Consider the following 57,671-nt stretch of genomic DNA (forward strand, 5'->3'; position numbering starts at 1 on the left):
TAATCATTCACTTGATACCGGAAAACAAGGACTTTTAAGGACATTAGAAGTTTTAGAAGATTTAGGGTTAACTCCTATTGGAACCCATAAATCAAAAGAAGATAAAAAAGACCCTGTAATAATAGAAAAAAATAATATAGAAATAGGTTTTATAGGATATACCTATGGAACTAATGGTATACCTATTCCAGAAGGCCATGATTATTTAGTTAATTTAACTGATCTAGAGAAAATTCAAAAAGATATCAATCGCTTAAAAGACAATGATGTGGATATAATCATCTCCTCTATGCATTGGGGAATTGAATATCAAAAAACACCATCTGAAGAACAAGAATATCTAGCAAATCAATTAGTATCTATGGGTGTAGATATAATTTTAGGCCACCACCCACATGTTCTGCAACCAATGGAAAAACTTACTATAGAAAGTGAAGGTGACACTAACAAAGGATTTGTAGTTTATTCTCTTGGTAATTTTATATCTAATCAGAGAAAACGTTACCGTGATAGTGGAGTTATTATGAAGTTAGAACTTTTAATAAATGAAGAAGATGATAAAACTTCTTTAACAAAAGTAAACCCTATTCCCACTTGGGTTGATCGATATGAGAGTGAAGATGGGACAGAATATGAAATTTTAAATGTAGAAAATGAGCTTTCAAAAGAAAACTTTAGAGATAGTAATCAAAAACATCGTTTAAATGAAGTTAAAAATGAGACTAGAGAAAAAATGGATGTAATTACAGATAAATTGTATCTTGATTAACTATCAGATGGATGAAAGACCAAGATCATAAAATTAGCCGTAAAGTGGTTGATTTTGCAATAGAAAACAAAGTTTCGGTCATTCGCTTAGAAAAACTGTCAAATATCCGAAACACGGCAAGAACAAGCCGTAAAAACGAAAAGAACCGACATACATGGTCATTTTACCGGTTAGCATTATTTATTGAGTACAAAGCAAAACTAAGAGGTATAGCAGTAGAATATGTAGATCCAAAATATACGAGTCAAACTTGTCCCATATGTTGAAATCGCAACCATGTAAAAGACAGAAACTATCAATGCTCATGTGGTTTTAAAACCCACCGAGACCGGGTAGCAGGAATGAACATCATCCATGCACCTGTGATAGATGGAGTAGCGTAAGCAAAAGTCTATCAGCCTATACTGCTATATGCACTGGTATGGGAAAGGTACTGGCATACCCTTAACTTGGGAGCTGTCTAAAGCAGAAATGAATTGAGGACGCATAGCTACCCGAGAATCCTACGCATTTATGCGTGTGGAGTGTCAACACAAAGTTAAGACAGAAAGTTTCTGTTATCTCGAATTGACAAGTAGCTTTATTACAAAAAAAAGCTGCTAAAAGCAGCTCAAACATAAATTATTTATCTTTTTTATAAACAAGCCTATAGTATTCATTTAAAGCTTTGTCTAATTCTTGACTTTTTTTAAGGATTTTTTCACTATCGAAATCATTGACTTCACCTAATTCATATAACTCCATACGAAGAGCTTCAATGGTCTCTTTCAGTTTTTCAATTTCACTCATAAAATCTCCCTCTTCACTATTAGGTGGAAATAAGTTTCAATTATACAAAACTATCTTATCAAAATATTATATAAAATAAAACAGGTCGTTCTAAAAAAGAACGACCTGTTTTATAACATTATTTAAATGTAGCCAATTAAATTACTGAATATCTACGATTGCAGTACCTTCGTCAAATTCTTCTTCGTCAAATTCTTCTCCTCCACAACCGATCAAAGCTGTTAAACTCAACACTACAACTGCACCTAAAATTAATACCTTCTTCATAATTATCCGCCTCCTTTTTTTATGTTTGACTACATTTTATATGGAAAATTAAATATTCAAATAAATAAAATTTAACTATTTTGTAAATTCAATCGCTCATTTGCAATTTTACAATAATCATTAGATAAATCTATCCCAAAATATCTACGATTACAACTTTTAGCTACAACAGCTGTTGTACCACTACCGATAAATGGATCTAATATTACATCTTCTTGATAACTAAACAATTTAAGTACTCTACGTGCTAACTCTTCAGGAAAGATAGAGGGATGATTAAAATATTGCATATTTCTTTCGGGAGCTATTGACCATTTACCATAGACCCATTCTTTAAATTCATCTGCTGTAATATCGATCTTTTCTTTATCCCCATTTTTTTTCATTGAACCTTTACAAAATACCTCTAAAAACTCCCAGCTATATTTAAAATAAGGATTAGATGGGCTTTTCCAACTCCCCCATGCTGTATACTTACAGTTATAATTATTCTTTTCCCAAAGTATTTCAGCCTTCCAAATAAGTTTGTTTTCTATAAAAAAATTACTGATAAAATGATGGATAGGTATATAATCAGAAAAAAGTGGTTGCACATTAACTACTATCCTGCCACCATACTTCACAACACGTATACATTCTTTAAAAATTCGAAACAACTTATCAAAATACTCAGTCCAGTTTAAATAATCCTTATGATTATCATATTCAAGACCAAAATTATAAGGTGGAGAAGTAAACACTAAATCAATACAATTATCTGGAAGTTGTTTTAAAACTTTTTCACTATCATCACATATAATTTGATTTTCAAACTCACTAGGAAAATGATTATTAGTTTTAGAAAACTGATTATCTTTTGCATAATAAAATTTTCCTCGAGATTTTTCTTTATCTTTTCTATCTTTTACTTTTCGTTCACCTGAGTACCCTGTAAACCATCGCTTATTTTCTTTTATACCATAACTTTTTATATCTAAAATTTTTTTAAGTAAAGTTTTCAAAAAACTATTTTTATTATAGTCTAAAACTAATTTTCGTAATTTATCTATATCAACTTTATTTACTTGAACTAGTAAGCGATTTTTTTCTTCTATAATAGTAATATCATTATTAGAAAAATTCTCAGATAGTACCTGTATCCCAATCATTTCATTTTCAGTTAGTTTATCAAAGGAAAGTTCTAGTACTCTGTTTTCACTAGTATTTGCCATGACTTACCACTCCAATCTGTTAATTATTAAAAAGCAGGGATCTTTTATTTTATGGAGAATTACATATAATGGCTTTTATAGGTATTATATTCCAAAGGAGAGTTGGTTATTATGACCATAAAAAAGTATCCATGGATTGTAGTTCTTTCTACATTACTAATTTTAATAGTATTATTATCTAATACTATCTTAACTCTTCTAGGTAGTGTGTTATTAGAAAAAGAATCTCCTAAAAATGCAGATTATATTGTTGTTTTACAGGGTAGTATTCCAGATAGAATGATTCATGGAGTGAATTTATACAAAGAAGGATATGCAGATACCATTTTAATGGTAGAAAGTAGAAGTTTTTCTAACTATGATTTAATAGAAAAACATGATTTAAACATCTCCTCAAGTGCTGATATAAATAAAGAAATTGCACTACAGATGGGAGCTTTTGAGGATGATCTCATAAAACTTTCAGGTAAAGCAGCTAGTACCAGACAGGAAGCAAAAATAATAAATAATCATTTAGAAGATACAAAAAACAAAACTATATTATTAGTAACTTCAGAGTTTCATTCCAATAGAGCTAAATTAATATTTCAAGATGTTTTTGAACATCTTGAAGTAGTATCTACTCCTACTCCTTATGATCCATTCTGTACTGATACTTGGTGGAAAGATAGAAGACAAACGAGAAACTTTCTCATGGAATATTTAAAATTAATAAATTTTTATACCTTTAATATTTAGCTCATGTATAATATGTCACTATAGTTTAAAAATAAAAAGGACTAATCAAAAAAGGGGATCTAAATATGAGAGATAAAACTACTGCTAGTTTTATCAGTGGTTTAATAGCAAGCGTTTTTATGAATATAATAGACTGGACGGCATTTCTTTTGGGGTATCATAAAGAAAGACTTCTAGACTGGGCAGCTATTATTGTATATGGATATCTTCCCACATCTATAGCCCATACAGTTCTTGCACAACTAGGGCAATTATTTTTCTCTAGTTTTTTAGGAATAATATATTATTTATTTCTAGCTAAACTCTCAGATGAAAATCACATCTTAAAAGGTTGGATATTCGCTATCATAACTTGGTTTGGATTATACGGAATTTCTATCTCAGTAGGATTACCAGAACTTAAAGCACACACCTTTAATACAACCTTTTCACATTTTATATCTGCATCTATTTATGGAGTAACTTTAGCTCATACATTTAAAAAAATCACTAGATAAAAATACAGTTCTCAAAAAAGAGAACTGTATTTTTTAATTATTGAAAACAGTCTGTCTTTTAATTTCTTTACCATAATTATTTACAAAGTTACGTAAACTTTCAAAGTCAGGATGAGATTTTAAACCACCATAAGATATATCAGCTGCCATAAGCCCTGGTAGACTGTTTACTTCTACAAGAATAGGCCCGGATTCAGTTATCCCAATATCCCATCCAACTAAAGTAGCAGGAAAAAGTGTAATACTATCATTTATTAACTGTAATGTTTTATTAAAGTAGGGAATTTTAAAATTATTAAAAGTGGTTTTAGTATCAGGATGATAGCTATACTTATATCCACCATGATGTAAATGACTATAACCAAACTGGGTTAGCTTCTTGTTTTCAATATCAATTGGTACAAACATTCCCCCAAGACTAGCATTGTCTACTTTACTATTATTAGCACCAAATCTCATTAAACCAGCCATTATACTTAATTTATCATTATTATAAAATGTAATTATTCTAATAGTATTTAAGCTATTAGGATAAATCTCATTAACTTTTGAATGCTGTTTTATTTCTGCTTCATAAATATAATGATTAAGATCAGAAAGTTTTAACTTGTCTATATTATCTTCTGAAAGACTAAAACAACCTGTACCACCTTTACCTCTAAATGGTTTACAAAAAATACTACCGTGCTTTTTTATAGCCTTTCTTAAAAGTTCTCTCATCTCAGTTTTAGAAACTTTTGTGATTTCTTGTTGGTTGTTAATAAAATTTTCTTTCCCAATAGTCCAGCCCACTAGTTGTGGTGTATTTAGTGATAATTTTTGGGTATATAAATGAAACAATAATTTATCACTTGCTATTCTATCTACAAAATCCGGAGTACTTCTATAACAATTTTTCATAATTATTCCTTCATTTTTAAAACTTAAATAGTTATTGATATTAGCTACATTTTTTCTATACAAAAACTTAGTAAAGTAATGAACAGGTAAAGTTTTGTCTTTTATTAATAATTGACTCATCTCTTTAAGTATTAAAAACCAATCTTTTCTCTCATCATCCTTTATAAGATTTAACATTCGTGACTTTACATTTGAAAGTTTCAGGAATATCACCCTCTCACTTTTAATTACTTCTAATAACTTGTTTACTTATCTGCTTAATATTATTCCATGGACCAAGACTTAAATATTTAAAAGATAAAAATAGAAAACTCATATAACTAACCCCACCTAATAAAATCATGAAAACTAAACCGCCTATGCTCTCAAACTCTATTAGATAATCTACTGATATTAATATTAAAACCATGACGATAGCTGAAACTAACGGAGAATATATTAGTCTTATATATTCTCTAAAAGTACCATTTATAAACTTTGTTAAAAGATTTAAAAGTGGGACTATAGAAACAGTTAAAGCTAAAGTTGATGCAATTGCAGCACCTTCTAACCCCCATATACTTGTAAATGGAAAGATTATAATAATTAAAACTAACAAACGCCATTTATTTAAAGTAAAGTTAGCTTTTGGACTTTTAACTGCATAAAAAACGGGTGTTCCTGATTCACTTATAGTCCGTAATACCCCCATAACTGCAAGGATTTGAAATGCACCTGTCATACCAAGCCACTCACTTCCCAAAACAATCTCGATCCCTAAAGGAGCTAAGACTATCATTCCTCCAGCAATCGGAAGTGAAAAGGTTAATATCAGTTCTAATGTTTTTTTATATGCTTTTCTTAACCTTTCCCTATCATGTTGAATCTTAGAATAACTTGGAAAAGCAACTCTTAAAACTGCATGTGTTATTTCAGATGCTGTAATATTAGACATCTGAAAAGCCATCTGAAACAAAGCAAGAGATGTTGCTCCTAGTATTCTTCCAACAGCTAAATCATCGATATATAAACTTAAAAAAATTATAATCCCAGATAATAATTTCCATTTTCCGAAATCAAATAACTCTTTTGCCTTAGTTTTTGAAAATTCAAGAGTAGGTTTAAATGGTACCATCTTATAAGATACAACACTTCTTATAAGATCTCCTGATAATATTCCAAAGACTAACGCCCATGCATTTTGTAATATCAAAGCAGCTATAATTGATATCACAAAATCTCCAATAGTACCACTTAACATATAGACAAACTTTTTTCGAAATTTTAATTCACGTTCAAAATATACAATCCTAATGCTTTTTAAACCTTTAAACACTTCTGATAAAGCTAGTACCCTTAAAATTGGCACAGCTAGTGGTTCATCAAAAAAAATAGCAGCAGTAGGAGCTATAGAAAATAATAATAGTGCTAGTACTACACCACGAACCACTTCTACAATCCAAGCAGTATTTAGATAATTTTCGATACCATCTTGTCTTTGAATTAATGCTCTATCAAAACCAGTTTTAGTAAAAGCTTCAGATGCTGACATCATCAAAAGAGCAATACCAAATATACCAAAATCATTAGGTGCTAAGATTCGTGCCAAAATCACTTTACGAAGTACTCCAAAAAGTTTGTTCGCTAGTCTAAGACCAAACATCCACATACCACTTTTAATGGTTTTATTAGTTAAATTATCCTTTTTTTCATATCCTACTGTCATTTGATCCAACCCTTTTCTTTTAAATTACCATCTCTAATAGTTTGGATCGTATCTGAGTATAAAATTCATAATCCCTTAAGTCAATGTCGCATAATAGTCGATATGTCTCATAATCTCGGTCAAGAGTCTTTTTATAGAGCTTTGTAAAGAAAATGTAAAAAGGCGATCTACTTGTTTTAAACAAGCAAATCGCCTTAAATTACTTTTAGTATTCTTCATCTTCTCCTCTTACATATTTATTCTTTTCTTGTACAAGTACAGATGTTAACGCAATTAAAGCAACTAAGTTAGGTGCTGCCATCAACCCATTCATTGTATCAGCAAAGTCCCAAACCGCTTCTAATGCTCCAACTGCACCTAAAATTATCAATCCTACAAAAACAACACGATACGGAATTCTCACTTTACTGCCAAAAATATATTCCCAACTTTTTTCTCCATAAAAAGACCATGTGACCATAGTTGTGTAAGCAAAGACCATGATAGAAATAGTAATAAAATAACCTCCTGGTCCTGGTAAACCTTTATCAAATGCTGTTGCTGTCAATGCCGCAGCATTTTCTCCTGTTTCTAAAGCTCCTGTAACTAAAATCGTAAGTGCTGTCATAGTTCCTACTAAAATAGTATCTATAAACACTTCCCAAATACCCCACATTCCTTGTTTTGCTGGGGAGTTACTTGCTTGTGCGTGTACTATAGAAGCTGCACCTAATCCTGCTTCATTAGAAAATACTCCACGAGCCACTCCAAATCTAATTGCCTCTCTTACAACAGCACCTCCAAACCCTCCTGCTGCAGATGCAGGATTAAAAGCATGGTGAAATACACTTCCTATAGCACCCGGAATCTCTTCAATATGTAAGACTAATATTACTAAAGCTCCTCCAATATAAATTACTGTCATTAATGGAACTAATATTTCAGCAACTTGAGCAATTCGTTTTATTCCACCTAATATAACTAAACCGACTAATGCTGCAGCTACTAATCCTGTAGCCAAACTAGGTATTGCAAAATCACTAGATAACTGTTCGGCAACAGTGTTAGATTGGACCATATTACCGATACCAAAAGCTGCAAATCCAGCAAATAACGAGTATATAGTTGCTAACCACTTCCAATTACCACCTAAACCGTTCTGTATATAATACATTACTCCACCTGCGATATCTTCACCATTTCGTTCACGAAATTTAACTGCCAAAGCTGCCTCTCCAAATTTTGTCGCCATTCCTACTAGGGCTGTCATCCACATCCAAAATAGTGCCCCTGGCCCTCCTAGGTGAAGGGCTGTAGCGATTCCTGCAATGTTACCAATCCCTATCGTTGCAGCCATCGCTGAAGAAATCGCTTGAAACCCAGAAATGGCACCACCTTCTTCAGATTCAGTTTTCTTAATACGACTCAAAATTGTTTCTTTCCATGATGCTCCAAAATGCGTAAACTGAAAAAAACCTAACCTTATTGTAAGATATAAACCGGTACCAGCTAACAAGGTAAGAAATATTGGTCCCCAAACTAGTTCATTAAGCCATTCATTAAAAGCTAACACCATATCCCCTATTTCATATAGTATATCCACTGTTTAGACCCTCCTAATAGTCTTTTACATTATCTAGGGGTTCTTTTGGTTATTATTCCAATCTAATTAAAAAAATACAAATTTAGTTATTAGAAATTTCTTCTTTTATATAAACTGTCTTTTATAAACGATTGCATTTTCAGTAGACATATTAAAAGACAAATACTCCATTACCAATAGCCGACCTAGATATAGAACATCAACTCTTTGATATCCCATTATAATTGAGCCTATAGCTACTCATAAAACACCAATTGTATAAACTTTTTTTTAGGGCCAACACTATCACAAAGAATACCTATGAAAGTTTAATAACATAAAAAACTATCTAGTTATCCGGATAGAATTTTACCTTTTATGATGGTTTTTTCTACCCCTAATTTATCATTTAAAACTACTGCATCAGCTCGTTTACCTTTTTCTAAGCTTCCTCTTTGTTTATCTAAACCTAATATTTTAGCTGGTGTTAGACTAATAGTTTTAATAGCTTCATAAAGGGGACAATCAGTAATTTCAATAAAGTTTTTTAAAGCTCTAGGTAAAGTCACAATACTACCTGCAAGGTTACCATTTTCAGTTAGTGCTTTACCATTTTTAATAGTTATCCTTAACCCTCCTAAATCGTAGTCACCTTCACTAAGACAAGAAGCTCTTATTGAATCTGATACTAATGCAATATTATCTACACCCTTTAACTCGAGAACCATATTTACAATCCCGGGATGTAAGTGATATCCATCTAAAATAAGCTCTAAAGTAATATCTGGATGCATCAATAGTCCTAAAGCTGCACCTGGTTTTCTATGATGAATCCCACTCATACCATTGAATAAATGTGTTCCATGAGATAAACCTTTTTTTGATGCATTTATAATATCTTCAAAGCTAGCATTTGTATGTGCAGCTGAAATAGTTATATTCTTTTTTGTTGCCCACTCAATAACTTCATAATTTGTATCCTTTTCAGGTGCCATTGAAATAATCTTTAATTGATCTTGTAACTTCTCTTTTAGTTCTTTTATAATTTCTACTTTGGGAGAAATTATATGTTCTCTATTTTGGGCTCCCCTTTTATCTGGATTAACAAAAGGACCTTCAAGATGTACGCCTAATAAATTAGTCTCATTATTTTCCATATATTCACTAATTACCTTAGAGACTTGTTTTAAATCTTGAAGGGGTGCAGTTAGAGTTGTAGCTAAAAAACCAGTTACTCCATTTTGTAAATGAAATTGTGATATTTTATCAATAGCTTTAACATTTCCATCCATTACATCATATCCATGTCCGCCATGGGTATGTATATCTATAAAACCTGGGGCTAGATATTTCCTTTGTAAATCTATTTCGTTAGAAAAACTATCCTTTTTATTATCAACACCAATATTTTTAATATAACCATTTTCATCTACTATTAAATACCCCGGGTTTATTACATCGCTTTCAGTTATAATCTTTGCATTTCTAAATATTAATGACATAAAAAACCTCCATTAAATTAACATATCAATGAAGTGGATGATATTAAAACTTAATTTTCCCGGGTACTACCTGGGATTAGATATCTTTAAGGCCTTTATTTTTAAATGATTACAGGTTTATCACCCATTTTCCAAAACATTCTTATATACTTTATATTGTTCTTCTTTAGTTGGAAGTTCTTCTCCATCAATATCAATTACTGTATCTACATCGACTAGGTTTCCAATGTTACCTACTACCTCTATTAACTCACCATCAAAAGTTTTAGCATTAAGATCTTTATATTCACTTAAAGTTTCTATGCTTTGCTCATACTTTTCCAATTTTTGTTTCTTTATAATTTAGTATTTGCTTTATTTTAACTGCTATAACACTTCTAGTAAAACAAAAAAATAGGGCTGACTAAAGTCAGCTCTACTCAAAGGTGCCCTTGACTAATAATTGTTTATCTTTTATTAATACCTTCCCTTTAGAAATAACAGTATCTATTTCCAATGAATTGTTATCTAATAATACAAGATCCCCTGCTTTTCCTTTGTCTATCTCACCTTTATTCTCTAAACCGAATGCTTTAGCTGGGTTTTTAGTAATTACAGAAAGTGCTTTTTCAAATGGCACTTTTTCATCTAAAACTGCTTCTTTTACTTCTCTAAAGAGTGAAGAAACACCGCCTACTTTAAGACCTAAGTAATTACCGTTTTCATCAAAGTTTGGAAGACTACCCTGACCATCAGATGAAAATGTAATATTATCAAAGGATAGCTCATTTTCATGGAAATAACGAAGTGCTTTAGAACATTTAACCTCACCACTTTCAAGAAACTTTTTTACAGTACTAGTAGTTAAATCTAAAAAGCCACCTTTTTTTATAAACTCTAACCCTTCTTCGAATATTTCTCCTGTTCTATTTCCATGGGTAACTACAAAATGAAAAGCCGGGATCTCTGTTTCATCTATTAATTGGTTTATATCTTTAAATAGTCTTTTACCATCACCCATATGAACATTAATAACACCTTTTTTACCTGATAACATAGAACCTACTCTTACTTCAGCTGCTAATTTTTTAAGCTCAGAAAGTGTGGGTAAAAAAGCTCTATGATCTGATACAGCTATCTCACCAACTCCTAAAACTTCTGGTATAAGAACTATATCGTCTTGTACATCACCAGTTAGTGTAGTAATAGGTACACGATAAGAACCAGATAATATATATGCTGTTAAACCCTCTTCTGTTAGTGATCTTGCTTTTGCAATTAAATCTTTCATACTTCTAGTTGTTCCATCGGTCCCTAAACAACCAATAACAGTTGTGATTCCAGCAGTTGTTAAATCAGAAAAGTTTATTTCCGGTGTTCTAGTAGAAAAACCACCTTCTCCTCCACCACCAGTTATATGAACATGGCCATCTAAAAAACCAGGAACAACATATTTATCAGTAGCATCAATCTTTTGTAAAGCATCACTCTGTACATTTATATTATCAGAGATATCTTGAATTTTATCTTGTGTAATCAGTACATCTTTTTTACCTAGGTAATTTGGTGAATATAACTCACCACCATATACTAGAGTCAGCATTAGAATTCCCCTTTCTCATTCATTAGTTAAAACCTATTAAAGCTGACACCATGATTACTATTGAAGCAACTATAAATAGTATTACCTGAAGTTTAATTATAAATTTTAGCCATTGACTCCAATCTAACTTTGCTACACCTAAAACTCCCATTAATGAAGCCGATGTTGGTACAATCATATTACTTAACCCATCACCTAATTGGTAAGCTAAAACTGCAACCTGACGCGTAACACCTACTAAATCAGCTAATGGTGCCATTAACGGCATAACGAGAGCTGCTTGTCCTGAACCTGATACCACAAAAAAGTTAAATACTGATTGGAACAAATACATAAACCAAGCAGATATAGCTGAAGGTAGACTACCAATAACTCCTCCAACCCAGTTTAAGACTGTATTTAAAACTGTTGCACTTTCAGGATCAGTTCCACCAAGTACTAATATAATACCTTGTGCCATCCCTACTACTAAAGCTGCACCTACTAAATCTTGTGCACCACCTTTAAAAGCTTTTGCTATATCGTTTACAGTCATATTGTTTAATTTAAAAATAACTCCGATGATTCCAGAGACTAGACCCATGGTAAAAAATTGAGTAGCTATTTCAGGAATGTAATATGCATGGTTAACAACTCCCCAAATTACCCATACTATCCCTGAGGCTATTGTTAGTAAAACTAGACCATGACCTAAGGTGAATTTTTGGTTACCTTTAGTATCTTTTGCTTTATCAGCTGAATCTTTATGATTAATTTTATCACTTTCGAATGCAATTGATTTTGTTGGATCTTCTTTAATTTTTTTAGCGTAAGAATATGTGTAACCTATTCCAATAGCTGTAAAAATGACCCATAGACCCATACGAAACATTGCACCTGAATATACAGGTATCTCAGCAACACCTTGCGCAATAGCTACACCAAATGGATTCATCCAAGAAGTTGCAAATCCTATTTGTGTTGCTACATATGTGATACAAATTCCCACAATCGAATCATAACCCATGGCTATTACAATAGGTATAACTATCATTGCAAAAGCCATGGCTTCTTCGCTCATTCCAAATATGGCTCCACCTAAAGAAAATAAGAAAAATAAAACAGGAATTAGTAATACTTCTCTACCACGGGTTTTTTCAATCATAGTCAAGATACCCGCATCTACAGCGCCGGTCTTTAGAATTATTCCAAAAGAACCACCAATAACTAAGATAAATGCAATAACCCCTACTGCGGCTCCCCATTTGTCTCCTGCAACTGTTCCTTCAAAAACATAGTTTAGAAATCCTACTCCTCCAAAAGGTTCAAATAATGAAATTCCTTCTCTTACTACTTCACCTTCATTATCAGTAACATAACTAAACGAATCTGGATCAATAACAGTTCTAGTATCATCAAGTTCTTCCACTGTTACCTCATCAGTTTCAAAAGAACCTACAGGTACTAAAAAAGTCATTATAGATGCTAAAATTACTACAAAGAAAATAATTACATAAGTATCTGGTGCCTTAAACTTTGGTTTTGACATACGTACCCACCCTCCCTAAAAAATAATTTATAAAAGCAAGATCCACTACCAACAAAGAAATTTTTTGAATATTTTTTAAAGTGACTGGTAAAAAGGGGTAAATTTCATTAAGTCAAAGATAACATAAAAAAACATGGTTGCTTTGTTGAACCAAACCACCAAGTAACCAACTTCAATTCAACCTAATTTTTCTAAATAAAGAAGTTCTTTTCGATGCTGTAAAGCCTTTTTCATATGCTTCGAAAGATTTTTTGAAGTTTGTACTTCGTCCTTCATTGCTACCTACCTCCTGAAATTTGAATATTACTTTGAAAGATTATCTTGCATTATTGACTTGATATTGCATCAAGAAGGGGTTTATCCAGCTTAAGGAAAATATAGTTAAGACAAGATAGAGTAAAGAATGATCGTTGCCACCGACAGCTGCGATTCTTTTCCCTGCAAAATACTGCCAAAGAATATAGTAAATGCCAAAGGTTATGATGGTTAGAAAAATATGCCCTAATCCACCAAAGCCTTCTCCCGTACTGCTTTTTAAATCCGATTGAAACGCTATATACCAGTAAACTGAATAAAAACCAAAAGTGATAAGTGTTAATAGGATCATCATCCCAATTGATCTTTTTTTCATAGTTCATCTCCTTCTTTCTTTTTTTCGTAGTTTTCAAGCATACTTGAAGCACCCTCTTTCACTACTTTTTTATCATATACTTTATTTACTTCCGGAGTTTAATTTAACTCAGTGATGATTTCTATTCGTTTTTTTTCCATTGGAAAACCCATCCTTACCGTAGTCCCTTCCTTTGGTTTTGGTTAGTCCCAATTTATCACATAATTTCTTACTGAGATAAAGGCCCATACCTGTGGCACTGCCAAAGCGTCTGCCATTTTCTCCTGTAAATCCATTGTCTCGAACTCCAAGTACTATACGGTTTGCTTTTTCCTCGGCAAAAACACAAATCGCCCGCCCTCTTTGGCGCCATATTTTATGGCATTTACCACAATTTGATTAATGACATTCCACCCATTTTTCATCACTGTAAAGGATTTTATCCACATCTTTCATATCCAAGGTATTTTTTTTGCGATAAAATCTATAGAATTACTTTTAATTACCGATGTAATAGGGATTTTAAAGAAAAAGCTTTAATCAAATAATCTTCACTTACACTATTACTTCTGACATTGTAAAGGGCTTGTTGAACATAGCCTTCAATTTCCCTCAATTTTTTTCGTGGTGGTGTTTCGTTGGGTTTCGATAATTAACTTTGTAGAGGCAATCGGTGTTTTAATCTCATACACCCAGCCTTCGATATACTCCCGATAACCCTGTTGTTTTTCCCGATGATATTTTACCTCTTCATGCATCTCGCCTCACTACCCCGAGTATTTCATTTACCACGCGCCCCGTGATAAAACTTTCCGCCTCCATTACCTCGGCAGTAAATAGCTTGCATCCAATTCGACCAATGTAGCTTGTACTTTATCATAATAACGCTTTAGCTTCAAGGTCTCGATCATAATATAACTACTTAAGGGCCCAAACCATAAAAGGAATACGAAAATCAATATCCCCTTCGTACACGGTAAAGCTGATGCCATCCACGGCTTTTGTTACAGTATCAGGGCGAAAAGCCCACGCTTTCAATCGTGGGATGAGAGCCTTTTTTTAATAAAATAAAGTTGTACTATAAAGCAAAAACATATACAATTAAATCTTATGAAACAAGAATATAGAAAAACTAAAACAAAAACAAGGGGATGCCCTAATAAAGAAACAAAATAAAACTAGTGCCGACTAAAAACCAAGAAAAACATCTGACCAATATTTCAAAAGAATATATTAAAACTATCAATACTTTGGTATCTAAAATGGTACAAGAAGAACAAGCATTAAAGCTGTCGTCAAAAGATGTTCAAGCATCTATGCCAAGTGCAGTAAAAAATCAATCTATGATACAGTAATAGGAGTAGATCTAGGATTGAAAGCTCCAGCTGTTTCGGTAACAAGTACCAGAAAAACAAAATTCATAGGAAACAGAAGACCAAACAAGTATATTCGCAGAAAATATAAGTCAAAACGTTCTGAACTAGGTCAAGCCAAGAAGTAAATGCCAGCAAAACCTTAAATGACAAAGAACAAAGATGGATGAAAGACCAAGATCATAAAATTAGCCGTAAAGTGGTTGATTTTGCAAATATCCGAATCACGGCAAGAACAAGCCAACTCAATAAGTAATGCTAAGCGGTGAAATGACCATGTATGTAGGTTCTTTTCGTTTTTAATCCAAAATATACAAGTCAAACTTGTCCTATATGTAGAAATCGCAACCATGTAAAAGACAGAAACTATCAATACTCATGTGGTTTTAAAACCCACCGAGATCGGGTAGCAGGAATGAACATCATCCATGCACCTGTGATAGATGGAGTAGCATAAGCAAAAGTCGATCAGCCTATACTGCTATATGCACTGGTATAGGAAAGGTACTGGCATACCCTTAACTTGGGAGCTATCTAAAGCAGAAATGAATTGAGGACGCATAGCTACCCGAAAATCCCACGCATTTATGCGTGTGGAGTGTCAAGTATTTCTTATTGTAATCCTTAAAAAAACAAAAAATATGGTGCTGGCAACCTTCGCCAAAACCATATTTTCTAGATTCTTTTTTCTAAAATTCTTTGAAGTTTCTTTTGATGACCCTACAGTTGAACAAAGTTGTCACGCATTCTCGTGCCTTTAGTCATGAGTAAGTGGTGACATATGTTGGCTAAAACAAACTTAAATTTCCCATATAACTATATTTATATAAAGAACAATCATCCTTTTTTTTTTGAAAAAACTTGATCCTTTAAATCATAAATACCTTTACCTGATAGGGTAAAAGCATAAACCTACATGAGTCAGAACAAATACGGTTCAGTCTCAGCCATGTTGAATAATTTAAAATGGACTTGACTCTTTATCTAATATAACTGTCACATCTTTATGTAATTTTAAAAAGGTTGCAGGTAAGTTAGTATTTATATTATGGTGTAGCATTTTACTCACTATTTCTTTTTTATTACTTCCGTTTGCTAATAAAATTATTTTATCTGCTTTTAAAATAGTCCCCATACCCATAGTCAAAGCTCTTTTGGGTATATGATAAGCACTTTCCTCTCCTCTTTCTACTAATAACTTTTCATTTTGCTTTATAGTCTCTTCTTTCAAATTAGTGACATGAGTTTTATCATTAAGCTCTTCTCCTGGCTCATTAAAGCCTATATGACCATTAGTCCCAATCCCTAGTATTTGTAGATCGATACCTTTTTTTACTACTTTGTTTTCATACTCATTACAAGCCTTTTCTTCATTTTCAGGATTACTTAAAGGAATATTGATATTTTCTTTTTTAATGTCAATATGGTTAAATAAGTTTTCCATCATATATGAGTAATAACTTACTGGACTTGAAGGAGATATTCCCAAAAATTCATCTAAATTAAAGGTAGTAGCTTCTTTAAAAGAAACCTCACCATTTTGATACATCTTTACTAAATTTTCATACATACCCATAGGTGTCATACCAGTAGCAAGACCTAGATTACTATTTGCTTTTAATAAAAGTTGTGCCTTTATATACTCAGCCGCTAATCTACTTAACTCTTCATAATCATTAACCGTTATAAGTTTCATATCATCAGCCCCTCTAATTAATAATATCATATGGTTTTTAACTATTACTTTAAAACACATGTGAACCTCTCATACTAAATTCACGGGCTTCTAATATAACTACTAAAATTTCCTGTTTCTAAGACTGACCTTAATGCGTCGTATTCTCTACAGGCGTTAAATCGGATAGTTCGATCCCCTATATTTATCATGCTAACGTTCGCAGTTCCTTTTTTTTAAGAATGTTTTTACTAGAATTTATATTCCTTTTCGTAATGTGTCCCACAGTTATTTCAAGTCTGTACTCAAATTGAAAAGTTTTAACTTTTATGTTCTTTGAGTTTTTACTTTTCCTTGTAGTATCTTGTGTCAGTACTTAAGACACCAGTATATATGATAGTATAAACATATCCTCTTCCAAAAGTAAATTATTCCATATGTAACCAGCCTTTAATTATATAATAGCATAAATATGTGAGGATATAAATACAGGTTTGTTACGACTCTTAGTATGAGATCTAGGCACTGTGCTAAAGATAACATTTGAAAAAACACTAAAATTATTGAAACAATACCTAATAGATCATACAGCTTCTACTTTTAAGAAAAAAAAAGCTGAAAAAGACTCATGTCTTCTTAGCTCTAATGGTTCAATAATTACACAAATAATTTATTTGTTATATTTAAGATTATTATATTGTTCTAATTTAATACCAACTTTCATAGTTTCTTTTTTTATAACTTACCATTATAATAACATTTTTAAATACTTCACATATAATAAGGGTGGCTCAAACAGCCACCCTTATCCTTTATTTTAAAATTTCTAAAAAGGAATCTACACGTAACTTAATTTGTTCAGTATCTGCATCAGTATAATCAGTTTCAATTTGCATTAACGGAATCTCATAATTTTCTTGAAGAAAATCTTTTAACATTTTAGATTCAATATTATAAGTATGACAAGCTTGCAATGTTATATCTACAACACCATCTATTTGATATTCTTCAACTAATGACCCTATTAAATCAAATCGCCCATCATTTGGTGAGAGACAGGAACAAGGTAGTTCCATATACTTTTCTGCTATAGATGTAAGTGAATCATCTGACTCAGGGACATTTTTAACAAGCCCTTTTACTCCAGAGCAAGCTTCTTGAAGTATAACTTGTCCACCCTGATTTTCAATTATATTTAATGTTTTTTCTTGACCAACTCCTGTAGGTGATCCAGTAACTAAGATTCTTGGCCTATCATCCTTAGACTTATCATTTTTAATAAACTCTCTAACTTCGTCTATGATCTCTTGAATTTTTTCAAGATAAGTCTCTCTATCTAATTGAAACTGTCTTGCCCAGATAACTTTTAATAGGTCTTGTCCTTTTAACGGGGCAGGGTTATGTTTATTAAGAGAAACTAGCTCCATTAATTTGGTTCTTTCAGTATTATGAGCTTTAATTGCTTTTTGTAGACTTTCTTCTGTAATTTGAGTATCAAATTTTTCTTCTAGGAAAGCTTTAGCTCTTTTTAGCTCATGAACCCAATGCTCTCTTTTTAATTCATAGGTAGACGAGTTTGGGATATCTAATACCATCATAGGTTTAATATCTTTCATATATTCATACATTTTCTTTTTCCCATCACAAGTAGTTTCTGCCATAATGACATCTGCAAAATGGAAAAATGGACATTTATCTGTAACAGCAAAACCATAGCTTGATTTAATTAAAGGACATAAATTTCTTGGTAGATCTTTTTCAGCCGCTGCTATTGGATCCTGTTTAGTAGCACATAGTCCTACTGGTATAGCTCCTGATGCCTCGATTAGTTCAACAGGTGTAAAAACACAATAATATCCTACAACATTTTTCCCTTGTTCCTTTTGTTCTTTTATCTTTACCATATTTTCAGGTATTAAATTATCAAAATACTCCATAGCCTTTGGTCTCATATTAATTTGCCTCCTTTAATAGTTGTTCATATCCAATTATACTAGCACCAAGGGCAGCAGTAATAATTGGACTATTAGGTGTAGTAACATCATAACCACTTATTTGTCTTAAATAGTTTCTTAAAACTTTACTTTTAGCTACACCTCCTGTGAAAATAATTTTTTCAGAAGCTGGATTTACCTTATTAATCATTGTAGATATGCGTGTAGCAATAGATTTCAATAGCCCTGCTACAATAGCTCCTTTGTCTTTACCTTGCATCATTAAGTTAAGTACTTCAGTTTCACAAAATACACTACACATACTTCCGATCTCGATAGGTTCTTTGTTAAAAGCTATTTCATCAATATCTTTTAAGGTTAGTCCTAGTGCTTTTACTGACATTTCTAAAAATCTACCCGTCCCTGCTGCACACTTATCATTTAAAACAAAGTCTAGTACTTTACCATTTGAGTTAATCAACATAGCTTTGCTATCTTGTCCACCTACATCTAATATACCTTTAACATCTGAAAACAGATAATTACAACCTTTTCCCTGACAAATAATTTCACTTACAACTTTATCTGCAAAAGGTAAATGAATCCTACCATATCCAGTACCTAGCACTTTTGAAATCTGCCCTTTTGAAATATTAAACTCAGTGCAAATATCATCTATAATGCTTTCTCCGATTGTAGTTGGATCAAAACCCGTAGGTTTATAAATAGAACGAAAATTAGAGCCATCATATAATACTCCCTTTGTAGTAACAGATCCAATATCAATTCCAACTGTATACATAATAAACTCCTCCAACGAAAATATAATTAATCTATCTTAATTATATTCTCTAGTGCTAGATGTAACAAATAGTTTCTATAAATATCAAAAATACTAAGTATAGTTTCTATCAATAGAAAAACCTCCGGAAAGATCCGGAGATTTAAGTATCAAACCCATATTCAAAAGCTTTAATATTAGCTTCTAAAAACTTTTTTGGTACATTTTTATTGATTGAATTGATCCAACAATCTTTAGAAATATCTGTTCTATCTGCGAGCAGTCCTACAAGAAATGTATTCGCTAGCTTTTCTGTTCCAAACTCTTTTCCTTTTTCAAAAGCATTTAAGGCTACAAGCTCACATTTGTCTTTAAGACGACTATAGCAATCTTTTGGATATTGTTCTTTTTCTAAAAGAACTGAAGTAGGATAAATTTCTCTAGTATTTAAAAATATATGACCATTTTCATGTGACATTACATCTAACCATCGTAATGCTTCTAAAGGTTCCATAGCTAACATAAAATGTCCTTTACCCCTAGCAATATTTGGAGAAAACACTTGTTTACCATACCTTATTGTTCCCCAAACTTTTCCTCCTCTTTGGCTTAATCCAATAATATCGGTAGTTTTTAAGTCATATCCAGCATTTAAAATAGCATCAGCTATTAATTTAGTTGATAAGACTAATCCTTGGCCTCCAACTCCACAAAGGATAATATTAGTTGTCATATTATTGTCCTCCTTTAAAAGGTCTAATAGCACCTACAGGACATACTTGTGAACATACACTACATCCAACACACATATCTGGGTCTATATAGGACTTAAGTTTATCATTATTAGAATATTTTTTCATACTTATTGGAGGACAATTGGTGTTAACACAATTTCTACATCCTATACAAACATTTGGATTTACATAATAATGTTGTTCCTTTATTTTATACTTTAAGGCACATGGTCGTGTTGTAATTATTGCAGATAAACCATCGTGCTTTATTTCCTCTTCAAATACCTCTTTTGTTTTCTGATAATCAAATTGATCTACCTTAGTTATCCTAGAAAAACCTAAACTTGATAATACACTGCTAATATCAAGGTCTATATCAGTTTCCTTATATTTACTAGAACTTGGGGTGTCTTGTCCTCCTGTCATTGCAGTTGTACTATTATCTAATACAATCACAGTAATATTATCATGTTTGTCACTTGATTTTGCTAGATTAACTATACCTGATAGACCTGAGTGATAAAAGGTACCATCACCAATTAAAGCAACTATAGGGTCATTATTTCCTTGATAATTAAAAGCCTTTCTCATACCTCTTGTAATTCCTAAGCTAGCTCCCATACTAATATTGATTTTTGATACTTCAAATGGTGGTAAAAGACCTAAGGAATAACAACCTATATCTCCTACAACCGTAACTTTAGATTTCTTTAAAAGATCAAACACAGGTCTATGAGGACAACCAGAACACATGAGAGGTGGTCTTTCTGGAGTAGAGAAGCTTTCTGGTTCTGTACTTATCTCATCCTGCATTACACCAGCTAAACTAAGACCCTTCTTAATATCTTCTGTAAATAATTCACCTGTAAAGGAGAAATACTTCTTCCCTTCACATTCTACACCCATTGTTTTCAGTTCATTTTCAATAAATGGCATCATTTCTTCTAAAACAATGATATTTTTGTATTGTTTTACTAATTTACTTATTTGTTCTTTTGGAAGAGGATAAACTAGCCCAAGTTTCAGTATGCTCACTTGTGGATCTAGCTCTTTTAAATTATGATATAACAAACCTGATGTTATAACTAATGTATCTGCTCCCTCTTTTTCTTCTAGCTTATTAAGTGAAGACATGGTTGAAAAACCTTCAAGCTTTTCAATTCGCTCATTCATTTCATATTGTTTCTTATGAGTATAAGGTGGAATCATAGCATGATTAGATACATCTGGTTCATATCCATTAACTTCAATGTCTAGAGGAGGTTCTAAATCTACAACAGAGCGACTATGACATAATCTACTAGTCATCTGAATCATTACTGGAGTTTGAAACTCTTCACTTATCCAAAAGGCGTCTTTAGTAAACTCTTTAGCCTCTCTATTATCTGAGGGAACTAATACAGGCATATTAGAAAACTTTGCTAATATGCGACTATCTTGTTCATTTTGAGAACTTTTCATTCCAGGATCATCACCAACCACTAACACAAATCCACCATTTACACTTGTTTGTGTAAATGTCATTAATGGATCGAGTGCAATATTAACACCCACATGCTTCATTGATACTAATGATCTAGCTCCAGAAATAGAACTTCCAATAGCCATTTCTAAAGCAACTTTCTCATTAGGAGCCCAGTCAACATAACCCCTTTTATAACTTTTGATGGCGTCTAATATTTCTACAGTAGGTGAACCAGGGTAACTAGAGGCCAAAAATCCCCCCGCTTCATAAAAACCTCTTGCTATGCTCTCATTTCCTGTCATAGCAGTCTTTGTCTCAGTCAATAAAATCACCTCACATTTTATCCTATTAATACCATTCGCTAATGATACTAATTATCCTTCCTAATCAGTATCATTAGCTAAAAAAATATACCCGCCAAAACGTTGACGGGTATTAACTAACTAGTCTCTATAACTTTCATAAATTTCTTTAGAAATCTCCTCTTGTAAAGAGAGATATTCTTTTTTAGTCAGTTTGGGCTGAAAATCTTTTAAGATCTGATTTCCTTTTTCAGCCTGATTACTTAAAAGATCTATCAAAGTACTAACAAGTAATTTAGCTGAAGTAATATAAGAAAGTTCTTTATCTACTACTTGAAACTCTCGTGTATGAAGATCACCTGATACCCCTCCTACAAGTGGATGAAGCGATGGCATTATATGTGAAATATCACCAAAGTCAAAAGAACCTGTCATATGTATATGATCTTCTACTTTATCTTTGTCTACTAACTGAATCGCATTATCATAACATATATCACTCAATTCATCATTAGCTATTAAAGGTAAAAAACCAGGAAGTTCAGTAATTTTTACATCTGCACCTACACCCATTGCCCCAGCTTTTAAAGCTTTGTTCACTTTTTTGTTAGCATCTTTGATCCCTTCAATAGAGTTTCCTCTCACATAACTTTCTAGCCTTACATCAGCAGGTACAATATTAACTAGATCACCACCTTTTGTGATGATAGGATGAACTCTAATATTATCTTCATCAGGGAAGGTTTCTCTTTGTGCATTAATTGCAGCAAGAGAAAGATTAGCTGCATTTAACGCATTTATACCACCTTCAGGCATTGCTCCGGCATGAGATTCTTTTCCAATAAACTGAACCTTTTTTCCAATAAATCCATTACCAGTAGGACCTACAACTATTCCGTTAGAAGGTAGCAAATGACACATTAAAGAAATATCAATATCGTCAAAATAACCTCTATAGATAAGTTCTTGCTTTCCACCGAAATACTTGATTTGGTTTTTATCCATCAACTGTTCTCTAAACTCTAATTCGACAAACTCTTCAGCTGGTACGCCCATAAAAGTTATAGAACCTGTAAGCTCATCTATTACACCAGAAGCAATTAAACCAATAGCAGCTCCAAACATTGAGCCTACTTGAGCATTATGACCACAAGCATGAACTGCTCCTGTTTCTTTATTTGCATCTGGATGTTCATGACAAACTACTGCATCTAATTCACCCATTAATGCTACATTAGGTCCATCTTGTTTACCTTTAAGAGTAGTTTTACAACCTGTAATAGCAATATCTTTTTCAACATCTAATCCTAGTTCTTCAAAAGCTTTTGATACTTTTCTTGTAGTTTCAAACTCTTTATAGCCAAGCTCTGGTTGATTGTATATATCTTCAGAAAGACCTATTATCTTTTCTTTATGTTCATCAATCATCTGTAAAGCACGTTGTTTTAGTTCTTCCACTGTAAACACCTCCTAATTTAACTATTCTAGAAACATTTAAATAATACCTTTAGGAAGTTAAATTATGCAATTATAGCCGAACCGAAAAATGTACCAATAAATACTACAAATTAATATTAAAAGTTTAACTTGTTAAATTATAACTTAATTAATTACCTTGGGAGCTGTCTAAATCAGAAATGAATTGAGGACGCATAGCTACCTGAAAATCCCACGCATTCATGCGTGTGGGGTGTCAATAAGGCCTACAATCACAGTCTTTTCTTTTTAGAATTTGTTTTTGTTCTTCAATAGAATCTATAAATCTATCTTGATTACTAGCTCCTGTAGCTAAAGTTTCGTCTAACTCTGATCTATGGTTATAGCCTCGTTTTTTCATCTCTGTTACTATTTTTTCATGTCTATCATAAAGAGCTTTAAGCCTTCCTTCCCACCTCTTAGTTTCAGGATGATTTCGATAACCTTTTTTATTTTGAGTTAAAATGTTCCACAAAGCATGCAGTTCTCTATGCTCACCAAGTAAATGTTTTCTACAAAGTATAGTAGGTTCTAAATCCCAAATGCGCATATAATCCCTCCTAAATATTTGCTTAAATATCTCCTTAGTATTAGCAACTTTAATATAAACAATAAAGTAGGAGGTTAATTACCCCCTACTTTATTGTTCCCTATATCCACTCTTCATAGGTAATATCTATTTGTGCCATCACCTAAACAGGTAATGAATGTTAAATAAGTTTTCTACTTTTAAACTGCCTAAATTCCGGAAGCACCATAACAGCTACAGTATAAACTTCTAAACGCCCTATTAACATTAAAAATGATAATAATATCTTAATAGGTCCAGAAAAGAAATCATAGTTTTCTATAGGACCTACTGCACCTAATCCAGGTCCTACATTACCTAATGTAGCTGCAACTGCTGAAAAAGAACTAATCATATCTAATCCAGACAAAGATACTAGTAAAGAAGATAAAAGGAATATACACATATATAATACTACATAACCTACTATACTAGAAATCACAGGTTCTTTTATAGCTCTACCATTTAACTTAACAGGAATAACTGCATTTGGATGAATTAATCTATAAAGTTCTCTTACACCCTGTTTAATTATAGTCAAGATTCTAATTTGCTTTATTGAACCACCTGTGGATCCACCACTACCACCAAAAAACATTAAAAAGAATAGCAATTGTCTAGCAAAAGGTGTCCATAGTTCAAAATTTTCAGTAGCATACCCTGTTGTAGTAATGATCGATACTACTTGAAAAGAAGCCTGTCGTAGTGATAACAAATAACTTTCTACAGTACCATTAAAATATAGATGAGTGGCTATTAATAAAGTAAATACTATAATTCCGCCGAGATAGAATCTTAATTCTTCATTTTTTGTAACTGTCTTGATATTTCCCTTTACTAAACTATAGTATAGAGCGAAGTTTGCACCTGCAATCACCATAAACACTAAGATTATCATTTCAACATAAATACTATTAAAACCACTGATGCTATCATTAAAAGTCGAGAAGCCACCTGTAGGCATTGTTGTAAAAGCATGGTTTAAAGCGGTGTAAAAATCCACTTCAACTAGCATCAATGAGAAAACTTGGATAATAGATATAACTACATAAATTATCCATAATACTTTCGCTGTTTTAGCAACCCTTGGTACTATTTTTTCAGTAACTGGTCCTGGTACTTCTGCTTTTAAAAGTTGCATGCCTTTTACACCAAGTCGTGGGAATAGTGCTACGAACAATACAACTATTCCCATCCCTCCAAGCCATTGAGTCATACTTCTCCAAAGTAATATATCTTTTGGCAAAGATTCTATATCATCAATTAAGGTAGCACCTGTAGTACTAAACCCTGACATAGCTTCAAAAAAAGCATCAACAAAACTTTCAAACACACCTACTATTAAATAAGGTGCAGCTCCTATTGTAGCTGCGAGTATCCATGAAAATGTTACTATAGCAAATCCATCTTTTAAAGATATATCTTCTTCATCAGCATTAACAAATATTTTTAGTACCCATCCTAAACTCACAGTAAAAATCATCGTTAAACTAAAAGCCATCTTTCCCGGGCCATCATCAAAAATTGACCATAATAGAGGTATTATTATTGTAAGCCCAAAATAAAATAGAAAATATCCTAACATCTTAACAATATTTTTTGTATTCATTGGTTACCTCCACCTTTGTTACTTAGGCTTTGAAAAATATTTATCTACTAATTTATTTGTTTTAGAAGTAGCAAAAATAATCACTCTATCACCAGGTAAGATAACATCTTGACCTCCAGGTATGATAATTTGATCTTGTCGTACAATCGCTCCTATTAATATACCCCTTGGAAACTTTGCTTCAATAAGTTTTTTGTTGGCTACTGGTGCATTATTTGGAACAATTAGTTCTGTAATTTCAGCTTTTTCATTTCCCAGAATAGCCATTGATATCACAATATCATCTCTAATTAGTTGTAGAATTTTGGCAGCGGTTAAAGTTCTAGGACTAATAGCTTTATCTACTTGCATATTATCTAAAACAGCTTCATAATCTTCCTTAATCACTTCTACTATAGTTTTATCAGCACCTAATTCTCTACTCATAACTGATGATAATAAATTGGTTTTATCATCTCCAGTTGCAGAAACGACTACATCCACATCTTTTAGATCTTCTTCTTGTAAAAACTTTAGGTTTGTTCCATCACCTTTTAAAACCATTGTTTTATTAAGGTCTTCAACTAGTTGTTCACAACTTTTTTCATCTTCTTCAACGAGCTTTATATTCATTTGATTTTTACGACTCATATTTTTTTCTAATATATTACATAATTGATAACCAATTCTTCCTCCACCTATTATTAAAACATTTTGAGGTTTTTTCTTAGGATGTCTTGTAAAATGACCTAAAGATGAAATTAAACCTTTTTGGCCAATTAGATATATTTCATCACCAGGTAAAATTTCATCCGTTCCACCCGGGATAATAACTTGTTTTTTACCTCTCAAAATAGCAACAATATTACTTGAGTACGGAAAATCTATATCTTTTACAAGTTTATGAGCAATTGGTGATTTTTCTTCAACAATTATACCCACCATCTGTACTTTACCATCAGCAAAATATTCTACTCCTTGCACATTAGGGGTTCTAATCATTTTTGCCATTTCTTGGGCTGTTACAAGTTCTGGATTAATTATAATGTCTATCCCAAGTTGATCATGTGAAAAAACCTGTGTACCTTCTGTATATTCAGGGTTTCTTATTCTAGCTACAGTTTTATTTACATCATAACCTTTAGCTAACATACAAGCAATTATATTAACTTCATCTATTTCAGTAACAGCAATTAAGAGATCTGCTTGTGAGATACCTGCCTGTTCTAATATTTTAAAGCTAGCCCCATTTCCTTGGACTAGCATAATATCTAGGTTTCGAGAAATTTTTGAGATTTTCTCAGAGCTCTTTTCAATCAAAACTACATCTTGGTCTTTCTCAGAGAGTTTTCTAGCAAGCTCTACACCAATAGTGCCCCCACCAACGATAATAACTCTCATTAGCCCACCTCCTACTTTCACATACTAGACCCTATTGTACATCGAATTAATTTCACTTACAAGAAAAAACAATTAAAAAAAGAACTTTTCCGTCTAAAGCAGAAAAGTTCTTTTTTTAGTCTAATTAGTTATCTTATAAAGTAAACTTGCTAAAAAATCTACTCCTAATGAAAGTACACTTTCGTCAAAATCAAAGTTTTCTTTATGATGACCTCCGGTTACAGGTGAACCAAATACTAGATAAGCATGTGGTGCACCTTTTTTGGACATATAAGACATCATGTAAGAAAAGTCTTCACTACCTGCAAAATGCGATGAATCTGTGAATTCAGTCACTTTTTCGTGTGAACTAGCTACCTGTTCTACTAATTTAACTGCTTTTTCAGCACTTTTAGAAGCAAGTGCGCCTCCCGCTTCTAATATTTCATACTCTACCCCTTGTAAGGTTGCAGCACCTTTAATTACATCTTTAGCTCGCTTTTCAATAAATTCATTAATTTCAGTAGTTGCACCTCTAGTCTCTATTTTCATGTCAGCACTAGCAGGTATTACATTTCTTCCACTACCACCTTGTAAAGTACCAACATTTATCCTTGATGCACCTTGGCTATGTCTTGAGATGGAATGAAGATTTAACATAGCTGTTGAAGCTGCTAGTAAAGCATTATTTCCTTCTTCTGGAGTACTTCCTGCATGAGCAGGTGATCCTTTATATTTAACATCTAGTTTTGTAGTTGCAAGAAAACTTTCATTACCAGAGGTTACTTTACCTATTTCTTCAATTCCAAAACCTACATGAGAGCCAAAGCAGTAATCAACATCTTGTAATACACCCGCTTCTACCATAGAGCGTCCGCCTCTTACCCCTTCTTCAGCAGGTTGAAAGATAAGTTTAATTTTCCCTGTAAAATTATCACTCAGTTCCTTCACTAATTTAGCTAATCCAAGACCCATAGCAGCATGTCCATCATGTCCACAGCCATGCATTGCATTTTCATTCTCTGATGCAAAACCTTCTTTTACAGGAAGGTGATTTGGATCATTTGTTTCTTTAAGATCATTTGCATCAACATCAAAGCGAAAAGCTACTGTAGGTCCTTCTTTTTTTGTATCTAGAGTTGCTACAGCTCCTGTAAAACCACCTTTTAGTTTTTCAAGAAATTCTTCATCTCCACCTTGTAATTTTGCTCTTTCATAAGCAGTTTGTAATTCTTCTTCACAAGGTAGACCCATTCTAGTTTTCTCATCCACAACATCTTTCCCTACACTCAAGTCATATCCTAAATCTTTTAAATATCTACATATTTTAGAAACTGTTCTAAATTCCTTCCACCCAGTTTCTGGATATTTGTGAAAGTCTCTTCTAATTTCTACTAGTTCATCTTGTAATTCATCTGCCTTTTTAGATATGTGTTCAATCGTTGACATTAAATAAACACCTCCATTTATAGTCTATAAATCTATTCTACCAAATTAATTGATTTCTTTCATTAAAAAAAGTTTTATAGCCTAATTGTACAAAGCTAATAACTGTTAAGGATACTCCACCTAAAACAGCAAGCATAATAGCAATCTGATATGCTATAGCTGTTGTGGGTACAACTCCAGCTAAAATCTGACCTGTCATCATACCAGGTAAAAAGATTATTCCCATTCCCATCATATTGTTAATTGTAGGTAAGATAGCGGATTCAAAGGAATTATTAATTATTCGTCTAGCAGCTACATCAGGGCGTGCTCCTAACATTAAATAAGTTTCTACTGACTCTCTTTCTGAGTTCATTCCATCAGCTAATCGTTCTACACCTAAAGTTATGCCTGTCATTGAATTACCTATCATCATACCTGAAATAGGTATAAAGTATTGAGGATCATACCATGGTGAAACATTAATAACTATTAATATGAAAAAAAAGATACTTGTTAATGTTCCTACTAACATTGAAATAGCAATTATCTTTTTCAATTGATAAGATAATTTTATCTTTGATCTTTTATATATATTATTTATCGCAAAAGCTTCCATAACAAGAATTATTAAAAGTGTTATTACTGGATGCTCATTTTCAAATATGAATATTAATACATAACCCATAATTACTAACTGTAAGCTCATCCTTAATGCAGATATAATTATCTCTTTTTCTCTAGGTATCTTCTTTAACCTAACTATAGCTAAAAGTATGAGTACAAATAAATAAGCAGCTACCATTTGATAAAGCCCGAGACTGATCACTTCATTTTCCATTATTTATCCTCCTTAACAGCTACTTTTTTCTCAACAGATATAATTTCATCAGAATATTTAAAAGCAATAGTTCTAGAATGAGTAACCATTACAACAGCTTTGTTATTCTTTTTAGAATAATTAAAAAACCTAGATAACACCACATCTTCTAGCTCTTCATTTAAAGCTGATGATGGTTCATCTAGTAAAAATACTTCTGGATCCATTAATAAGATTCTAGCAAAAGAAAGTCGTTGTTTTTCTCCTCCAGATAGTTTTGTTGCATCACTATCTAAATCTTTGTCTAAATTAAAAAACTTTAATGCTTCTATTAACTCACTATCCTCTTTCTTCGGTTTTTCAGACAATTCTAAACCTAAGTTCAAATTATCTCTAATAGTTTGTGAGATAATTATCGGGTTTTGTGGTAACATAATTGCCTTTCTTCTTAGGGCTATAGTGTCCATAGTTTCAATATTTTCTCCTTCAAAATAGATATCGCCTGTATCATGACTAATTAGCTGATTTAATAATCGAAGTAAGGTTGTTTTTCCACTACCACTTTCCCCTACTATAGATGTTATGAGCCCTTTCTTTATTTCTAAATCTTCAATATAAATTATATTTTGATAGCCTACATTTTTTAAATCATACACGATTTTCACTCCTCTTTACTAATTTCTGAAAATAACTCCTTTGCCTTCTCTTTACCTTCTTGTAATGCTTCATCACCTAACTCAGTTGTATGATAGTATTTTCTCGCTCTACCACTTTCTACCTTTTCATGCTTTTCTAAAAGCCCGTCCTTTTCCATGTTATGAAGAATAGGATATAAAGTACCTGGGCTAATATCATACCCATGGTCCTTTAGCTCTTCGATCATACATAAACCATAAAACGGTTCTACTTTAGCATGATATAAGATATAGATTTGAATAAAGCCTAAATATAGTTTCCTAATTGCTCGTTTTTTCATACTAGACCTCCTGACCATGATATCGAATTTCGATATCTACCCAATCTTAGCACAAAAAGTTTCTAATATAAACATAAACTAAAAATTTTGAAAAAAAGGTTGACATTCTGTTTATAAATCTTTATAATATAATTCGTGAGCAATTGACGGGGCGTAGCGCAGTTTGGCAGCGCACTTGGTTTGGGACCAAGGAGTCGCAGGTTCAAATCCTGCCGCCCCGACCACTTAAACCGCAAGTATTAACTTGCGGTTTTTTAGTTTATCAACAACCTTATTAACAATCTATGTGGATTACCCACCTAACTTCTTAGGTGGGTTTTTTTTATTGACAAATTTAAGAATATTAGATATTATTTAAGTGTATTAACTGTATTAGTTAAATTAATACAGTTCTAAGGAGGTTTGAAATGATACAAATAGATTACAAAGATGGGAGACCTTTATTTGAACAAATTAAAGAAAAGATTAAGTTTTTAATTATTCGCGGTGTTTTAAAGTCCCATGAAAAAGTACCTTCTGTACGGGATTTAGCACAAACTTTAACTATTAATCCTAACACTATTCAAAAAGCTTATAAAGATTTAGAGGCTGAAGGATTTATCTATTCTGTTCGTGGTAAGGGGAGTTTTGTTTCACCTTTAGATGATACAAATCTAAAAAGAAAGGAAGAACTTCTAGAAGAACTTAAAAAAACAGTTTTAGAATTAAAGTACTTAAATGTCTCTAAAAAAGAACTTACTGATCTTTTACATGAAGTTTATGACTCTATGAAACAAGAATAAGGAGGGTTTAGATGATTGAAGTTAACAATTTAACCAAGTATTTTGGTCCTTTTAAAGTCTTAGATGATATTAATATATCAATTAAACCAGGTTCAATTTATGGTTTATTAGGTCCAAATGGTGCAGGCAAGACTACTTTAATTAAGCATTTAGCAGGTGTTTACAGACCTGATAGTGGTACAGTTAAAATAATTGATGAACAAGTCTATGAAAATCCAAAAGTTAAATCTTCTTTAATATATATCCCAGATGATTTATACTTTTTCAATCAATATTCAATCAAAGAGGCAAGTAAATTTTACGCTAGGATTTATCCAAATTGGAATCAAGAGAGATTTGATAGCTTAAAAGAATATTTCCCTTTAGACATTAACAATAGAATAAGTAAATTATCAAAAGGAATGCAAAAACAAGTTGCCTTTTGGCTTGGTATTTGTACTATGCCTAAAGTCATGATTTTAGATGAACCAGTCGATGGACTTGATCCTGTTATGCGCAAAAAAATCTGGAACCTTATGCTTCAAGATGTATCTGAACGAAAAACTACTATTCTAGTATCTTCACATAATTTACGTGAACTTGAAGATGTTTGTTGTCATATTGGCATCATTTACGATGGTAAAATGGTTGTTCAGCGTGAGCTTGATAACTTAAAAACCAATATTCACAAAATACAGGTAGCTTTTGAAAGTGACTTTAATCAACTGTTACAAGGGTTTGAAGTGTTACACAATTCTAAAAATGGTAGTGTTAATACATTAGTTGTTAGAGGAGATAAAGAAGAATTATTAAATACTTTGAAAAAAGCTAACCCATTAATTTTAGATGTTCTTTCTCTAACGCTAGAGGAAGTATTCATTTACGAATTAGGAGGTTTAGGTTATGAAATCAATAATGTCACTATTTAGTAATGGTATTTTCAAAAGTGATCTAAAGCGATATTGGTGGATCAGTGTTCTATACACATTATTACTCTTTTTCACATTTCCACTTAGAACTTTTATGTTAATGGATACAATTGACCAAGGATATAGTAAAAATAATATTATTAGATTATTTGACCTAACCTCTCACCAAAGTAGTATTCAAATGTTTCTTATCTTCATTGTACCAGTAGTAGTTGCTATTTTAGTGTTTCGTTATCTACACATAAAAAATGCAGCTTCTGTTATCCATAGTCTACCATTAACAAGAAAACAATTATTTATAACACACATTGTTAGTGGACTCTTACTATTGACTGTTCCTATCTTAGTTAATAGTTTGATATTAGTGATTTTTAATCTAACCACTGATCTGGGACTTGTCTTTTCTTTTATTGATATATTCACATGGACGGGTTACAGTTTAATGATTATCTTATTAATATTTAGTTTTGCTACCTTTGTTGGAATGTTTACTGCAAATACAATAGCACATTTAGTTTTCAATTATATCTTACACATTTTACCGTTAGGTCTTTTTGCTTTATTACAGGTGAATTTACCTAGAATACTACATGGTTATAGTAGCTATAATCCTTTACAGAATGATCCAGCATTTTTAGAAAAATTACCATTTTCTTTAATAGGATCATCTATAGAACTAAGTGAATTGATATTAATATACCCATTTTTCTCTCTCTTGTTTTTATTTATAGCCTATTATGCCTATAAACTAAGGCATATTGAAATAGCAGGAGATGTGATTTCCTTTAAAGTAATTACACCTGTATTTAAGTATGGTGTTAGTATTTGTTCTATGCTTTTAGGTGGTGCATATTTTGCTAGTATTTCTGATGATACTCCGGTTATGATATTAATAGGATATATTATAGCTTCTTTGATTGGGTATTTTATAGCTGAAATGTCTATCCAAAAAACATATAAAGTCTTTAGTTCTTTTAAGGGTTATCTAGTCTATATCATTATTATTTTAATAGTTTTTACAGGTATTCAAGCTGATGTAATAGGGTATTCAAGTCATATTCCAGATAGTGATGAAATTGAATATATCTATTTTTCACGAGGGTTTTCTTACCTTCATGATGTAGAACAGGGAGAGATGGACCCAAGTGAAGCTGAAGGTTTTTTCACAGAAAAAGAAAATATTAAAAACATTAAAAAACTCCATGAAGAACTAATTGAACAAGGAAGTACCAATAGTGGTTCTCAATTTTTCATAATATATAGGTTAGAAAATGAAGAGTATGTTGTAAGACAATATCAAATTGATGAAGATAAATATAATTCTAAACTTAAACCTATATTTGAGTCACCAGAATATAAAGAGGGTAAATTCCCTATATTAAGAAAAAATAGTAATCAAATAGAAAATATAGATTTAAAAGATGAAAGAGTATTAGAAGATAAAAAAACTTTTAGTGATAAAGAAAGTATTGAAAAAATTCACTCATTATTAAAAACAGATATCAAGAATCTAAGCTATGAAAATATATTTAGTAGAAACAGAAATTATCTAGTAGCAAGTGTTAAATCAAAAGATGGTTCATCAAATAGGTATGTAATAAAAAAAGACTATCAACTTCTTAACTGGCTTAAAGAAAATAATTATTATAAGGATTTTGCCCTTACCCCTGAAAAGATTAACTATATTACAATTGAAAAAACAGACTCAAGAATTGGTAGAGAAAAAGATTCAAAAAAAGCTAAAATAACTGATAATAGTTTAATCCAAGAAGTACTAACTTTATCCGGATATCGTGAGGATTTGACACAAGCTGAACACTTTAGTATGGAAGTTTATTTTAAAGATACTACACCGTATTTTCGTGACCAATTACATTTAGACAAAGCTAAACTAGAAAATCTATCAGATGACTTACAAAAAATCATGCAATTTGATTAAGTTCTTTAGTATGCTACTCAAATTTTGGGTAGCATACTTTCTTATATAATGTGATAACCTACGATTGTTTGTGTTATAATTCATTTGTCTGAATTTTTGAAATGTAGGGAGGGAACTTAATGTGGTTACATGATGAAAATAAATTATTAAAATTATTATATCGTTTAGTAAAGGTTCCTAGTATATCTAGTACTGAAAACGAACGTGATATGGCAAGAGAAATATATAATATTTTAAGTGAGATACCATACTTTAAAGAACATGAAGATAAACTACATATAAAAGATATTCTAGGTGACAATTTAAACAGACAATATGTAACGGGTTTAATAAAAGGTTCAGGTAATAAAACAGTTATCTTAATACATCATCATGATGTTGCTGATGTTGATGATTTTGGAAAGTTACGAGATCAAGCTTTTGATATAGAAGAAATCACAGATAAAATAGCAAGTTTTGAGCTAACAGAAGATGCTAAAAAAGACTTAGAGTCAGGTGAGTGGGTTTTTGGCCGTGGTGTAATGGATATGAAAGCTGGTGCAGCATTACAACTAGCTCTTATGAACGATTATTCATACAAAGTACCAGACCTTACAGGTAATATACTACTTTTATCAGTTCCAGATGAAGAGAATAACTCAGCTGGAGTTATCGCGTCTCTTTCTCATCTATTAGAATTACAGGAGCAATATGCTTTAGAATTTGTATCAGTAATTAAAAGTGAAAGTCACCAACCTGACTCTAAAGGTAGACATGAACTTGCTATAGGAAGTATTGGTAAAATTCTACCTCTTTTTTATTGCTTTGGTAAAGAAACACATGGAGGGAGCCCTTTTTCAGGGTTAAACTCTAGTCTTATATTTTCTCAAGTACAATCACTAATGGAAAAAAACACTGATTTTGTTGATGAGTTTCGGGGTGAACTAACACCACCTCCTGTAAACCTTAAAACAAATGACTTGAGAGGAGTATATAACGTAACCACTCCACAAGTTACGGTCGGATACTATAATATACTTACTATTAATTCTACTCCACTAGATATTTTAAAGAAATTAAAAAAAGTAGGACAAAATGCTTTAGAGAATTCTGTAGAGATTTACAATAACAGATTAAAAGAGTTCAAAGGTATGTCAAGCTCTAGAAGTGTTGAAAGCGGATGGGGGCAAAGTACTAATATAACAGAAGGTATGAACCCACAAGTATATACCTTTCAAGAACTTTTTCAGTCAGCTTACGATGCATTTGGAGATCAATTCATGAACTATTATCACAGAGTAATAGAAGAATTAAAAGAAACTAAGCTAGATGAACGTGAATTTACTGTAGAACTAGTAAATAAGATCCATGATATGTGTCCTGATCGTGAACCTAAAATTGTAGTAGCCTTTTTACCACCATTTTATCCTCATGTTAGAAACAGAAGAGAAACTGAAAAAGAGCTCTTTATCTTAGATGTTGTAGAAAAGATTAAATCTCAAGGAAAAGAAAGATATGGGCTAGACTTTACCGTTACTGAGTTTTTCAAAGGTATTAGTGATTTAAGTTATTTTGCCTTAATAGATGGTGATGAAATCAGTAATTATTTGAGTCCTAACATGCCATCATTAAGACATGTCTATAATATCCCAATTGAAGAAATCAAAAAGTTAGATGTTTCAGTATTAAATGTCGGACCTGTTGGGAAAGATGCACATCAATATACAGAAAGACTTCATGTACCATTCTTTACAAAAGAAGCACCAAAGCTATTAGAATTAGCTGTAAATCAAGTTCTTAAGTATTAGCCCATCTTTAATAAATAATAAATACTGCAGCAAATACTGAAATGTGAAGAAGTTTAGTTAGTATCAACCACCTAAAATAAGTTAAGCACTAATCAAGATGGTCCTTATAGGACCATCTTGATTATCATTATGAAGATTCTTCTTCTTCCCATTTAGTCATACTAAATCCAGTAAATCCATAAATAATTGAGATTAGTGGTGCTAGTAGATTAAAGAATGCAAATGGTAAATATACCACTGGAGATATACCTAATGCACCTGCCATAAATGCTCCACAAGTATTCCATGGAATCAGAGGTGATGTTACAGTACCTGCTGATTCTGCAATTCTAGATAAGTTTTTCGGATGAACATTCTTAGCTTTAAAGGCATCTCTGAACATTCTAGAAGGTAGTACAATTGATAGATACTGATCAGCAGTCACTAAGTTTACAAAGATTGAAACAACATGACTGATTAAAGATAATATTCCTACACGATGTGCAATAGTTAATACCCCTTCTAAAATAACCTGTAAAAATCCGCACTTTTCTAAAATTCCACCTAAACTCAGAGCAGCCATGATTAATGAAATAGTCCACATCATCCCATCTAGGCCACCTTCATTTAATAAACCATCAACCATTTCTACTCCTGTTTCAATTTCAGGACCATAGTGCATTGTTTCAACTACAGAAGCAAAGTCAGCACCTTGGAATGTTATAGCAAATATAGCACCTAAAATACTTCCACCTAATAAACCAGGGATTGGTGGAACTTTCATTACAATAAGTCCAATTACTAAAATTGGTGCAAGTAATAATACTGGACTAATATAAAAATGCTCTGACAGAGTAGATGTTATAGTTTGAATCTGTCCACCTTCCATTTGTGCACTATCTACTACGGTAAATCCTAAAATACCATATATAATACCACTTATTACTACTGCCGGAACTGTAACATAAAGCATATGCCTAATATGCTCAAATAAATCAGTGTCTCCTACAGTTCCTGAAGCTAGGTTTGTTGTATCAGAAAGCGGTGATAATTTATCACCTATATACGCTCCTGATATGATAGAACCAGCAACCATACCTGTAGGTACTCCTAGACCTTCACCAATTCCCACAAGGGCAATACCGATTGTTCCTACAGTTGACCAAGAACTACCAACTGAAATAGCAACAACAGCAGATATGATCATAGCTGCAATCAAAAATATTTGAGGGGATAATATTTGTAAACCATAATAGATCATCGTTGGTACTACTCCACCTTGGATCCAAGTACCGATTAACATCCCTACAACCATTAAAATTACTATGGCTTGCATGGCCATCATGATTCCATCAAAGATCCCCTGCTCAACATTATTCCATTTATATCCTACTAACATTGCAACAAAAGCTGCTACAGCAGAAGATAAAACCAAGGGAATATGAGGGTCGGCTTCTAATCTAATTATACTAACAGATAAAGCAACAATTAAGAATAAAATTGGTATAAGTGCAACAATTACAGGTGGTTTTTTCATCTGCTTGTCCATAATCTTCACTCCTTTACATAGAGAATCTTTCAGTTTAGTTATATAACATTATGAAGCAAAACAAGTTTTCAATCAAGTATTTATTTGTCGATAACTTAAATCCGGTGAATATTTTTTTAGTTAAGAAAAGTTAACTAATTGTTTTGTTAAACTCTAGTAAATTAGGTACCACCTCAACAAATTCCCACTAAATTGCTTAATTTTCGCATTATGTGAACATCTCATGACTAAAGTCATGAGAATGCGTGGCAACTCCTTCAAAATTTGATTTATCAGCTTCTCTAAATTATTATTTCTTATAAATTTTACCACTGCATATAAATAACTAAGACATTTTTAAGGGGTGAGGTTTATGAGTAAAGACAAACAAAAGTTTGGACAATTTTTTACTGATCGTGGTTATGAAATACAAGCTGATAAAGATACTCTAACTCCTAGTATGGAAGATTATCTAGAGATGATCATCCGTATAAGTGATACTCGAGGATATACAAGAGTAAGTGAATTAGCAGATAATTTAAATGTAAAACCAGCTTCTGTTTCAAGAATGATAAAAAAATTATGTAATAAATCTTATCTGAATTATGAAAAATATGGAATGATACATTTGACCGAAAAAGGTAAAAAATATGGTAGGTATCTATTGAAAAGACATCAATTATTAGAAGAATTTTTTAAGACTATAGGAACTGAAGGAGATGTACAAAGAGAAGTTGAGAGGATAGAACATCATATAAGTTTTGAGAACTATCAAAACTTATCTCTCTTAGTTGACTTTCTTAAAAATAACCCTTCTATAATAACAAAGTTCTCTGAATACAAAAAACAATATAAAAAAAAGTAACCTAAAATATATGCAATCTTATTTTATAATATTACATAAATGCATATAGTTTTTTAATGGACAAGCACACCATTAACCCTCTAGGCATACCGTAATAGTGAATGATGCCTATTAACCGCGAGTAACTTTTTTAGTCATCGCTAAGTTAAGATTATTGGAGGGTTGATGTATGGAAAATAAAACAGTTTTTGCTGTAGAAGTTAATGATCTAACAGTATCTTATGATGAAACAACTGCAATTGAAAATATCTCTTTTAAGGTACCTAAAGGACAAATAACTGGGGTAATTGGACCTAATGGAGCAGGTAAATCCACCCTTATTAAAGCCATAATGGGTCTTTTAAAATGTAAAAAAGGTTCAATAAAGGTTTTTGAATCTTCTATTAAAAAAGCTAGATCAAATATAGCCTATGTACCACAACAAAATGATATTGATTTAAGCTTTCCCATATCTGTATCTGAAACAGTTATGATGGGTCGTTACCCCTATCTAAAAAGATTTAAAGGACCAAGTAAAACAGATAAAGAGCTAGTCCTAGATAGTCTAAAAAAAGTAAAGATGGATTATAAAAAAGACCGTCAAATAGGTGAACTTTCAGGAGGTGAACGTCAAAGAGTTTTTCTTGCAAGAGCGCTTTCACAAAATGCTGAACTATTCTTTTTAGATGAACCTTTTTCAGCAATAGACTTTACTTCAGAAGAAATTATTACTAATTTATTAACTTCACTAGCATCTCAAGGAAAGACTCTTTTTGTAGTTCATCATGATCTAAAAAAAGCTTCAAAATATTTTGATTCTATCTTACTAATAAACAAGACATTAGTAGCTCAAGGTAAAGCTAAAGAAGTATTAAACCCTGAAAATTTAGAAAAAGCGTATCAAGGTAAAACTACAATTCTAGATGAACAGGATGAAGATATCCTGGTGGTTACAGAATGATAGAACAGTTTAGTATGTTCATTGAAGCACTTACAAACTACACTTATCTACAACATGCTGTAATAGCTGGTACTTTAGTAGGGATTATCTGTGGTATATTAGGTTGCTTTATTATATTAAGAAGAATCGCTCTAATGGGTGATGCCATTTCCCATGCAGTACTACCAGGAGTTGTCATATCTTATCTATTAGGAATCACTTTTTTCATAGGCGCAGTATTTACTGGTGTTTTAACAGCTCTCGGTATTGGATATGTAAGTCAAAACAGTAAAATTAAAGATGATTCCTCAATTGGAATCTTATTTACTGCAGCTTTTGCTTTAGGGATTGTTATGATAACAGCTCTAGATGGTACAGAAGTAGATCTTTGGCATATCTTATTTGGAAACGTGTTAGCTGTATCTATTGGAGATTTAATCTTAACAGCTTCAACAGGTCTTTTATCTCTTCTTGGGATTTTTATCTTCTATCGTGAACTTGTCTTATCAACCTTTGATCCTGTTATGGCAAAAGCAATTGGTATCTCTACAGGTAAAATTCATTACCTATTAATGCTACTACTTTCACTAGTCACTGTAGCTTCACTTCAGACTGTAGGTATAGTTTTAGTTGTAGCTATGTTAATAACTCCTTCTGCAACAGCGTTTTTACTCACTGATAGACTAAACAAAATGCTACTTCTATCAACTTTCTTTGGAGTTATTTCAGCTTTAATCGGGGTTTATCTATCATATATCTATGATGTTGCTACAGGAGGAGCCATTGTGTTAGTTGCATCTATCTTCTTTTTAGGTGCATTTCTTTTCTCACCAAAAGAAGGTATTTTAACTAAAAATTTAAGGAGGAATTCCGTATGAAAGTTTTATTAACTCTCTTACTCACTTCTATTCTGTTAGTTACAACAGGATGTCAAGAAACTTCTGAAGAAGTCGATTCAAATGAGCTAAAAATTGTCACAAGTCTTTCTATCATAGCTGATATGACAGAAGAAATAGCTGGTGATAAAGCTGAAGTTAACTATATTGTTCCTTTAGGTGAAGAACCAGAAGAGTATGAACCAACACCTAGCGATTTTCAAGAAATCTCTGATGCAGACGTTTTTTTTATAAATGGTTATAATATAGAAGCTTGGCTTGAACAGGTGACAGAAAATGTTACAGATGTAGATGTAATCCCCATAGCAGAAGAAGGACCAAAAATTCCCTTAGAGGGAACTGATGATATACCAGATCCACACTTATGGTTAAACCCTTTACATGTAAGAGATTATTATGTAGATAAGATAGTAACTACCCTAAAAGAATTAGATTCTGAAAATAGTGAGTACTACCAAGAAAAAGCAGATGAATATATAGAAGAACTTGAAGAATTAGATAAATATATAGAAGAAGAAACTAATAAAATACCTGAAGATAACCGGTTAATCATAACTAGTGAACACGCCTTTAAGTACTACGGGGATAGATATGGATTTGACACAAATGGTATATGGGAACTAAATGCTCATGAAGAGGGAACACCCCAGCAAATAGCAAATATTATTGATCTAGTAAACGAAAGTGAAGTACCTGCTGTTTTTGCAGAGTCAACGGTTGATCCTAGGTATATGGAAAATATATCAGATGAAACTGGAGTAGAGCTCGCAAAAGAAGTTTACACTGATGCTATCGGTGACGAAGAAACAAATGCTGACAGTTATATTAATATGATGAAAGAAAGTACAAAAGTAATAGTTGAAAACCTCAAATAAAGAAAAAAGACCCCTAGTGGTTAAAAAACTACTAGGGGTTACTTAATTATCTACCACCATATAAATTATTTTTATATTTAGGGCTTAATAAGAAAAATGCAGTAGAAATTGACACTCCCACACGCATGAATGCGTGGGATTTTCGGGTAGCTATGCGTCCTCAATTCATTTCTGCTATCACAGGTGTATGGATGATGTTCATTCCTGCTACCCGATCTCGGTGGGTTTTAATACCTCATAGTTTTGCTTTGTACTCAATAAATAATGCTAACCGGTAAAATGACCATGTATGTAGGTTCTTTTCGTTTTTATGGCTTGTTCTTGCCGTGTTTCGGATATTTGAAAAATCAACCACTTTACGGCTAATTTTAATATATTCTTTTGAAATATTGGTCAGATGTTTTTCTTGGTTTTTAGTCGGCACTAGTTTTATTTTTACTGTTTCTTCATTAGGTCACCCCCTTTTTTTCTGTTCTTCAACATACTTTTTGATTGTTTCACTTGATACATTCCCTGTTGTTGATACAAAAAAAGAACGTGTCCATAAGCTTGGCATGTGATTTAAATGCTTAAACTCTTGGCGAATCTTTCTTGAACTCACTCCTTTTATCTTCGCCATAATTTGAGATGGACTTATTTGTGGTAGAGCATTTAAAAATAGATGCGTATGGTCTTTTTCACACTTGATTGCTAGTACTTCAATTTTTTGTTCAGTACATACTTCATGGACAATTTCTTTAAAACGCTGTTCTACCTTTGGATTAGAAAATATCTTTCTTCGGTATCTTGGGCAGAAAACAAAATGATAGTTAATTAAGGACACGATTGTTTTAGTTCTTCTATATTCTTGTTTCATATGATTTAATTGTATATGTTTTTTCTTTATACTACAACTGTATTTTATTAAAAAAATAGGCTTTCACCCCACGATTGAAAGCGTGGAATGAAAGCCCTAATACTGTAATAACCCTTTTTTGTAATAGATCTAGATTATTTATAAAAGGTTCGGGATTTTTAGTCCAAAAAACGATTACCTCTACATTATTTGGGTCAAGATTCCTTACAAAATAACCTTTTTCTATTCGTTTTATAAACCAATCTTTCTAGTATGCAGGAAGATCTGTTCGTCTGCTAGCACTAATTATTACCATTACAAGTTCCTCCTCTGGCTTCTACTACTGTTTATTACAGCAATAACAACTACAAGAACTACCATAAGCTTAAATAAAGAAATACTATTAGCCCTAAAAAAGTTACTACATCTTACCACTGAAAGCTCTAGAGTATATAGCCTAAGCCTTATGTTATCTTCAAAGTCTTTAACTAATATTTTCATATCTCACTAACTAGCAAAAGTTAAATACCTGCAAACAGCTTGCTATCATTTAATATGGACCATTATAAACACAAAAAGAATCATCCTTTTCCATTTCGTTAGTAGGAAGCTATAGTGCTATCAGTACGTGGTTCTGTTCCACCAAATAATACCCCAGATTTAGGATCTCTAAAAATGATTTGCCCTCTTCCAAAACTATCTGATTCTAAACTTAGGTTTATGTCATGTCCTCTTCTATTTAAGCTTTTTGCTATATTTGATGAAAAGTTTTGTTCTAAAGAAACTTTTTTACCTTCAGTCCATTGCCATCTTGGAGCATCTAAAGCAGCTTGTGGGTTCATACCAAAATCAATTGTATTCATAACTACCTGTAGATGACCCTGTGGTTGCATAAATCCACCCATTACACCAAAAGGGCCTACCGGTTCATCTCCTTTTGTCATAAAACCTGGAATAATAGTATGATAAGTTCTTTTACCTGGTTCTAGTACATTATAGTGATCTTTATCTAAAGAAAAACTATGTCCTCTATTTTGAAGTGATACCCCTGTACCAGGTAATACAACACCTGAACCAAAGCCCATATAGTTACTTTGAATAAAGGATACCATATTACCCTCTTCATCAGCAGTAGCTAAATACACAGTTCCACCTTGATCAGGTTTACCTGGTTCAGGGGTGATTGCCGTATCCCCTATTTGGTTTAACCTTTCTTTTGCATAAGTATCTGATAGTAAATCATCTAATGATACTTTCATATGCTCTAGATCTGTAATATATTTTTGTCCATCTACAAAAGCAAGCTTTAATGCTTCTATCTGTTTATGATAGGTATCTAGTGCTTCTTTTGAAGAAAACTCTTCTTGTTTTAAGATATTTAAAGCCATAAGAGCAACTAAACCTTGACCATTAGGTGGTATCTCCCAAATATCATAACCACGATAGTTAACAGAGATGGGATCTACCCACTGTGAAGAAAACTGTTCTAGATCCTCTCCTTTTAAGTATCCATTATACTTTTTAAAATAGTGATCTACTTTTTCTGCAATTTCTCCTTTATAAAAGTGTTCACCTTTTGTTTCTGCAATTTTTCTTAAAGTTTCACCATGATCTTTAGATGACCACATTTCGCCGATTCTTGGAGCTCTTTTATTTGGAGCAAATATTTTAAACCATTCAGAAAACTCTTCTCCTTTACATTCTTTACTGTATTTTTTAAAAGCACGGTCCCAATTTTCTCCGAGTGTTGGTGTGATTGGATAACCCTCTAAAGCATAGCGAATAGCTGGAGCTAGTACTTTTTCTAATGATAACTTTCCAAACTTTTCATTCATCTCTACCCAAGCAGCTGGAGCTCCTGGTACAGTAACAGGAAGTGGTCCTAAAGTTGGCATTTTTTCATAGCCTCTTTCGACCACCTTTTCTCTACTTATATCCTGTGGCGCTTGTCCACTTGAGTTTAGACCATGTAATTTACCATTATGCCAAACTAATGAAAAAGCATCTCCACCTATACCGTTTGAGGTTGGTTCAACTACTGTTAAACAAGCAGCTGTACAAACAGCTGCATCAATAGCATTACCACCTTGTTTTAGAATTTCAAGACCTGCATTTGCTGCTAGTGGTTGTGAAGTTGCTACCATTCCCTTTTTAGAAATTGTTACATTTCTCCTAGAAGAATACGGATAATTTAATGAATCAAAATTTAGCAAATTAATCCCCCCAAAAGTTTTATATTAAAAAAAGAAATTCCATAAGGTATTTCCTATCATCAAGGAAATTGCTGGTATATAAAAGGCTTCATTTTGTAAATTAATACCCATATAAAGTAATATAAAGACTATTACCATTATCAAAGCAGAAATACTTTTATTAGACATTAAAAACCTCCATTCTAAAAACTAAGTACAACTAGGTTTACTATACCTAATGTTAGTGCTGTAAAGAGTGTTATATGTATTACTCTTCTGTAAACATAAGATTCATTACCATTTAACTTTACTGAAGATGTACCTAATAACACTTGAGTAGGTCCAATACTACACCCAACAGATCCTCCAATAGATTGTACTGCCGCCATAATAGCTGGACTTACTCCTAGAGTATTTGCAATAGTCGCTTGAAAGCTACCAAAAATCACATTTGAGTTAGTGTTACTACCTGTAATAAAGCTTCCGAGAAGACCAATAAATGGTGCAAATAATGGATACAAATTTCCGGAAAGTTGAGCTACATTATGAGCTAAGTTATCTATCATCCCTGAATCCATCATCAAAAGAGCCATACATATTAAAAAGGTAAGGGTTAGTGTTGTACCAGTACTTTTTTCAACTGTTCTATTTACAACATCTACAAGTTTTTGGGTTGATAAAACTTTTTTAGTACGGTACAACACTATCCCAACTAAAGCAGACATCATGATAATCGGGGCTGGATGAGTGAGAAAATTGATATCTACATAATTTTTTTCTCTACTGACTTCATGTCCTAAAGCTGTTTCAAATCCAGGAAAATGAAAAGAAAATTCTAACGATAAATTAGGAAGAACCTGAAAGATAACTGATAATATGATTATTAGACCATATGGTAAAATTGATTCTTTTAGATTTAACTGTTCTTTATACAGATTTTTTGGAATAGCTACATTGTTTATCTGTTTATATAAGAAAAACATAAAGATCATACCAACTAAAGCTGACAGTAATGAAACAACTGACATCATTTCAACTGAAGTTACTAGAAACATTGTGAGTATCATTACAAATGAAGTTGAAACAACGTATCCACTTCCTCTTTTTAGTGTCTTTAACCCTCCATAGATATAACAAACACCAAGCCCTGTTATAACCATAGCTACAGCTGTAAATACTGACATCCAAAAAGCTAGTTCACTAGAAGAAAGGCCAGTCACAAGACCAATAGTATAAAAAGATGAACCCATAGAGCCATAACTTATTGACCAACTATGTCCTAATAATACAGATGCTACTGAAGCAATTGGATTAAACCCTAAATGTACTAAGATAGGAGTTACTATAGCGACAGGTACTCCAAAACCAGCTATACCTTGTAAAAAAGATGAAAATATCCAACTTAAAAGCAAAAACTGAATAAAAGGATCTTTTATTAATAATAAGATATTTTCACTGATAACTTTAATAGCTCCTACTTCTTTAACTAAGTTATATAAAAATACAGCCGCCCAAATAATTAAAAGTACATATAATGATAAAGAAAACCCTTTCCCTAAAGCAATAGCTATCCCTGTAAAGGGCGTTTTAAAAACAACTAGTGAGATTATCCCTGCAAAAAGAAAAGAAATTGCTCCTACTTTTCGTGCAGGGAGTTTAAAAACTAATAACCCTAATAAAAGGATTAATATCGGAACAGTTGCTAATATATCTATTAGCATTATAATCGAATCCCCTTTCTTACTTTAATCCTCGAGAGAATCATACTACTTTCTAGTTTTTTTATACCAGGAAGAGGATATAATTCATCTTTCATCAGTTTTTCTAAATGTTCATTTAATTCTAATATTGCATGAACATGTAGTTTTGAAGAGCCTGTCATAAGATATATATCTGTAATATATTCCTTCTCTTTTAAAGTATTAGCCACTTCATATAGATAACTAGGTTCAACTTCAATATCAAAGTAAGCTGATACAGACCGCCCTACCTTTTCAGGGTTTACAATAATACTATATTTTTCTATCACTCCACTATCCTCTAATCCCTTGATCCTATGCTTAACAGCTACTCTAGATAAATTAACTTTTTCACCAATCTCAACATAAGACATCCGAGCATTTTCAGATAATAACTGCAAAATTTTTTGGTCAATTTCATCAATGTTTGTAAACTTCATACTACCACTCCTTGTAATTTGTATATTAACATATATATTGTTTATAAATTAATTCTATTCATAATGTCATTTACCTTGTTTCATAATGAAATATTATTTGTTTTTTTGCCTGTTATAACTTACATACTGTAACTAAAACAACATTATATAGAACATAAAAAAACGGGCCAATTTACATGGCCCGATAATTTGGATTTACTTTATAGCTTGCAAACTCTCGGGTAAACCAATAAAAACAAAGTGTAATTAATAAAATTATTATACCAAGGATTATCCAGCTAATACTATAATCCCCTGTTATATCTGCTAATAATCCAAAAACTGGTGGAAATATTACGTTTGCTATTCTAACAAAGGTTAGAGCAATTCCTGTAGCTGTTCCGACATATTCATCTTCAACTGTTTCTCCAATAGCTGATAAATAAAGTGAAGGTAGTCCTAAAATAGTAAGCCCTAAACAAAAGGCAACTACCATCACTATAACTGGGTGTACATCAAAAGGTGTTATGACTCCACCCATAAGTAAAGTAATTAGTGATACTAATATACCAATAATAATTAAACCTACCCTTCTTTCACCTTTTAAAACAGAATCACTAAACCAACCCCAACCAGGATGGGCTATAACTCCTCCAATTTGGAATATAGCTAGTCCAACTCCTGCTATAAATGTACTAAACCCAATATCTTCATCTAAGAAGATCGGTAGGTGTGCCGTTACTGAACTGATACTCATACCAAATACTGAACCCATAACACAAATCCATATAAGATACTTTTGATTTAACAAATAGTTTAGATCTTCTTTTAAGGTGCTACTTTTTTCTTTACCATTTGAATTATTTTCAGATTCACTTACCTGATAAAATCTAAATAAAAATATGCACATAAATAATGCAAAGGTTCCAGAAATCAAAAGACCAGTTCTCCAACCTAATAATTCAGCTAAAAATGGTAATAAAAGAGCACCTAGTATTCCACCAATCCCAGCACCTGATTGTGTGATTCCAAGGGAAAACGCTCGTTTTTCTTTGGGAACTATATTAAGTACTCCCTTACTTGCTGCTGGTGTTACAATACTAAAACCAAAACCAGCAAAAAAGGCTAAAGTTAATATAATTATAAAAGAGGGACTTAAAGATTGAAAAATGATTAATCCCCCTACTGATCCAACACCTATAATAAGCCCTGCCTTTGAACCTAAAAAATCAACTATTCTACCACTATAAATAGCTACTAAAGTAGCACTTGCAAAATAGAATGTTGCATATAACCCAGCTTGTGCTCTAGAGATCAAAAATTCATCTCTAATATGTGGCATTATTGATTGAATTCCTTGCATATTTAAAACAACAGCCATATATGCTGATGCCATAATTAGCAAAACTGCCCAGTTAATTGACTGAGGTGTAGGTTGGTTTTTCTTCATAACAATTCCCCTCTTTATAAGAATTTCGCAACACTAACATTTAAATAGAACTTTTTATAAAGTAACAACCTTAATAGTAATCCTTACCAAATTTGTGGTAAGGATCAATCTTCAAAAAAGTTATATTTATTATTTTCAATAGGTTGTAAGAATCTAGATGGATAGATAAAGTATCCATCATAAGTAATCACTTGGTTTGGAAAAGTTAAATAAAGTTGTTCTTTCGCTCTAGTTACCGCTACATAAAATAAACGTCGTTCTTCTTCTAGACTGAATATATCACGTAAAGATTTAGAAGTTGGAAACAGTCCATCTAAAAGATGTGGTACATATACTGTATGCCACTCTAGTCCTTTTGAAGAATGAATTGTTGATAAAACTAACTGCTCTTCTTCTTGTTCGTCAACAGCTGGTGTATTCTCTTTTTGAAAACTATTAGATGGTGGTTCTAATGATAAGTCAGCTAAAAACTTATCAAGGTCCTGATAGTTTCTAGCTAATTTATATAGTACCTCTAAATCATTTTCCCTTTCTTTTGCATCTGGTTCACGATTTTTTAGTATAGGAAGATAGTACTCCCAAATCCGAGATACTGCTTTAGCTACAGTTTTTTCTTTATTTGCTTCCTCTAGAGCTTTTTTTAGTAAAGCTAGCGATTTATAGTAAAATGTGTTTTGAAATGTGTCAAATTGTAATCTACCATCTTGATTATATATTTCTTCTACTATCTGACTAGCTCTAACTTGACCAATACCAGGAAGTAATTTCAATACCCGATTCCAAGATACTGCATCAAAAGGATTCACTAATAATCTTAGATAGGATATCATATCTTTTACATGCTTTCTTTCCATAAATTTAACTCCACCATATACTACATATGGTATCTGTCTTCTAATTAATTCTGTTTGGATATAACTACTATGAAAACCAGCTCTATATAGTACTGCTTGATCACTTAAAGCTACACCTTGTTCTCTTTTATCTAAAATTTTCGATACTATAAAGTAAGCTTCATCTTGTTGAAAATAAAATCTACCTAGCTGAGGTAGATCACCTTCTTTTAAGTCTGAATATAAAGCTTTTTTGTAACCAATTTCAGCACTTTTTATAATATCATTAGAAAAATTCAGTAAAGATTGTCTTGAACGGTAATTTTCTTCTAATTTAATAACTTTAGCATAAGGATAATTACTAGGAAAGGTTAAAATATTTTCTAAGTTAGCACCTCTAAATTTATAAATACTTTGAAAATCATCACCTACTACCATAACATTTTCTGTTTTATCACTTATTAGATCAACAATCTCTTTTTGTAGTATATTAGTATCTTGATATTCATCAACTAATATATGTGTAATCTCCTGGTGTACTTTTTCTTTAAAGCGCAGGTTACTTTTTAAATTGTCTCTTAAAACTATTAATAGATCATCAAAATCTAGCAATCGATAATGCTTTTTATATTCTTGATAACCTTTATATAAAGTATTAAGGTCTTCAATATAATCATAAAGACCTGTATATTCTTCTTCAACGATCTTATATAAATCACGATTAGTGTTTCTAGCTTTAGATATTATCTCAAATATTCGTTCTTTTTTGGGAAAAGCTCGTTCTTTTTGGTTAAATTCATATTCTGATCTCAACAGATCAACCACATCTTCAGAGTCTAATTGATCAAGAATTGTTAATTTAGGTGATAACCCTAAAAGACCCGAATATCTTCTTAACATATGAAAAGCAAAGGAATGAAAAGTGCCTCCTTTAACTCTATTACCACGATTATCACCTAATATGCTATCTACACGACTAGTCATTTCTTGAGAAGCTTTTTTGGTAAAGGTAAGTAATAATATCTCTTCAGGTAATACGCCTTGTTCTAACAAATAAGAAACCCGGTACACAATAGTACGAGTCTTTCCGGTACCTGCACCAGCTATTACTAAGATAGGTCCATCTAAAGTTGTAACTGCTTGTAGTTGAGAACTGTTAAGTTCATTTTTGTAGTCAACCTTACATCCTATAAAATCATTATCTGTAACTGTTATGTTTTGGTCTCTTTTTTCAACTTCAACTGTTAATTTCTTTATTCTCTCTAGCTCACTACTATCAGTTTCACTTTGTGAAGGAGCAGGATACTTCCGTGGAAATGTGTCATCACTACTTTTTTCTGTTGTTATATGTTCTTGATTTTGTTCTCGTTGTTTAACTTTTTCTTTATAATCTGAAAGCTTAATTAATTTATTTAAAGGATCTTTTTCACCCATAACTGTCACCTCAATAAAACAATATTTCACTATATAGCATAACAAAGTTTATCCCCATAAGAGAAAAAATAAAAATTAATAACCATATAGCAACTCATTACACAACATCATTTTTTCTAAATTATTACAATTGCTACCAAAACTACCACAATAAGTAACATTATCCTGTAAATTCATCATATTCCCCCTATTTGCTGTTTAGATTACTAGTTCGATTTATAAGCTAAATTCCCTCTTTTTAACCAACATTTTATATGCAGAATGTTTATGATATTATTTGCTGATTTATTGGTTTTATATAAATTTTGTTAAATTATTATAATATTGACAAAATTTCCACTTAATATGTATAATCAATAGGGATAGTATTAATATTTTTGATTTTAGTATAAAATTAAAGGTTAATTTACAGAAAATTAATTTAATTAAGGAGGTGAGAAAAGGTCTAAAATAAGAAAAAATCGTGTTGCTTTGTTTTGTTAAAGTGGCAAAAATTTAGTGAAAATTTTAAATTTGGTTACAACTTTAAGGAGGGGCAGTCCATGAGATCATTATTAGGGAAAAAGCACTTAATGTTAGTGTTAGCATTGGTTGGTATTGTGGCATTTAGCTTAACAGGCTGTGGAGATCCTGATGAAGAAGCAGGAGAGCAAGATGTAGACCCTGATGAAGTAGAAGAAAAATTAGATGAAGATGTATTAATAGTTGCTCAAGGAGCAGATGCTCCTACACTAGATCCACAAGCTGAAAACGACCAGCCATCCTCACGTATTACAGAACAAATATTTGAAACTTTATTAGACCAAGATGAAAATATGGAGGTTCAACCAGGACTTGCAAAAGACTGGGAAGTTATTGATGACACTACTTATAAATTTGAATTAAGAGAAGGAGTTAAATTTCACAATGGTGAAGAATTAACTGCTGATGATATTAAGTTTACCTACCAAAGACTATTAGATGAAGATACTGCATCACCAGGTGCTTTCATCTTAGACATGGTAGATGCAGATAATATTGAAATCATTGACGATTATACCTTTGAATTACCTCTACACGAACCATTTGCACCTATTGAATTCCACTTAGCACATTCAGTTACAGGCATTCTAAATGAAGATGCTGTAAATGAGCATGGAGATGACTTTGGTCAAAACCCAGTTGGAACAGGACCATTTAAGTTTTCTGATTGGGATGTTGGAGACAGAGTTTATTTAGAAAGATTTGATGATCACTGGAGAGGTAAAGCTGGAGTTCGGGAACTTCACTTTAGAAACGTAGAAGAAGATACTAATAGAACTATTGAACTAGAAACAGGTGGAGCTGATATCATCTATGATGTTTCACCAACTGACTTAGACAGAGTTGAAGAAGCTGAAGAGTTAAATCTAATGAGAGAAGATGATCTATCAACAGAGTATGTTGGGTTTAATATGGAAGTTGAACCTTTTGACGATAAGAGGGTTCGACAAGCAATAAACTATGCACTTACTATGGAACCAGTAGTAGAGAATGTTTACTATGGACTAGGGCAGCCAGCTAGAGGTCCTCTAGCACCTGCAGTTTATGGTGCTCATGAAGATTTAGAAGGTTATGAGCATGATTTAGATAAGGCAAAAGAGCTTCTTGCAGACGCTGGTTATGAAGATGGCTTTGAGGTCGAGCTTTGGACTAACGAACAGCAGCAAAGAGAAGATATTGCTGAAATAGTTCAAGGTCAGTTAAGCCAAATTGGGATCGATGTAGATATAAGTGTAAGAGAATGGGGTGCTTATCTAGAAGAAACTGCTCAAGGAGAACATGAAATGTTTGTCCTTGGTTGGGTATCAGTAACAGGTGATGCTGACTATGGACTATACTCTGTATTCCATTCTGATGAGCACGGAGCAGCTGGTAACAGAACTTTCCTTGCCAATGAAGAAGTTGATGAACTATTAGAGAAAGGTAGAGAAGCTTTTGATGAAGAGGAAAGATTAGAGTACTACAGAGAGGTTCAAGAAATTATCACTGAAGAAGCACCATGGGTCTTTACTCACGTTGGTGAACAAGCAGTAGGTATGAGAGATTATGTAGAAAACTTTACAATTAATCCAGCAGGTCACCATAGCCTATTTGATATAACTTTATCTAAATAATTCCTATGTCAAAAAAAAATAGGCCATGGTTATTTCATGGCCTATTTTTTCAAGTAAAGCGGTATATCAGGTCTTAGTAAGGAGGTAAAAAGTATGCATAAATATATTTTTAAACGTCTCCTCCAGTTGATCCCAGTTCTTATAGGAGTTGTATTCATAGTATTTACTATCACATATATAACACCAGGTGATCCTGCTACTATCCTTTTAGGAGAACAAGCACCTGAAGAACAGGTAAAACAACTTAGAAGACAAATGGGCCTTCATTTACCATTTGGTGCCCAGTTCTTTAACTATCTATCCGATGTTTTACAAGGTGATCTTGGTTATTCATTAACATCTGGACGACCAGTAACAGTTGAGATTTTGGAAAGGTTTCCTAATACTTTTATCTTATCTACAGGTGCTGTAATACTTGCAGTATTAATAGGTATTCCTGTAGGAATTATTTCTGCTACACGTCAGTATTCAAAGATTGACAATATTTCTATGCTTGGAGCTTTATTAGGGGTTTCTTTACCGAACTTTTGGCAGGGAATGATGGCAATTCTGTTATTCTCGGTTTGGCTACCTATTTTCCCATCATCGGGTTTTGATACTTGGCAACATGCTGTACTCCCTATAGTAACTTTAGGAACAAGCAGTGCTGCATTGATTACTAGAATGACTCGTTCATCAATGCTTGAAGTACTACGCCAGGACTATATTAGAACAGCTAGAGCAAAAGGCCTTGATGAGCGAACTGTAGTTATTAAACACGCTCTAAAAAATGCCTTGATTCCTGTGATAACAGTTATTGGACTACAGTTTGGGTTTTTACTTGGTGGAGCAGTTTTAACAGAGCGAATATTCTCAATTGCCGGACTTGGAAGGTTAATTGTAGATAGTATTAGAGAACAAAACTTTACAGTGGTTCAAGGTGGAGTACTATTTATAGCAGTTATCTTCTCACTTGTAAACCTATTAGTAGATATCTTATATGCATATCTCGATCCTCGCATCAAAGCACAATATAAATAACCCAGTCCAATATTAATTTTGGGAGGAGGTAGAAGAGACATGACAGAAACAAAAACCAAAAAAGATCCTTCCCTGGCGGATCAGAACCAACAGAAACAAAAGGAACAGGTTGGTAGAAGTCAATGGGCGGAAGCTTGGAGACGGTTAAAGAAAAATAAGTCTGCCATGGTAGGTTTGTTTTTAATTGCTCTTTTATTCTTATCAGCTTTAACAGCTGATTTTATCGCACCACATGACTATGCTGCACAAAATTATGATTCTATAACTGAGCCACCATCATCTGAATTTCCATTAGGTACAGATCACTTAGGTAGATGTATATTAAGTCGGATTATTTATGGAACACGTCTTTCTATACAGGTAGGTTTTATAGCTATTGCTATTTCACTTATTTCAGGAAGTTTACTCGGTGCTATGGCTGGTTATTTCGGAAATTTAGCAGATAATATTATTATGCGTTTAGTTGATGTTATCTTAGCTATACCACCAATTCTACTTGCAATTGCAATAGTTAGTGCTATCGGACCATCCCTTACTAACCTATTTATAGCTGTTGGTATAGGTTTTATACCACAGTTTGCAAGGATTGTAAGGGGCTCCGTGTTATCTTTAAAAGAAGAAGAGTTTGTTGAAGCAGCTCAGGCTTTAGGTGCTAGTAACAAACGACTTATCGTAAAACACATTCTCCCAAACGCACTAGCCCCTATTATTGTGCAAGCAACCTTAGGTGTAGCTATGGCTATCTTATCAGCTGCTGGACTTTCTTTTATCGGGCTAGGTGCACAGCCACCTGATCCGGAATGGGGTAGTATGTTATCTGATGGTATGAGATTTATCAGAGATGCTTGGTGGATCTCCACCTTCCCAGGACTTGCTATTGCAACTACTATTTTAGGACTAAACTTATTTGGTGACGGGTTAAGGGATGCTCTTGATCCTCGATTAAAAGACTAAAATCAATACAGCCTGTTAAGCTTAATCAAGCTTTTCATAGGAGGGAGAACAATGAGTGAAAAACTCCTAGAGGTAAAAGACCTCAGTATTCATTATGTGACAGAAGATGGGCGAGTTAAAGCATGTGATGGAGTAAATTTTTGGTTAAATAAAGGTGAAACCCTTGGGTTGGTTGGAGAAACTGGTGCCGGGAAAACTACCACTGCCCTAGGGATTATGAACCTAGTACCTGACCCACCAGGTGTTGTAGAAAATGGTGAAGTATATTTTCAAGAAGAAAATTTACTTGAGAAAAAAGAAGCTCAATTGAAAAAAATTCGTGGTAACCTAATATCTATGATATTTCAAGATCCTATGACTTCTTTAAATCCGGTTATCACAATAGGTGAACAGATTGCAGAAGGTATTCAACTGCATCAAAATCTAAATAGTAGTGACGCTATGGAAAAAGCAAAAGAAATGTTAGAAGTAGTTGGCTTACCTAAATCCCGTGCTAACGATTATCCTCATCAATTTAGTGGAGGTATGAAACAAAGGGTTGTAATAGCTATTGCTCTTGCTTGTAACCCTTCTCTTTTGATAGCTGACGAACCTACTACTGCTTTGGATGTTACTATCCAAGCTCAAGTTCTAGAAGTTATGAAAGATCTAGTAGAAGAGTTTGAAACATCTATGCTCATGATAACTCATGACCTAGGAATTGTTGCTGATGCCTGTGACAAAGTAGCTATTATGTATACTGGTAAAATTGTTGAGTTCACTGACAAGAAAACTCTATTTACAAGCCCAAAACACCCGTACACTAAAGGACTCTTTGGATCTATCCCAAGCCTTGATGATGATGAGGATAGGCTTAATCCTATCAAAGGTCTTATGCCTGAACCGACTGAACTTCCGGAAGGGTGTCCATTTAACCCTAGGTGTCCTAAAGCAATCGATGTCTGTAAAGAGGTCCATCCAGAAGAAGTCATCACTAATGAAGGTGAAAATAGTGAACACAGGGTCCTCTGTCATATGTTCGACAGCAGGTATGAACACAAATTCACAGATTCCACGGTCAAAAGCTAGGAGGGTCAATCATGGCTGACAAGTTACTAGAAGTTAATGGATTAAAAAGGTATTTTAACACCAAAGAAGGTCAACTACATGCTGTAGACAATATACATTTTAGTATTAACAAAGGAGAAACTCTTGGACTTGTAGGAGAATCTGGTTGTGGTAAGTCTACTACTGGACGATTAGTTTTAAGGTTGATTCCACCAACTGATGGTGAAATTAAGTTTGAAGGCCAGGATATTAAAAAATTTGATAAAAAGGCTATTCACAAATTCAGACGAGATGCACAAATAGTCTTTCAAGATCCTTTTTCTTCTCTTAATCCTAGAATGAATGTTAAAAATATCATCTCGGAACCTTTTGAGATTCATAATATCCGAGAAAATACTAAAACGCGTGTATCAGAGCTTATGGATCTAGTTGGACTTTCTAGTCGTCTTTTAAATGCTTATCCACATGAGTTAGATGGTGGTAGACGACAGCGTGTAGGTATCGCTCGTGCTTTAGCTTTAAACCCTAAGTTTATTGTACTTGATGAACCAGTTTCATCTCTTGATGTATCTATTCAAGCTCAAATTCTTAACCTTTTAGATGATCTGCAAGATGAATTAGATCTAACTTATCTCTTTATTGCTCACGACCTATCAGTTGTTAAGCATATAAGTGATAAGGTTGCTGTTATGTATGTAGGTAAAATGGTTGAGATGACTGATTATAGTGCTATCTTTAAAAACCCAAAACATCCATATACTAAAGCTCTAATTTCTGCTATCCCGATCCCGTCTATTGAAGTTGAACAAAGACGGATTATTCTAGAAGGTGATGTCCCTAGTCCTGTTAACCCTGGGAAAGGTTGTCGTTTCTATAGTAGATGTTTTGAAAGAAAAGATATTTGTAAAGAACAAGAACCTGAATTAAACCACGTTGAAGGACATGGACTTGTTGCATGTCATAATGTATAAGAAAAACCCCGGATCCCGGGGTTTTTTCATTATTCAAAAAAATAAGCTGAGGGAATTCCCCCAGCAACGGATCTTTTAGTTAAGTTCTCCCATAACTTCATCTACACGATAAAGTATTTTTAAAGACTGTGCTCTTGTTAATTCATCTTTTGGTAAGAAGTATATTCTCCATCACCATTCATAATATCTAAATTATTTACTAAATAAACTTCATCTCGATATTCAGTAGGTATTTCACTTGCATCTGATACCTGTAACGGAAAGATGAATTCATCATTTATAAGTAAATCTAAATCTAAAGTTTTAACAATTATTACAGCCATTTCTTCTCTTGTAACAATTTTATCTGGTTGAAACTTCTTTCTATCATTAAAAATACCTTTTTTTACCTAGGTATTGTATCTCTTCATAAGTTATCATGATCTTTATCTTTAAAATAAGGTTCATCTAAAACACCACTAAGTCTTTTTTGTAACATATAGCTAATGATTCCTGCAAATTTCTTATCTAGTCACTTCCTTATCCGGAGCTAATTCACCTTTTCTTAAAGGTAATATCTTCTGCTAAAGCAAGTTCTAAATGAACCATCAACTTGACAGATACTTACTTCAAGTCCTCTTCTTTTCCATTAGTCACTTCATCTTCTTTATAATCTACAAATTTATTCCATCTGAAAAATTCTTATTAACTCTACTTAACCTCACCTTCAATTGCATCAATTCTGATAGTTATCATATTACCTTGAACTGGGGTTACTATCATACTTCGCATGAAGTTAAACTGATACTCCCTCGACCATTTAAATCTCTATCTATAATCGGATCAGTATCTATCTTATCTTGTTCAATTAGATCTGAATAAAGGGTCTCTAACTTTTCTAATGCAACTTATCTTGCCTCTTCTAAAGATACACGAGCCAATCCTTCATAACTTTTATTAACTTATCTAGTAGTTTATAACAACACATTTTTGTCGACAATTTCCCAGGAAATATGATGGGATATATTTTTAGATTTACTAAAATAATGGATTTAAGGAAAGCGATTACAGGTAGAGTGGGTTTTAGAGTAAAACGAGCAAAAAAATCCTCCCCTTAAGAGTTATAAAGACTCTAAGGGGGGGATTTGATAGTGTTAGGAAACCAGCTAAACACCTAACGAAAAAACTTATATTACTCCATCTTTTCTCCATCATCAATAACAATTTGGTCTTCTAGTAGATATGCATTGTTTAAGTTTAAAACATCTCTAAAGAAATTAAGTGGAACAAATGTTCTTCCAGCCTTTAGTTCTGGAGCAATTAGTTCAATTGGAGCTTTTTTAGCATAGTTGTATTCCTTCTCTCCAATAGTTAGAGAAGCTACATTTCCTATCATAATTTGTCCATTTTTCCATGTTACTTCATATCCTAAAGTTTCTGCAATTTCTCTAACAGGTACCATAGGCATATCATCAGTAAAATATGGTTCGTAAGTATCAATTATTTCATTTTCTACTACTATATCTAAAGATGAGATATCTTCTTTCATATTGGTAGCTTCAATTTTTTGATCATACGTTGTGTTCATAGTTTCTCTGTCTTCAAATAACACAACTACTTTCTCAGGAGTAGTTTTAGCTGGAATACTTCTAGTTGAAATATCATAAGTTACCAGCAACTCTCTGTCTTCTAAATCTCCTTCAAATTTTTCTCCATCATTATTAATTACTTTGGTATCTTCTTCGATATTTAGCTTTAGGGAATTATCTGTACTAATTAGATCTTCATTAAACTTATGAGCCTTTTTATTTTCATCTAGCTCACCAGTAGTAATGGCAACAGCTTGATACTGTGGAGGATAAATCATAGTGATAGGTTTCATATTATCATAATACCCTGTGATTAAAGTATCCTCAGTAATTTCATCTGCTCCTAATATAGGTGTAGAATCTGAAACTAACAGATGCGCTTTTTGATCATGATCGTTTTCTAAGAAAACTTTTTGTACATCATCTAAACTTGGATG

The 57,671-nt window shown here is 32.6% G+C and carries 51 protein-coding genes, 1 tRNA gene and 4 pseudogenes (2 of these 56 only partly in view); 19 read left to right on the plus strand and 37 right to left on the minus strand.

What is annotated here, in order from left to right:
* Together CDO51_RS00785 and CDO51_RS00790 are read left to right on the plus strand one after the other, a co-directional pair.
* Positions 1–769 carry the 3' portion of a CapA family protein gene (locus CDO51_RS00785; protein ID WP_089022396.1) on the plus strand. Its footprint begins 419 nt before the window's first position, so 769 of the gene's 1,188 nt are visible here — the last part of the coding sequence; its start codon lies off the left edge, out of view; it ends in the stop codon at positions 767–769.
* A 5-nt stretch (positions 770–774) separates the two neighbouring features.
* Positions 775–1,152, plus strand: a pseudogene (locus tag CDO51_RS00790) (RNA-guided endonuclease TnpB family protein); the annotation flags it as partial.
* A 238-nt stretch (positions 1,153–1,390) separates the two neighbouring features.
* Here CDO51_RS00790 and CDO51_RS00795 read toward each other — a convergent pair.
* The 3 genes from CDO51_RS00795 to CDO51_RS00800 all read right to left on the minus strand — a co-directional run bounded on the left by CDO51_RS00795 (position 1,391) and on the right by CDO51_RS00800 (position 3,036).
* Positions 1,391–1,558: an aspartyl-phosphate phosphatase Spo0E family protein gene (locus tag CDO51_RS00795; protein WP_089022397.1), complete on the minus strand. Its 168-nt coding sequence runs from the start codon at positions 1,556–1,558 to the stop codon at positions 1,391–1,393.
* A gap of 141 nt (positions 1,559–1,699) precedes the next feature.
* Complete coding sequence (locus CDO51_RS14870) at positions 1,700–1,825, minus strand: hypothetical protein (protein WP_276206978.1); 126 nt, start codon at positions 1,823–1,825, stop codon at positions 1,700–1,702.
* Between the two features lie 71 nt (positions 1,826–1,896).
* On the minus strand, positions 1,897–3,036 hold the full coding sequence (locus tag CDO51_RS00800) for a DNA-methyltransferase (protein ID WP_089022398.1): 1,140 nt from the start codon (positions 3,034–3,036) through the stop codon (positions 1,897–1,899).
* A 111-nt stretch (positions 3,037–3,147) separates the two neighbouring features.
* Here CDO51_RS00800 and CDO51_RS00805 point away from each other — a divergent pair, with 111 nt between their 5' ends.
* On the plus strand, positions 3,148–3,774 hold the full coding sequence (locus CDO51_RS00805) for a YdcF family protein (RefSeq protein ID WP_089022399.1): 627 nt from the start codon (positions 3,148–3,150) through the stop codon (positions 3,772–3,774).
* Positions 3,775–3,839: 65 nt separating this feature from the next.
* Positions 3,840–4,271 carry a DUF6789 family protein gene (locus CDO51_RS00810; protein ID WP_089022400.1) on the plus strand — a complete coding sequence of 144 codons (432 nt, stop codon included), beginning with the start codon at positions 3,840–3,842 and terminating at the stop codon, positions 4,269–4,271.
* A gap of 33 nt (positions 4,272–4,304) precedes the next feature.
* Here the strand turns inward: CDO51_RS00810 and CDO51_RS00815 are convergent, their stop codons facing one another.
* The 8 genes from CDO51_RS00815 to CDO51_RS00850 form a co-directional block, all read right to left on the minus strand.
* Positions 4,305–5,348: a sugar-transfer associated ATP-grasp domain-containing protein gene (locus CDO51_RS00815; RefSeq protein WP_089022401.1), complete on the minus strand. Its 1,044-nt coding sequence runs from the start codon at positions 5,346–5,348 to the stop codon at positions 4,305–4,307.
* A 46-nt stretch (positions 5,349–5,394) separates the two neighbouring features.
* Positions 5,395–6,876, minus strand: a complete 1,482-nt coding sequence (locus CDO51_RS00820; protein ID WP_089022402.1) for a lipopolysaccharide biosynthesis protein — start codon at positions 6,874–6,876, stop codon at positions 5,395–5,397.
* A 205-nt stretch (positions 6,877–7,081) separates the two neighbouring features.
* The gene (locus CDO51_RS00825; protein ID WP_205842046.1) at positions 7,082–8,431 is read right to left on the minus strand and encodes an alanine/glycine:cation symporter family protein; all 1,350 of its coding nucleotides are present in this window, start codon (positions 8,429–8,431) and stop codon (positions 7,082–7,084) included.
* 359 nt (positions 8,432–8,790) lie between these two features.
* Positions 8,791–9,939: an N-acetylglucosamine-6-phosphate deacetylase gene (gene nagA, locus CDO51_RS00830; protein ID WP_089022403.1), complete on the minus strand. Its 1,149-nt coding sequence runs from the start codon at positions 9,937–9,939 to the stop codon at positions 8,791–8,793.
* Between the two features lie 120 nt (positions 9,940–10,059).
* Positions 10,060–10,263, minus strand: coding sequence for a hypothetical protein (locus CDO51_RS00835; RefSeq protein ID WP_089022404.1), 204 nt, complete (start codon positions 10,261–10,263; stop codon positions 10,060–10,062).
* A 91-nt stretch (positions 10,264–10,354) separates the two neighbouring features.
* A complete protein-coding gene (gene iadA / locus CDO51_RS00840; protein WP_089022405.1) occupies positions 10,355–11,521 on the minus strand; it encodes a beta-aspartyl-peptidase in 1,167 nt (388 codons plus the stop codon).
* Positions 11,522–11,543: 22 nt separating this feature from the next.
* Complete coding sequence (gene yfcC / locus CDO51_RS00845; protein ID WP_089022406.1) at positions 11,544–13,049, minus strand: putative basic amino acid antiporter YfcC; 1,506 nt, start codon at positions 13,047–13,049, stop codon at positions 11,544–11,546.
* A 316-nt stretch (positions 13,050–13,365) separates the two neighbouring features.
* A complete protein-coding gene (locus CDO51_RS00850) occupies positions 13,366–13,680 on the minus strand; it encodes a DUF4234 domain-containing protein (protein WP_089022407.1) in 315 nt (104 codons plus the stop codon).
* 1,151 nt (positions 13,681–14,831) lie between these two features.
* On the opposite strand from CDO51_RS00850, the pseudogene CDO51_RS15210 reads away from it, so the two are divergent.
* Positions 14,832–15,489: pseudogene (locus CDO51_RS15210) on the plus strand (zinc ribbon domain-containing protein).
* A gap of 504 nt (positions 15,490–15,993) precedes the next feature.
* Here the strand turns inward: CDO51_RS15210 and nagB are convergent.
* The 13 genes from nagB to CDO51_RS00925 form a co-directional block, all read right to left on the minus strand.
* Positions 15,994–16,728: a glucosamine-6-phosphate deaminase gene (gene nagB / locus CDO51_RS00860; protein ID WP_089022484.1), complete on the minus strand. Its 735-nt coding sequence runs from the start codon at positions 16,726–16,728 to the stop codon at positions 15,994–15,996.
* Between the two features lie 791 nt (positions 16,729–17,519).
* Positions 17,520–18,659: a double-cubane-cluster-containing anaerobic reductase gene (locus CDO51_RS00870; protein WP_089022409.1), complete on the minus strand. Its 1,140-nt coding sequence runs from the start codon at positions 18,657–18,659 to the stop codon at positions 17,520–17,522.
* Position 18,660: 1 nt separating this feature from the next.
* Positions 18,661–19,443 (minus strand): acyl-CoA dehydratase activase, encoded by a 783-nt coding sequence (locus tag CDO51_RS00875; RefSeq protein WP_089022410.1) that lies wholly within the window; start codon positions 19,441–19,443, stop codon positions 18,661–18,663.
* Between the two features lie 142 nt (positions 19,444–19,585).
* The gene (locus CDO51_RS00880) at positions 19,586–20,155 is read right to left on the minus strand and encodes an indolepyruvate oxidoreductase subunit beta (protein ID WP_089022411.1); all 570 of its coding nucleotides are present in this window, start codon (positions 20,153–20,155) and stop codon (positions 19,586–19,588) included.
* A gap of 1 nt (position 20,156) precedes the next feature.
* A complete protein-coding gene (locus tag CDO51_RS00885) occupies positions 20,157–21,944 on the minus strand; it encodes a thiamine pyrophosphate-dependent enzyme (RefSeq protein ID WP_240503447.1) in 1,788 nt (595 codons plus the stop codon).
* A 120-nt stretch (positions 21,945–22,064) separates the two neighbouring features.
* Positions 22,065–23,351 carry an amidohydrolase gene (locus tag CDO51_RS00890; protein ID WP_089022486.1) on the minus strand — a complete coding sequence of 429 codons (1,287 nt, stop codon included), beginning with the start codon at positions 23,349–23,351 and terminating at the stop codon, positions 22,065–22,067.
* A gap of 265 nt (positions 23,352–23,616) precedes the next feature.
* A complete protein-coding gene (locus tag CDO51_RS00895; protein ID WP_089022412.1) occupies positions 23,617–23,949 on the minus strand; it encodes a pyrimidine dimer DNA glycosylase/endonuclease V in 333 nt (110 codons plus the stop codon).
* A 160-nt stretch (positions 23,950–24,109) separates the two neighbouring features.
* Positions 24,110–25,576, minus strand: coding sequence for a TrkH family potassium uptake protein (locus CDO51_RS00900; protein WP_089022413.1), 1,467 nt, complete (start codon positions 25,574–25,576; stop codon positions 24,110–24,112).
* 18 nt (positions 25,577–25,594) lie between these two features.
* On the minus strand, positions 25,595–26,956 hold the full coding sequence (trkA, locus tag CDO51_RS00905; protein ID WP_089022414.1) for a Trk system potassium transporter TrkA: 1,362 nt from the start codon (positions 26,954–26,956) through the stop codon (positions 25,595–25,597).
* Positions 26,957–27,076: 120 nt separating this feature from the next.
* A complete protein-coding gene (locus CDO51_RS00910; protein WP_089022415.1) occupies positions 27,077–28,384 on the minus strand; it encodes an amidohydrolase in 1,308 nt (435 codons plus the stop codon).
* A 37-nt stretch (positions 28,385–28,421) separates the two neighbouring features.
* Positions 28,422–29,204 (minus strand): ABC transporter permease, encoded by a 783-nt coding sequence (locus tag CDO51_RS00915; RefSeq protein WP_089022416.1) that lies wholly within the window; start codon positions 29,202–29,204, stop codon positions 28,422–28,424.
* Complete coding sequence (locus CDO51_RS00920) at positions 29,204–29,839, minus strand: ABC transporter ATP-binding protein (RefSeq protein ID WP_089022417.1); 636 nt, start codon at positions 29,837–29,839, stop codon at positions 29,204–29,206. The genes CDO51_RS00915 and CDO51_RS00920 overlap by 1 nt, the downstream gene beginning before the upstream one ends.
* Positions 29,840–29,844: 5 nt before the next feature.
* Positions 29,845–30,159, minus strand: a complete 315-nt coding sequence (locus CDO51_RS00925; RefSeq protein WP_089022418.1) for a PadR family transcriptional regulator — start codon at positions 30,157–30,159, stop codon at positions 29,845–29,847.
* A 147-nt stretch (positions 30,160–30,306) separates the two neighbouring features.
* On the opposite strand from CDO51_RS00925, the gene CDO51_RS00930 reads away from it, so the two are divergent.
* The 5 genes from CDO51_RS00930 to CDO51_RS00950 all read left to right on the plus strand — a co-directional run bounded on the left by CDO51_RS00930 (position 30,307) and on the right by CDO51_RS00950 (position 35,575).
* Positions 30,307–30,383 (plus strand) — tRNA-Pro (locus tag CDO51_RS00930).
* Positions 30,384–30,566: 183 nt separating this feature from the next.
* Positions 30,567–30,941 carry a GntR family transcriptional regulator gene (locus CDO51_RS00935; protein ID WP_089022419.1) on the plus strand — a complete coding sequence of 125 codons (375 nt, stop codon included), beginning with the start codon at positions 30,567–30,569 and terminating at the stop codon, positions 30,939–30,941.
* Between the two features lie 11 nt (positions 30,942–30,952).
* A complete protein-coding gene (locus CDO51_RS00940) occupies positions 30,953–31,849 on the plus strand; it encodes an ABC transporter ATP-binding protein (protein WP_089022420.1) in 897 nt (298 codons plus the stop codon).
* The gene (locus tag CDO51_RS00945; RefSeq protein ID WP_089022421.1) at positions 31,824–33,788 is read left to right on the plus strand and encodes a DUF6449 domain-containing protein; all 1,965 of its coding nucleotides are present in this window, start codon (positions 31,824–31,826) and stop codon (positions 33,786–33,788) included. The genes CDO51_RS00940 and CDO51_RS00945 overlap by 26 nt, the downstream gene beginning before the upstream one ends.
* A 119-nt stretch (positions 33,789–33,907) precedes the next feature.
* A complete protein-coding gene (locus CDO51_RS00950; RefSeq protein WP_089022422.1) occupies positions 33,908–35,575 on the plus strand; it encodes a M20/M25/M40 family metallo-hydrolase in 1,668 nt (555 codons plus the stop codon).
* 127 nt (positions 35,576–35,702) lie between these two features.
* On the opposite strand, the gene nhaC is transcribed toward CDO51_RS00950, so the two are convergent.
* A complete protein-coding gene (gene nhaC / locus CDO51_RS00955; protein WP_089022423.1) occupies positions 35,703–37,103 on the minus strand; it encodes a Na+/H+ antiporter NhaC in 1,401 nt (466 codons plus the stop codon).
* Between the two features lie 352 nt (positions 37,104–37,455).
* Between nhaC and mntR the strand changes: the two genes are divergently transcribed.
* From mntR to CDO51_RS00975, 4 genes are all read left to right on the plus strand, one after another.
* The gene (gene mntR / locus CDO51_RS00960) at positions 37,456–37,947 is read left to right on the plus strand and encodes a transcriptional regulator MntR (protein WP_089022424.1); all 492 of its coding nucleotides are present in this window, start codon (positions 37,456–37,458) and stop codon (positions 37,945–37,947) included.
* Positions 37,948–38,116: 169 nt separating this feature from the next.
* The gene (locus CDO51_RS00965; RefSeq protein WP_089022425.1) at positions 38,117–38,887 is read left to right on the plus strand and encodes a metal ABC transporter ATP-binding protein; all 771 of its coding nucleotides are present in this window, start codon (positions 38,117–38,119) and stop codon (positions 38,885–38,887) included.
* Entirely contained in the window at positions 38,884–39,744 is an 861-nt protein-coding gene (locus tag CDO51_RS00970; protein WP_089022426.1) for a metal ABC transporter permease, read from the plus strand. The genes CDO51_RS00965 and CDO51_RS00970 overlap by 4 nt, the downstream gene beginning before the upstream one ends.
* Complete coding sequence (locus CDO51_RS00975) at positions 39,741–40,637, plus strand: metal ABC transporter solute-binding protein, Zn/Mn family (protein ID WP_089022427.1); 897 nt, start codon at positions 39,741–39,743, stop codon at positions 40,635–40,637. The genes CDO51_RS00970 and CDO51_RS00975 overlap by 4 nt, the downstream gene beginning before the upstream one ends.
* Positions 40,638–40,875: 238 nt before the next feature.
* Here CDO51_RS00975 and CDO51_RS14075 read toward each other — a convergent pair.
* From CDO51_RS14075 to CDO51_RS01015, 9 genes and pseudogenes are all read right to left on the minus strand, one after another.
* Positions 40,876–41,007 (minus strand): annotated as a pseudogene (locus CDO51_RS14075) (RNA-guided endonuclease TnpB family protein); the annotation flags it as partial.
* Between the two features lie 84 nt (positions 41,008–41,091).
* Positions 41,092–41,493, minus strand: coding sequence for an IS200/IS605 family transposase (gene tnpA / locus CDO51_RS00985; protein ID WP_089022428.1), 402 nt, complete (start codon positions 41,491–41,493; stop codon positions 41,092–41,094).
* A 294-nt stretch (positions 41,494–41,787) separates the two neighbouring features.
* Positions 41,788–41,973 carry a hypothetical protein gene (locus CDO51_RS13645; RefSeq protein WP_158212258.1) on the minus strand — a complete coding sequence of 62 codons (186 nt, stop codon included), beginning with the start codon at positions 41,971–41,973 and terminating at the stop codon, positions 41,788–41,790.
* Positions 41,974–42,071: 98 nt separating this feature from the next.
* Complete coding sequence (ggt, locus tag CDO51_RS00995) at positions 42,072–43,685, minus strand: gamma-glutamyltransferase (protein WP_089022429.1); 1,614 nt, start codon at positions 43,683–43,685, stop codon at positions 42,072–42,074.
* Positions 43,686–43,709: 24 nt separating this feature from the next.
* Positions 43,710–43,853, minus strand: a complete 144-nt coding sequence (locus tag CDO51_RS13650; RefSeq protein ID WP_158212259.1) for a hypothetical protein — start codon at positions 43,851–43,853, stop codon at positions 43,710–43,712.
* 14 nt (positions 43,854–43,867) lie between these two features.
* On the minus strand, positions 43,868–45,385 hold the full coding sequence (locus CDO51_RS01000; protein ID WP_089022430.1) for an L-lactate permease: 1,518 nt from the start codon (positions 45,383–45,385) through the stop codon (positions 43,868–43,870).
* Positions 45,385–45,843, minus strand: coding sequence for an Lrp/AsnC family transcriptional regulator (locus tag CDO51_RS01005; protein WP_089022431.1), 459 nt, complete (start codon positions 45,841–45,843; stop codon positions 45,385–45,387). Before CDO51_RS01005 ends, CDO51_RS01000 begins: the two co-directional genes overlap by 1 nt.
* Positions 45,844–46,015: 172 nt before the next feature.
* Positions 46,016–47,272, minus strand: a complete 1,257-nt coding sequence (locus tag CDO51_RS01010; protein ID WP_089022432.1) for an MFS transporter — start codon at positions 47,270–47,272, stop codon at positions 46,016–46,018.
* 104 nt (positions 47,273–47,376) lie between these two features.
* Entirely contained in the window at positions 47,377–49,539 is a 2,163-nt protein-coding gene (locus CDO51_RS01015) for an ATP-dependent helicase (RefSeq protein ID WP_089022433.1), read from the minus strand.
* A gap of 542 nt (positions 49,540–50,081) precedes the next feature.
* On the opposite strand from CDO51_RS01015, the gene CDO51_RS01020 reads away from it, so the two are divergent.
* The 5 genes from CDO51_RS01020 (at position 50,082) to CDO51_RS01040 (ending at position 55,666) form a co-directional block, all read left to right on the plus strand.
* Positions 50,082–51,674, plus strand: coding sequence for a glutathione ABC transporter substrate-binding protein (locus CDO51_RS01020; RefSeq protein ID WP_089022434.1), 1,593 nt, complete (start codon positions 50,082–50,084; stop codon positions 51,672–51,674).
* A 93-nt stretch (positions 51,675–51,767) separates the two neighbouring features.
* Positions 51,768–52,694 carry an ABC transporter permease gene (locus CDO51_RS01025; protein ID WP_089022435.1) on the plus strand — a complete coding sequence of 309 codons (927 nt, stop codon included), beginning with the start codon at positions 51,768–51,770 and terminating at the stop codon, positions 52,692–52,694.
* 39 nt (positions 52,695–52,733) lie between these two features.
* Positions 52,734–53,648 (plus strand): ABC transporter permease, encoded by a 915-nt coding sequence (locus CDO51_RS01030; protein WP_089022436.1) that lies wholly within the window; start codon positions 52,734–52,736, stop codon positions 53,646–53,648.
* A 51-nt stretch (positions 53,649–53,699) separates the two neighbouring features.
* The gene (locus tag CDO51_RS01035; RefSeq protein WP_089022437.1) at positions 53,700–54,716 is read left to right on the plus strand and encodes an ABC transporter ATP-binding protein; all 1,017 of its coding nucleotides are present in this window, start codon (positions 53,700–53,702) and stop codon (positions 54,714–54,716) included.
* Between the two features lie 11 nt (positions 54,717–54,727).
* The gene (locus tag CDO51_RS01040) at positions 54,728–55,666 is read left to right on the plus strand and encodes an ABC transporter ATP-binding protein (RefSeq protein ID WP_089022438.1); all 939 of its coding nucleotides are present in this window, start codon (positions 54,728–54,730) and stop codon (positions 55,664–55,666) included.
* A 137-nt stretch (positions 55,667–55,803) separates the two neighbouring features.
* Here the strand turns inward: CDO51_RS01040 and CDO51_RS01045 are convergent, their stop codons facing one another.
* The 3 genes and pseudogenes from CDO51_RS01045 to CDO51_RS01050 form a co-directional block, all read right to left on the minus strand.
* Positions 55,804–55,989 carry a hypothetical protein gene (locus CDO51_RS01045; RefSeq protein ID WP_089022439.1) on the minus strand — a complete coding sequence of 62 codons (186 nt, stop codon included), beginning with the start codon at positions 55,987–55,989 and terminating at the stop codon, positions 55,804–55,806.
* Positions 55,990–56,046, minus strand: a pseudogene (locus CDO51_RS15220) (hypothetical protein); the annotation flags it as partial.
* Positions 56,047–56,837: 791 nt separating this feature from the next.
* Positions 56,838–57,671, minus strand: the 3' portion of a protein-coding gene (locus CDO51_RS01050) for a copper amine oxidase N-terminal domain-containing protein (protein WP_089022440.1). 168 nt of this gene lie beyond the right edge of the window; only the last 834 of its 1,002 coding nucleotides appear in the window; its start codon lies off the right edge, out of view; it ends in the stop codon at positions 56,838–56,840.

The organism is Natranaerobius trueperi (genome assembly GCF_002216005.1).
In the GTDB taxonomy this organism is placed as follows: domain Bacteria; phylum Bacillota; class Natranaerobiia; order Natranaerobiales; family Natranaerobiaceae; genus Natranaerobius_A; species Natranaerobius_A trueperi.

Excerpts from the sequence above, each read along its gene's own strand:
- CDO51_RS00795 (WP_089022397.1), bottom strand. The coding sequence starts at position 1,558 with ATGAGTGAAATTGAAAAACTGAAAGAGACCATTGAAGCTCTTCGTATG.
- CDO51_RS14870 (WP_276206978.1), bottom strand. The coding sequence starts at position 1,825 with ATGAAGAAGGTATTAATTTTAGGTGCAGTTGTAGTGTTGAGTTTAACA.
- CDO51_RS00800 (WP_089022398.1), bottom strand. The coding sequence starts at position 3,036 with ATGGCAAATACTAGTGAAAACAGAGTACTAGAACTTTCCTTTGATAAA.
- CDO51_RS00805 (WP_089022399.1), top strand. The coding sequence starts at position 3,148 with ATGACCATAAAAAAGTATCCATGGATTGTAGTTCTTTCTACATTACTA.
- CDO51_RS00810 (WP_089022400.1), top strand. The coding sequence starts at position 3,840 with ATGAGAGATAAAACTACTGCTAGTTTTATCAGTGGTTTAATAGCAAGC.
- CDO51_RS00815 (WP_089022401.1), bottom strand. The coding sequence starts at position 5,348 with ATGTTAAATCTTATAAAGGATGATGAGAGAAAAGATTGGTTTTTAATA.
- CDO51_RS00820 (WP_089022402.1), bottom strand. The coding sequence starts at position 6,876 with ATGACAGTAGGATATGAAAAAAAGGATAATTTAACTAATAAAACCATT.
- CDO51_RS00825 (WP_205842046.1), bottom strand. The coding sequence starts at position 8,431 with ATGGTGTTAGCTTTTAATGAATGGCTTAATGAACTAGTTTGGGGACCA.
- nagA (WP_089022403.1), bottom strand. The coding sequence starts at position 9,939 with ATGTCATTAATATTTAGAAATGCAAAGATTATAACTGAAAGCGATGTA.
- iadA (WP_089022405.1), bottom strand. The coding sequence starts at position 11,521 with ATGCTGACTCTAGTATATGGTGGTGAGTTATATTCACCAAATTACCTA.
- yfcC (WP_089022406.1), bottom strand. The coding sequence starts at position 13,049 with ATGTCAAAACCAAAGTTTAAGGCACCAGATACTTATGTAATTATTTTC.
- CDO51_RS00850 (WP_089022407.1), bottom strand. The coding sequence starts at position 13,680 with ATGAAAAAAAGATCAATTGGGATGATGATCCTATTAACACTTATCACT.
- nagB (WP_089022484.1), bottom strand. The coding sequence starts at position 16,728 with ATGAAACTTATAACGGTTAATGATTATGAAGAGTTAAGTAGATTAGCG.
- CDO51_RS00870 (WP_089022409.1), bottom strand. The coding sequence starts at position 18,659 with ATGAGACCAAAGGCTATGGAGTATTTTGATAATTTAATACCTGAAAAT.
- CDO51_RS00875 (WP_089022410.1), bottom strand. The coding sequence starts at position 19,443 with ATGTATACAGTTGGAATTGATATTGGATCTGTTACTACAAAGGGAGTA.
- CDO51_RS00880 (WP_089022411.1), bottom strand. The coding sequence starts at position 20,155 with ATGACAACTAATATTATCCTTTGTGGAGTTGGAGGCCAAGGATTAGTC.
- CDO51_RS00890 (WP_089022486.1), bottom strand. The coding sequence starts at position 23,351 with ATGATTGATGAACATAAAGAAAAGATAATAGGTCTTTCTGAAGATATA.
- CDO51_RS00895 (WP_089022412.1), bottom strand. The coding sequence starts at position 23,949 with ATGCGCATTTGGGATTTAGAACCTACTATACTTTGTAGAAAACATTTA.
- CDO51_RS00900 (WP_089022413.1), bottom strand. The coding sequence starts at position 25,576 with ATGAATACAAAAAATATTGTTAAGATGTTAGGATATTTTCTATTTTAT.
- trkA (WP_089022414.1), bottom strand. The coding sequence starts at position 26,956 with ATGAGAGTTATTATCGTTGGTGGGGGCACTATTGGTGTAGAGCTTGCT.
- CDO51_RS00910 (WP_089022415.1), bottom strand. The coding sequence starts at position 28,384 with ATGTCAACGATTGAACACATATCTAAAAAGGCAGATGAATTACAAGAT.
- CDO51_RS00915 (WP_089022416.1), bottom strand. The coding sequence starts at position 29,204 with ATGGAAAATGAAGTGATCAGTCTCGGGCTTTATCAAATGGTAGCTGCT.
- CDO51_RS00925 (WP_089022418.1), bottom strand. The coding sequence starts at position 30,159 with ATGAAAAAACGAGCAATTAGGAAACTATATTTAGGCTTTATTCAAATC.
- CDO51_RS00935 (WP_089022419.1), top strand. The coding sequence starts at position 30,567 with ATGATACAAATAGATTACAAAGATGGGAGACCTTTATTTGAACAAATT.
- CDO51_RS00940 (WP_089022420.1), top strand. The coding sequence starts at position 30,953 with ATGATTGAAGTTAACAATTTAACCAAGTATTTTGGTCCTTTTAAAGTC.
- CDO51_RS00945 (WP_089022421.1), top strand. The coding sequence starts at position 31,824 with ATGAAATCAATAATGTCACTATTTAGTAATGGTATTTTCAAAAGTGAT.
- CDO51_RS00950 (WP_089022422.1), top strand. The coding sequence starts at position 33,908 with ATGTGGTTACATGATGAAAATAAATTATTAAAATTATTATATCGTTTA.
- nhaC (WP_089022423.1), bottom strand. The coding sequence starts at position 37,103 with ATGGACAAGCAGATGAAAAAACCACCTGTAATTGTTGCACTTATACCA.
- mntR (WP_089022424.1), top strand. The coding sequence starts at position 37,456 with ATGAGTAAAGACAAACAAAAGTTTGGACAATTTTTTACTGATCGTGGT.
- CDO51_RS00965 (WP_089022425.1), top strand. The coding sequence starts at position 38,117 with ATGGAAAATAAAACAGTTTTTGCTGTAGAAGTTAATGATCTAACAGTA.
- CDO51_RS00970 (WP_089022426.1), top strand. The coding sequence starts at position 38,884 with ATGATAGAACAGTTTAGTATGTTCATTGAAGCACTTACAAACTACACT.
- CDO51_RS00975 (WP_089022427.1), top strand. The coding sequence starts at position 39,741 with ATGAAAGTTTTATTAACTCTCTTACTCACTTCTATTCTGTTAGTTACA.
- tnpA (WP_089022428.1), bottom strand. The coding sequence starts at position 41,493 with ATGAAACAAGAATATAGAAGAACTAAAACAATCGTGTCCTTAATTAAC.
- CDO51_RS13645 (WP_158212258.1), bottom strand. The coding sequence starts at position 41,973 with ATGAAAATATTAGTTAAAGACTTTGAAGATAACATAAGGCTTAGGCTA.
- CDO51_RS13650 (WP_158212259.1), bottom strand. The coding sequence starts at position 43,853 with ATGTCTAATAAAAGTATTTCTGCTTTGATAATGGTAATAGTCTTTATA.
- CDO51_RS01000 (WP_089022430.1), bottom strand. The coding sequence starts at position 45,385 with ATGCTAATAGATATATTAGCAACTGTTCCGATATTAATCCTTTTATTA.
- CDO51_RS01005 (WP_089022431.1), bottom strand. The coding sequence starts at position 45,843 with ATGAAGTTTACAAACATTGATGAAATTGACCAAAAAATTTTGCAGTTA.
- CDO51_RS01010 (WP_089022432.1), bottom strand. The coding sequence starts at position 47,272 with ATGAAGAAAAACCAACCTACACCTCAGTCAATTAACTGGGCAGTTTTG.
- CDO51_RS01015 (WP_089022433.1), bottom strand. The coding sequence starts at position 49,539 with ATGGGTGAAAAAGATCCTTTAAATAAATTAATTAAGCTTTCAGATTAT.
- CDO51_RS01020 (WP_089022434.1), top strand. The coding sequence starts at position 50,082 with ATGAGATCATTATTAGGGAAAAAGCACTTAATGTTAGTGTTAGCATTG.
- CDO51_RS01025 (WP_089022435.1), top strand. The coding sequence starts at position 51,768 with ATGCATAAATATATTTTTAAACGTCTCCTCCAGTTGATCCCAGTTCTT.
- CDO51_RS01030 (WP_089022436.1), top strand. The coding sequence starts at position 52,734 with ATGACAGAAACAAAAACCAAAAAAGATCCTTCCCTGGCGGATCAGAAC.
- CDO51_RS01035 (WP_089022437.1), top strand. The coding sequence starts at position 53,700 with ATGAGTGAAAAACTCCTAGAGGTAAAAGACCTCAGTATTCATTATGTG.
- CDO51_RS01040 (WP_089022438.1), top strand. The coding sequence starts at position 54,728 with ATGGCTGACAAGTTACTAGAAGTTAATGGATTAAAAAGGTATTTTAAC.
- CDO51_RS01045 (WP_089022439.1), bottom strand. The coding sequence starts at position 55,989 with ATGGCTGTAATAATTGTTAAAACTTTAGATTTAGATTTACTTATAAAT.